Source organism: Pseudomonas fragi (genome assembly GCF_025426255.1).
In the GTDB taxonomy this organism is placed as follows: Bacteria; Pseudomonadota; Gammaproteobacteria; order Pseudomonadales; family Pseudomonadaceae; genus Aquipseudomonas; species Aquipseudomonas kulmbachensis.
In genome coordinates this window covers 4,750,344-4,807,084 of sequence record NZ_CP104861.1, presented here as the reverse complement: position 1 = coordinate 4,807,084, position 56,741 = coordinate 4,750,344, and the positions used below count along the sequence as shown (strand labels likewise).

Sequence of the window (56,741 nt, the reverse complement as noted above, 5' to 3'; positions counted from 1 at the left end):
AACAAAATGGCCGAAAAAGAGCTGGGCATCGAAGTGGTTGATGTTCGGGTCAAGGCCATCGACCTGCCTAAAGAAGTAAACCGCAGTGTGTTCGAGCGCATGAGCAGTGAGCGTGAGCGTGAAGCTCGTGAGCACCGCGCCAAGGGTAACGAGCTGGCAGAAGGCATTCGTGCTGACGCCGATCGTCAAGCCCGTGTGCTGTTGGCTGAGGCGTATCGTCAGTCCGAAGAAGCTCGCGGTGATGGTGATGCCCAGGCTTCCGCAATCTACTCCAAGGCTTATGGCCAGGATCAGGAGTTCTACAAGTTCTATCGCAGCTTGCGCGCATACCGCGAAAGCTTTGCGAACAAGAGCGACGTTCTGGTACTGGATCCAAGCAGTGATTTCTTCCGCTACCTGGAAAAATCCAAGCCTTCGCAGCAGTAAAAGCGCTTCAAGCCAGTGGGAGCTGGCTTGCCAGCGATGCAGCCAACTCGATCTGTCTGACAAATCGAGTCGATGCCATCGCCAGCAAGCCGCTCCCACACTGTTTTCAGAGGGTATTGCATGTTCATCAGAGGGCATGTATTCACTCCGCCGGGCGGGCAAATTGCCTGGCGGGGTGATCCTTTTAGAAAACGAGTGTATGATGCGGCAGCCGGGAAATTCCCGGCTTTTTTGCGTCTGTATGTTTGATTGACCGAATGGCTGTTACAGCATCGGCAGATTTTTCGAGGAATGTGCTGTGTAAGCCTGTCGCTTGGGCTTTTTTGCTGTGCGCGCTCAAGACGCAGCCACGTTCTGCTTTACTCAAGGCTCGCCTGCTTGGCTGGCCGCCCGGATCATAGGGGAATGGCGTAATGGCAACGGTAGACCGCTGGCTCTTGCCAGATGGCATCGAAGAAGTACTTCCACCTGAGGCTGCCCGCATTGAGGTGGCGCGCCGTCAGGTGTTGGATCTGTTCCAGAGCTGGGGCTATGAGTTCGTCGTCACCCCGCATATCGAATACCTGGAGTCCCTGCTGACAGGGGCTGGCCAGGATCTCGATTTGCGTACCTTCAAGGTTATTGACCCGCAAACGGGTCGCCAGATGGGGTTTCGTGCCGACATCACGCCGCAAGTGGCGCGCATCGATGCGCATACCCTGCGTCGCGAAGGCCCAAGCCGTCTGTGCTACGCCGGCAGCGTGCTGCATGCTCAGCCGCGTGGTTTGTCATCCTCGCGTAGCCCGATCCAGCTGGGCGCCGAGTTGTATGGCGATGCCAGCCCGAGCAGCGATGTTGAAGTGATCAGCCTGATGCTGTCCATGCTGCAACTGGCCGACGTGCCGGATGTGCACATGGACCTTGGGCATGTTGGTATTTACCGTGGTCTGGCCCGTGCGGCCAACCTGTCGGTTGAAGTGGAACAACAATTGTTCGACGCCCTGCAACGCAAGGCGATCGACGAAGTAACGGCCTTGACCGAAGGTTTGCCGGCTGATTTGGCAGGCATGCTGCAGGCATTGGTTAGTTTGTGTGGCGGCCGCGAGGTGCTGGTTGCTGCGCGTGAGCGTCTGGCCAAGGCTCCGGCCCCGGTTGTGGCTGCTCTGGACGACTTGCTGGCGATTGCCGAGCGGTTGTCTGTGCGTTTCCCGCAGTTGCCGTTGTATTTTGACCTGGGTGAGTTACGTGGTTATCACTACCACACAGGTGTGGTGTTTGCGGTCTTTGTACCGGGCGTTGGGGACTCCATCGCCCAGGGCGGTCGTTATGACGATATCGGTGCTGTTTTCGGACGTGCCCGTCCGGCTACCGGTTTCTCGACCGATTTGAAAACCCTGGTGACCCTGGGGCGTGCTGAAGTCGAGCTACCGTCTGGCGGTATCTGGATGCCTGACAGCACAGATGCGGCACTCTGGCAGCAGGTTTGCCAGCTTCGCAGTGAAGGTCAGCGTGTGGTTCAGGCATTGCCTGGGCAACAGCAGGCTGGCGCCCAAGAGGCAGACTGCGACCGCCAATTGATTCAGCAGAACGGCTTGTGGCAAGTAGTGCCACTGGTTTCTTGAGTTTTCCTGCCGGCGGCTGCCGGCACCAAGTTTGCGCGAATGAGGACAAGTGTTATGGGTAAGAATGTCGTAGTCCTGGGCACCCAATGGGGTGATGAGGGCAAAGGCAAGATCGTTGATCTGCTGACCGAACATGCTGCCGCTGTAGTGCGTTACCAAGGTGGCCACAACGCTGGCCACACACTGGTAATCGACGGCGAAAAAACCGTATTGCACCTGATTCCGTCGGGCGTGTTGCGCGAAGGCGTGCAATGCCTGATCGGCAACGGTGTCGTGGTTGCTCCCGACGCCCTGCTGCGTGAAATCATCAAGCTGGAAGAGAAAGGCGTACCGGTGCGCGAGCGCCTGCGTATCAGCCCGTCCTGCCCGCTGATCCTGTCGTTCCACGTGGCGCTGGACCAGGCCCGTGAAAAGGCCCGTGGCGAGCTGAAGATCGGTACTACCGGTCGCGGCATCGGCCCGGCTTACGAAGACAAGGTTGCCCGTCGTGGCCTGCGTGTTGGCGATCTGCTGAACATGCCGCGCTTTGAAGCCAAGCTGCGTGAACTGGTGGATTATCACAACTTCATGCTGGTCGGTTACTACAAAGAGCCAGCCATCGACTTCGACAAGACTCTGGCCGAGTGCAAGGAATACGCCGAGCTGCTCAAGCCGCTGATGCTGGACGTGACTGCCGAGCTGCACGACCTGCGTCGCGCCGGCAAAGACATCATGTTCGAAGGTGCTCAGGGTTCGTTGCTGGATATCGACCACGGTACATATCCGTACGTGACCAGCTCCAACACCACTGCTGGCGGCGTTGCTACTGGTTCGGGCGTTGGCCCGATGTTCCTGGACTACATCCTGGGCATCACCAAGGCTTACACCACACGTGTAGGTTCGGGCCCGTTCCCGACTGAGCTGTTCGACGACGTTGGCGCTCACCTGGCCAAGCAAGGTCACGAGTTCGGTGCTACTACCGGCCGTGCTCGTCGTTGCGGCTGGTTCGACGCCGTTATCCTGCGTCGTGCTATCGATGTGAACAGCATCTCGGGCATTTGCCTGACCAAGCTGGACGTACTCGATGGTCTGGAAACCATCAACATCTGCGTAGGCTACACCGACGCAAATGGTGTTGAAATTGCACCGACCGACGCTGACAGCTACGTAGGCCTGCAGCCTGTGTACGAAGAAGTGCCGGGCTGGACTGAATCGACCGTGGGCGCCAAAACCCTGGAAGAGCTGCCAGCTAACGCTCGCGCTTACATCAAGCGTGTAGAAGAGCTGATCGGCGCGCCGATCGATATCATCTCGACTGGCCCGGATCGCAACGAGACCATCGTTCTGCGTCACCCGTTCGCTTAAGTCGCAGCTGATGTAAAGCAAAAGGCCCTTCGGGGCCTTTTGTTGTTTCAGGCATGCTGCGCTGCTTTTTTATAAACATCACAAGGCACTACAAAATCTTCACGTATTGAACGTTTGAATACTGGAAAAGACTCGCGTACATGGCTATCGGATTATGCAGGCTCAAGAGCCTCCTGCGATATACGCCCTGTTGAGTTGAGCGTTGAGGGGGTGTTTATATTAAACCTGCAAGAGCAACAGTCAGTCCTGAAACCGGGCGATACCAATAATCAAGAGTTGTGCGAGTTGTAATACATTCCTGAAACTGCAGGACCTCTTGCCTGGATGATTTCCTGGACTAAAGAGGCCCACACTAATCCCTGTGTTGTACCCCCGGCATAAGTACCGCCGGCTACTATTTGGTTGCGTGCGGACCAATGAACTATTGACAGTCCATCTGAAGTGCCGGGCCGAGCACAATCAGTAATGTGCAAGTCACCACGTTCTATCGCCCTTTGGTAGGACTTCGGGAAGTGCCGAGAAACAGCGGCCAGACACGCCTCGAGTATCTGTTTCTTCTCCTCCGGCGTTGAGTCGGGTGGAACCTGCCCGCTAGAGACAAGAATGTGGTCGCCGTCCAAGCGGCAATTCATGACGCCGATTGGCAGATCGTACTGCAGCTTGAGCCCGCGCATTTGTGCACCTTCATTCTCGACAGCGCGCAGTTTGAAAAACCAGCCAATGATCGCTCTTACTTCTGGTTCCTCTACTCCCATGGCAGTGACGACGAAGTGTTCTCTACTCAGCTCGGCAATTTGAATCCGACTCAGATGCCGGGGCAGGAACTGAACCCCGGAGCGCTGTAAAAGCGCCTCTAACCCATCCATTACATGGAGAAACTCCAGGTCGTAGCCAGATACCTCAATAGCCCGCCCGATTTCGGGGATTCCATAACGTGCCTGGAAATGCAGTTGACTGATTTCTACGGGCTCGCTTCCCGGCTTGCCACTGGGCCAAGGCCTGCTTTCGATATCGCGCTGCTCGAGGATAGCGGCCTCTACGCCATCGGCATCTGCCATATAGGCTCGTATAACCCGTGCTTGGGCGAATGGTGCCAACGATGGGTTGTCGGCCAGGAGCTTTTCAAACAGCTCTATGCCTGCGCGATTGCACTCAACGGCCAAATACTGATTTGCGGGGAGTAGGTAGTCGTTATGTAGCGGCTTTGCAGTCGTCTCCGTTGCTGATAGATGGCGCATGTTCACATTCTTGTGACTGGCGCCATCGCTCTCCTGAGCTCTGCCGTAGACAGTGACCTGATAATTCGCCAGGCGGCACATCACCGCCTGGAGCAGGCCATTGATCCCTCTGCCGATGATCGACACGCGGGGTGCCCCGGCATCTACCGGCTCAGAGGGGATCGTCAATGGCTGTGCAAGTTTGCGCCTGACAAGGCCACGCAAGGCCATCAAGCTCAGATGAACTGAGACGGCATAGTCCAGGTCGCAATTGCAGGCTTCGGTTGTTGCCGCCTGTGTAGTCAGCGTCGCAGGTTTGCGCCACATGGAGGCGCAGTAGCCGAGCGCTTGTGTGCGCAGACAAAATGCATCCAGTGTCATAGGCCCGTAGTCCAGGATCAGTTGGATGCCTTCAGCCTCTGCCAGGGTCTGCAAAGCGTCATCGCTAAAGACATCCGGTTTGGCGACACAGACCAGGCGGGCCTGTCTGTGCATACGCCGAATGAGTGTCTGATCAATGCAGTGAACGGATTCATTATTCAGCGATACGCATACGGCGACAGCACGGGCGCCCTCCAGTGCTTCGAGCCAGTCCGAGACAAAGGACACTCTGCTATCGGAAAAGGCTTTCCCGGTATCGTCCGGCGTTTGAGCGTATCGACTCAGCACCTTGATCCGAACATTTGGATCTCGATCAAGTAGCAATTCAACAAGCTCTTTGCCGACATTGCCGTATCCCAACACTGAAATATCATGGGGTATGGCCCCGTCGGCCAGTGTCAGCCAGTGCGCAATATAGGCAGCGACATGCGGTGCGTTAACCCCTGGCGTATTGATCACTCGAATGTGGTTGGATTCGCATAGGTCCAGCCGCACTTTATCCAGACTCGTACCTCTGCGAATCAGAAAGAGGTCCCCGAACGGGTGGGATATGCGCCATTGGTTGATAACGTCTGCATCGATGACCTGGTCTCCTGCAACGATAGTTGATGGGCGCAGGAGTCCGATCTGTATAAGCAGAGTTTGTTTGGTTAATGTCGGGGGGAGAAACACGACATTGCTGGGTGCATCAGCTTTCCAGTATCTCGATACAGGTGCGATATGTAAGATATTTTCGGTTGTGGCAATGAGTGATGCGGCTACTGGCGGAACGGAAGAGTGCGTCATGGCCTTGGCTCCAGCAATTTTGACCTGCGAATGCCCTGCAGAGAAGAACTCAATAAAGTTGGGGTGTTACGGAGATATGTTTAAACCTTGTTTGATAGAAGTTGCCTTGCCTTAACGACTTCCCACTCTTTAATTGGATTTCGGTCGGGTTGTAATGGTACCCAAGGTTTGCCAAGTAGTTAGGGGAGTCTTGATCTTCTTCATATTTGAATCCTTTCATTTATGTTGGCTTATAACTGCATCGCCTAAATGGTTTCGACAACGCTATCAGGAACTGGCAATCAGATATGTAGGACGCTTCCCTAATTTCTGAATCGCTCTGTTTTTGGGTGGCGCAATCGCGGAGTAGGGCGAAACCAGCGATACGGCACGAGCCTTGCTGTGAAAACCGTCAATAAGCGTGCTATCAAAATAATGGCACCCAAGTGGAGGGTTTTCTGTGTCTGCCGTTCTCTCACTGTTACAAAGCCGTCTACTGCGGCCAGTATTCGTTACCCTTGGTATCGCTCTTTTGGTGCAAGTGCTGGTGGCTGTTGCACTGACACGAAGCACGGTGACGGCATTAGAGTCTGATCTGGACACGCGCCTGGGGGTCGACAGCCAAAAGCTGACGGCTGAACTGGAGCAGGCCGGGCGTGAAGTCAAAGGCAGTCTGGACGGGCTCTCCGCCAGTACCCGTCAGCGGCTGACGGCGGGCCTGGCGCCGCGCTTGAAAGAAGAGCAGGTGCAGGTGCGAGCGGCTCTGGAGAGAAGCTTGATGGATTCGGCCAACGACATGGCGCAACTATTGGCCGCCGTGGCACCGCGGGCCATGTGGGACAGTGATGTCCCGACACTATCCGAATTCGCACGCCGCGCTCAGCGAAATCCCAATGTGTTGTTCGTGGTGTATGACGACGCCGCTGGTCAGCACCTGACGCGTTACTTGAATCGCGATAATCCCATCAACAAGGCCCTGTTGGAGAAAGGGCAGGGTGAGCGTGCCCTGGATAAAGTACTGGATGCTGCTCGGCATGACCCTTCGGTGTATTACCTCGAAGCCTCCATTAGCCCAAATGGCGTTGAGATTGGCAAAGTGCTGATGGGTGTCTCAACGGCGTCGATCGAACAAGACCTGGTGGCCCTGGATCAGCGATTTAACGGGTTGATCGCCAGCAGTGATCAGTTGGTCGGCGCAAGCCTGCAAGGCGCGGCCAGTGATAGTGCGGGGGTTTTGCGCACTCGCCTTGAGTCCGCGCAGGCTGCGGCGGCACAGATGCAAGTCAACACCGCGCAGACCGTGCGCGAGGCGGCTGACACCTTGCGCTGGCGTATTGGCCTGGGGTTGGCGATTGTTGGTCTGGGGGTGTTGCTGTTGCTGGCCGTGGTGCTGGGGCGGCGTGTGGTCAACAAATTGTTACTGCTGATCGCCGCGCTGGATGATCTGGCGGCAGGCGAGGGCGATCTGACCAAGCGCGTGGGTCTTAACAGCAAGGATGAAATCGGTGACATGGCGGCGGCGGTCAATCGCTTTGTCGACAAGTTGCAGCCCATCGTGCGCGAGGCGGGGGATGTGGCGCAGCGTACCGGGGTCGAGATCGGCGTGATGACTTTGCGCAATGCCGGGGCGGATGCTGCCGCGCAATTGCAGCGTGATGAAGTCGCACAAAGTCTGCATGCGCTGTCGACCATGGCGGATGCTGCGCAATCCGAGAGCCAGGCGATGCAGGCCGCGCTCAAGCAGGTGGTGGATATCCGTCAGGCCACCGATGAAAACACTCGTACCTCGGCCAAGGTCGGCGGCCTGATTGAGGCGCTGGCGGGGCAGGTGGGCGAGGGTGCCAAGGTGATTGAGCGGTTGGCACAGCAAAGCGAGCAAATCGAAGTGGTCCTGACCGTGATTCACGGCATTGCCGAGCAAACCAATCTGCTGGCCCTCAACGCGGCGATCGAAGCGGCGCGGGCAGGGGAGACGGGTCGGGGGTTTGCCGTGGTGGCAGATGAAGTGCGGGCACTGGCCAGTAAGACCCAAAGCTCCACTGGCGATATTCAGGCACATATCGTGGCGTTGCAGCAGGGCGCGAAAGAGGCGGTGGCGGCGATTGGTCTGGCGGGGCGTCAGGCCGATGAGGGGTTGGCGGTGCTGCGTGGCAGCGTGCAATTGCAGAAAACCATGCAGACTTCAGTCGAGCAGGTGCATACCGCCATTGGTGAGGCGACCAAAGCGGCAGAGCATCAGGCGCAAGGAGCGCATGCGGTACGTGGGCGGGTTGAAGTGATTCATGCTCAGGCCGAGCGTGCTGCGCAGGCGGTGACCCAAACCACGGCCAGCGGCAAGGTACTGGACGGGTTGGCGGCGCAGCTTAAAGCGAGTTTGGGGCAGTTCAGGGCGTGAGATAAAATCTGCCCTCGCCCTCTCCCTTTGGGAGAGGGGTGGGGTGAGGGTCAGCGGCTCAAATACATCTTCGTGGTCAGCAGATACACCGGCAGTCCCGACACGAGAATCAACAGCGCCGCATAAGGCGCGGCTGCGGCAAACTCGATGTTTGAGGTATGCGACCAGACCTGGGTCGCCAGGGTGTTAAGTCCGGTAGGGCTAAGCAGCAAGGTCGCCGTCAGTTCTTTCATCCCGTCCAGAAACACCAGCGCAAACGCTGCGCCCAGAGCTGGGAAGATGATCGGTAGCGTCACCCGGCAAAATGCCGAGAACGACGTGGCGCCCAGGGTTCGTGCTGCTTCTTCCAGTTGCGGTGCTGCCTTGTTCAAGGCTGTGCGGATCGGTGCCTGCGCCAGTGGCAAAAACAGCAGCGCATAGGCAATCAGCAACAAGGCCGAAGTCTGATACAGCGCCGGTACGTAGTGCAGGGCGAAGTACACCAGTGCCAGGGCAATCACCAGTCCCGGCAGCGCATGCAGCAGGTAGGGCAGGCGTTCGGCCCAGATTGCCAGCGGGCCTTTATAGCGCACCACCAGCAGCCCGACCGGTACAGCCAGCACCAGGCACAATGCAGCCCCGCCCAGCGCCAGGGACAGCGAAGAAAGTAGCGCTTCGCCAATCTCGGCCGCAGGGAAGGCTGCGGAGCTGCCCTTGACCAGCCAGTACACCAACATCCCCAGCGGGATGCCGCTGCCAACCACCGCCAGTGCCAGGCAATACAGTTGCCCTGCCAGTGACCATTTACCCAAACGTACCTGCTCGGCCCGCCGTGCAGCGCCTTGGCCGATACGAATGTGGCGGCCCTTGCCGCGCACTTTCAGCTCCAGCCACAGCAGGCTCAAGCACATCACCAGCAATACTGCCGAGAGCATCGCCGCGTTGGCGTTGCTGAACTCCAGCTCGAATTGCTGATAAATCGCCGTGGTGAAGGTCTGCAGGCCGATGATCGACAGTGCACCGAACTCCACCAGCATGTGCAGGGCAATCAGCAGCGAACCGGCCAGCAACGAGGGCCATAGCAGCGGCAGGGTGATGTTGTAAAACACTCCCCAGCGGTTCTGGCCCAGGGTACGGGCCGACTCCTCAAGAGCCGGGTCAAGGTTGCGCAGGGTGGCCGCTACCGGCAGAAAAATCAGCGGGTACTTGGACAGGCTCATCACCAGAATCGCTCCGCCCAGGCCTTCAAAGCTGGCGCTGAGCGAGACCCAGGTAAAGCTGCTGACAAACGCCGGTACGGCAAACGGCAGGCACAGGATCACGCCCCACAGGCGCCGTCCCTGCAGGTTGCTGCGTTCCAGCAACCAGGCCAGGGACAGGCCGACCACAGCGCAGGTCACGGTGACGCCGACCATCAGCAGCAAGGTGTTGCGCATCAGGCCAAAGACATAGGGCCGCCACAACAGGTGCAGCGCTTCAGACCACCCGGCTTGCCAGGCTTTGGTGCCGACATACAGCAGCGGCAGCAGGCTCAGGCCCACCAGTAGCAGAACGGGCAACAGCAGCCAGATCGAAGGCCGTTTACGGGTGGGCGTAAAGCGTGCAGGTTGGGCGGCAGACAGCATCAGAGCAGGCCTACATCGCGTTCCAGGTCCAGCGCTTCTTCCGCGTTGCCTAGGTCGGCAGGTGTCACTTTTGGCGGTTGCAGCTCTTCAAATGGCTTGAGGCCACGTTCGGAAACCATACCTTTGCGCATCGGGTATTCAGCGGTGGTATTGGTGATCACACGCTGGCCCTCTTCGCTGGCCATGTAAGCGAGCAACTGCTGGGCCTCTTTCGGATGTTTGCTGGCCTTGAGTACGCCAGCACTGGACACGGTGATCAGGCCGCCGGCATCGCCATCGGTGAAGTAATACAGCTTGGAATCCAGCTGGCCCTTTTCGCGCTGCAAGGCAAACCAGTAGTAGTTGTTGACCAGTACGGCGGCCACTTCACCGTTTTCTACCGCTTTGAGCGCCACCATATTGTTGGTGTAGGTCTTGCCGAAGGCGCGCAGGCCGGTCAGCCACTCTTCTGCGGCTTCACGTCCGTGCAGTTTGATAATGGCGACGGCCTGTTCCTGGAATGCACCGCTGGTAGGTACGAAACCGATCTTGCCTTGCCACTCGGGGTCGGCGAAATCCATTACCGACTTGGGTAACTGGTCTTCGCTGATCTTCTTCGGGTTGAACGCGACAACGCGGGTGCGCGCAGTTACGCCGATCCAGGTGCCGTTAGCGGCCACGTACTCCTTGGGCAGCACTTGCAGGGTGCTGTCATCGGCCTTGGCCAGAAAACCCTGCTCGCCCAGATTGTTCAGGGGCGGCGACTCTTCGGCGTAGAACACGTCAGCAGGCGAGCGGTCGCCTTCTTCCATGATCTGGCTGGCCAACTGGTTGCTGCTGCCCTTGCGCACATTGACGTGAATCCCGGTTTTGGCTTCGAAGGCCTTGGCGAGGTTATCGCCGACTTCCTTGTGCTGGCCGTTGTACAGCGTCAGCGATACAGGATCGGCAGCATGGGCGGGGGCGGTCAGTGCAAGACCGAGGATGGAGAGAGTCAGACCGCGCAGTAGAGATGTCGCAAGCCGGGTATTTCGGAGCATCATTCGCTGGGTTCCTCGCTTGGGTACTACAAAACTTGTAACAATAATAAACGATATTGTTTCTCAAGTGCACTTGACGGCGAGGTCGATGGTCGTAAGCGATGGTGTGCCAGGGGGTGATGCGTGCCCCTGAAACGCAAAAACCCGCTTTCGCGGGTTTTTGTGAGGTTTCAAATGTATTCGATGAAAACACTTGAAACTTGAATTGGTGCCCAGAAGAAGACTCGAACTTCCACGACCTTGCGGTCACCAGCACCTGAAGCTGGCGTGTCTACCAATTTCACCATCTGGGCAGTATCAGCAACGTTGCCGCTGTTGATGTGGCGCATAATACGGAGAGCTTTTGGATCTGTAAACCCCTGTTTTAATTTTATTAAATCAGCGGCTTAGAAGATCTTAAATGCAAAAACCCGCTTTCGCGGGTTTTTGTGTGAGGCTGAAGAGTGTACTACTCTGCAATCTCGAATTGGTGCCCAGAAGAAGACTCGAACTTCCACGACCTTGCGATCACCAGCACCTGAAGCTGGCGTGTCTACCAATTTCACCATCTGGGCATTATCTTCAACACTGTTGCCGTTGTCGATGGCGCGCACTATACGGATGACCCTTTGACCTGTAAAGCGTTGTGATTAAAAATATTGAAAATTTTTCGCGAACGGTTGGGCTGCAGCGTCAAAGCGGGTCAGAAAGGACTATTAAGGCTCAGTGTGTGCCTGAAATTTCCCGTTTCAATACGCGTATGCCAAACTAACCCGCATATAGACAAGGTGAAAACTATCTAATGGCCGATTGGCAGACCCTCGATCCCGAGGCCGCACGTGAAGCGGAAAAATACGAAAACCCTATCCCTAGCCGTGAACTGATCCTTCAGCACCTGGCCGAGCGTGGCTCGCCTGCTGCTCGTGAACAGTTGGTGGAAGAGTTCGGTCTGACTACAGAAGACCAAATCGAGGCCTTGCGTCGTCGCCTGCGTGCGATGGAGCGCGATGCCCAGCTTATTTACACTCGTCGGGGCACTTATGCGCCGGTGGACAAGCTCGACCTGATTCTCGGCCGCATCAGTGGTCACCGTGATGGCTTCGGCTTCCTGATCCCGGATGATGGTAGCGACGACCTGTTCATGAGCCCGTCGCAAATGCGCCTGGTGTTCGATGGCGACCGTGCGCTGGCCCGTGTTTCGGGTCTGGACCGTCGTGGTCGTCGTGAAGGCGTGATCGTCGAAGTGGTGTCGCGTGCTCACGAAACCATCGTGGGTCGTTACTTTGAAGAAGGCGGCATCGGCTTTGTAGTAGCCGACAACCCGAAGATCCAGCAAGAAGTGCTGGTAACGCCGGGCCGCAACGCTGGCGCGAAAGTTGGCCAGTTCGTTGAAGTGAAGATTACTCACTGGCCGACGCCACGCTTCCAGCCGCAAGGCGATGTGCTTGAGGTCGTAGGCAACTACATGGCTCCGGGCATGGAAATCGATATTGCCCTGCGTACTTACGACATTCCTCACGTCTGGCCCGAAGCTGTCCTTAAGGAAGCAGGCCGGTTGAAGCCGGAAGTCGAAGACAAAGACAAAGAGAAGCGCATCGACCTGCGTCATCTGCCGTTCGTCACCATTGACGGCGAAGATGCGCGCGACTTCGATGACGCCGTTTTCTGTGAAGCCAAGCCTGGCAAGTTGCGCCTGTTCTCCGGCGGTTGGAAGTTGTACGTGGCGATTGCCGACGTTTCCAGCTACGTGAAAATCGGTTCGGCACTGGATGCCGAAGCGCAAGTTCGCGGTAACTCGGTGTACTTCCCTGAGCGCGTGATCCCGATGCTGCCTGAGCAGCTGTCCAACGGCCTGTGCTCCCTGAACCCGAAAGTCGACCGTTTGGCCATGGTTTGCGAGATGACTATCTCCAAAACCGGCGAAATGACCGATTACCAGTTCTATGAGGCGGTGATTCACTCCCAGGCGCGCCTGACCTACAACAAGGTCAGCACCATCCTGGAACAGCCGAAAACCAACGAAGCCAAGCAACTGCGCAGCGAATACGCTGATGTAGTGCCGCACCTCAAGCAGCTGTACTCGCTGTATAAAGTGCTGCTGGCTGCCCGTCATACTCGTGGCGCGATTGATTTTGAAACTCAGGAAACCCGAATCATCTTCGGTTCCGATCGCAAAATCGCCGACATTCGCCCAACCACCCGTAACGACGCGCACAAGCTGATCGAAGAATGCATGCTGGCCGCTAACGTAGCCACAGCTGAGTTCCTCAAGAAGCACGAAATTCCTGCGCTGTATCGCGTTCACGATGGTCCGCCGCCGGAGCGTCTGGAAAAGCTGCGCGCGTTCCTCGGTGAGCTGGGCCTGAGCCTGCACAAAGGCAAGGATGGTCCGTCGCCGAAGGATTACCAGGCATTGCTGGCCAGCATCAAGGATCGTCCTGATTTCCACCTGATCCAGACCGTGATGCTGCGTTCGTTGAGCCAGGCGGTATACAGCGCTGATAACCAGGGTCACTTCGGCCTGAACTATGAAGCCTATACCCACTTCACCTCGCCGATTCGTCGCTACCCGGATCTGTTGACGCACCGCGCAATTCGCAGCGTGATCCATTCCAAAATGGACACCCCGCACGTTCGCCGTGCTGGCGCGATGACCATTCCGAAAGCGCGTATCTATCCGTACGACGAAGCGATCCTGGAGCAGCTCGGCGAGCAGTGCTCCATGAGCGAGCGCCGTGCTGATGAAGCTACGCGTGACGTGACCAACTGGCTCAAGTGCGAGTTCATGAAGGATCGCGTCGGCGAGTCGTTCCCGGGTGTAGTAACGGCAGTCACCGGTTTTGGCCTGTTCGTGGAACTGACCGATATCTACGTCGAGGGTCTGGTTCACGTGACCGCCTTGCCGGGTGACTACTACCACTTCGATCCTGTGCATCACCGCCTGGCGGGCGAGCGCACCGGTCGCAGCTTCCGCTTGGGCGACACCGTTGAAGTGCGGGTAATGCGCGTCGATCTCGACGAACGCAAAATCGACTTCGAAATGGCGGAAAAAACCCTCAGCGCGCCGATTGGTCGTAAAAATCGCACTGCTGATGCGCCTAAAGCTAAAAATGCAGGCAAGTCGGGCACCAAGCCGACTGAAAAACCAGTCGAGCCAGCACCTGCTGCACGTCGTAGTGCGCCAGCCAAGGCTGTCAAGAAGTCCACCGACGACACCTATCGCCCTGGCGATGCTGCGGCGAAAAACGCCGAGCTGCGCAAGAGCCGTGAATTGAAGCAGGCGTTGCTGGCCGAATCAAAAAGCGGCGGTCGGACATCGGAGCCGGGAAAGTCGGGTAGGGCTGCACCTGCTAAAGATGCAGGCAAGCCCTCCAAGCCGAGTAAACATCGTAAAGGCCCGCCAAAATCGGGCGCCGCTCCTGCTGCCAAAAGCGGCGGGTCGCGCAAACCTAAGGCCAAGTCATGAGTCAGTTGGAAAAAATCTACGGCATTCACGCTGTAGAAGCGTTGCTTCGTCATCACCCAAAGCGCGTCAAGCAGGTATGGCTGGCGGAGGGTCGTAGCGATCCTCGCGTTCAGACCCTGATCGCGCTGGCTGATGAAAGCCGGGTAGCGGTGGGCAATGCTGAGCGTCGCGAAATGGACGTTTGGGTTGAGGGCGTGCACCAGGGTGTTGTGGCTGATGTAAGCCCGAGCCAGGTGTGGGGTGAGGCCATGCTCAACGAATTGCTGGATCGCACCGAAGGTGCTCCGCTGATTCTGGTGCTGGACGGCGTAACCGACCCGCACAACTTGGGTGCTTGCCTGCGTACGGCCGATGCTGCCGGTGCGTTGGCGGTTATCGTGCCCAAGGACAAGTCTGCAACCTTGACTCCGACTGTACGGAAAGTGGCCTGTGGTGCAGCGGAAGTTATTCCGTTGGTTGCAGTTACCAACCTTGCGGCCACCCTGAAAAAGCTTCAGCAGCGCGGTCTGTGGATCGTCGGCACTGCTGGTGAAGCCGAGCAGGAACTGTACGAGCAAGACCTGACTGGCCCGACCATCCTGATCATGGGTGCTGAAGGCAAGGGCATGCGTCGCCTGACGCGTGAGCATTGCGATTACCTGGTGCGCCTGCCAATGGCCGGTAGCGTCAGCAGTCTGAACGTATCGGTTGCGACAGGCGTCTGCCTGTTCGAAGCCCTGCGTCAGCGCAGCGTCAAAGCCAAGACTTCTTCGAAGAAGAAGTAAGCAAGACTTGTAGTCGCTGCCGCAGGCTGCGATCGGGCGCGAAGCGCTCGGCCTGACGGTCTGCGTTTGAGGGCCTTCGGCCTTATCGCAGCCTGCGGCAGCGGCTACAGAGTTTTGGTGATTAAAGATTGTTCAAATAATCACCAATTGCCTTGCGCCTCTGTTGTCCCTTCTCTACAATTGCGCCCCTTGCCGTCATGGCGGGCGCATATGTGCCTCTCTAGGCAAGACACACAAGTGTCATTCACTCCTTGTCTGACCGCTTTTTAGTTAGCGGCAGGCTACAACCCGTAAGGAGCATTCATGCGTCATTACGAAATCATCTTTTTGGTCCACCCGGATCAAAGCGAACAAGTCGGCGGCATGGTAGAGCGTTACACCAAGCTGATCGAAGAAGACGGCGGCAAAATCCACCGTCTGGAAGATTGGGGCCGTCGTCAACTGGCCTACGCAATCAACAATGTTCACAAGGCTCACTACGTGATGCTGAACGTTGAGTGCACTGGCAAAGCCCTGGCTGAGCTGGAAGACAACTTCCGTTACAACGATGCTGTGATCCGTAACCTGGTCATCCGTCGCGACGAAGCCGTAACTGGCCAGTCCGAGATGCTCAAGGCTGAAGAGAACCGCAGTGAGCGCCGTGAGCGTCGTGACCGTCCTGAGCATTCTGACAGCGCCGATGGCGATGACAGCGATAACAGCGACGCCAGCGATAACGCTGACGAGTAATCCACGGACCTTTTGAGGAGCCAATTACATGGCACGTTTCTTCCGTCGTCGTAAATTCTGCCGCTTCACCGCAGAAGAAGTGAAAGAGATCGATTACAAGGATCTCAACACTCTGAAAGCTTACGTATCCGAGACCGGCAAAATTGTTCCAAGCCGCATCACCGGTACTAAAGCTCGTTATCAGCGTCAGCTGGCCACCGCTATCAAGCGCGCCCGCTTCCTGGCCCTGCTGGCCTACACCGACAGCCACGGCCGCTGAGACCGGGCAGTCGACAAGTAGTAAAGGATTGAAATCATGCGTGCCTTAGCTGAGTTCATCATGCGAGGCCGTGTGCAGGCCACGTTAATCGTGGCCGGATGTGCGGCATTGCCGTTTTTGTTCTGGTTGAGTGCTGCTGCAGGTTGCCTTGTGCTCCTGCGGCGCGGTCCGAGAGATGCCTTGAGCATCCTCTCATGGGCTTTACTACCGGCCTTGGTCTGGTGGTTTATCGGGGAACCTCGCACCCTTATGGTGTTGCTGGGAACTCTGGGGTTGGCGTTGATGTTACGCGCCGGCCAGTCCTGGAATCGCGTGCTGCTGGTCAGCGTAGCGTTGGGTGTGGTGTATGGCGTGATCCTGGGTACGGTTTTCCGCGAACCCATTGGTGCGATGGCGCAGGAGTTGGAAAAACTTCTGCCGCAGGTCCTCAATGGTCTCTACGACAAGTTATCTGCCGTAGAGCGAGCGCGCCTTGGAGCACTGATTGCACCCGTCCTCACCGGTTTGATTGCAGCTTTGATGCAGGTCGTCAGCGTGCTTAGCCTGATGCTTGGGCGTTATTGGCAGGCGTTGTTGTATAACCCGGGCGGTTTTGCCAGCGAATTTCGCAGCATCCGCCTACCGCTTGGACCAGCGCTCGTATTGCTGGCGTGCATGCTTATAGGGCCGAATTTCGGTCCTGAAATGGCCATGCTTACGCCGTTGTGCAGCCTAGCGTTGTTCTTCGCCGGGCTAGCCCTGATTCACGGGCTGGTGGCGCAAAAGCGACTGGCCAAGTTTTGGTTGGTGGGGTTGTACGTCACGCTGTTGCTATTTATGCAGCTGATCTATCCGTTGCTCGTGGTCTTGGCCATTGTCGACAGCCTGATTGATTTTCGTGGACGTCTGGCACCGAAAGGTGTCGATAAAGACTCTGCGGACGGTGAAGGTTAAAAGTTAAGAGGATTTTCACATGCAACTGATCCTTCTGGAAAAAGTCGCGAACCTGGGCAACCTGGGCGACAAAGTAAATGTTAAGGCCGGTTACGGTCGTAACTACCTGCTGCCGTACGGCAAAGCTACCGCTGCAACCGCTGCCAACCTGGCTGCGTTTGAAGAGCGTCGTGCTGAGCTGGAACAAGCTGCTGCAGACAAAAAAGCTTCGGCTGAAACACGCGCTGCCCAACTGGCTGAGCTGGAAGTGACTATCACTGCCACCGCTGGCGACGAAGGCAAGCTGTTCGGTTCGATCGGTACTCACGACATCGCTGATGCACTGACCGCCTCCGGCGTTGAAGTTGCTAAAAGCGAAGTTCGTCTGCCGAACGGCACTATCCGCAACGTTGGCGAATTCGACGTGGCTGTGCACCTGCACGCCGAAGTTGAAGCAACCGTACGCGTTGTTGTGGTAGCTGCTTAAGCAGTCTTAACTGACTGGCACCTTGTGTGTCAGACGGTTAACATCGGGCACGATCCTGTTTACAGGTCGTGCCCTTTGTCTTTCTGCAGTTTCTGATTTTCAAACCCCCTGTTTTTACAAACAACTCAAGTGGCCATGAACGATATCTCCGCTCCTGAGCAATACGACCTACAAACCGCAGCCCTGAAGGTGCCTCCGCATTCCATCGAGGCCGAACAGGCCGTGCTCGGTGGTTTGATGCTGGATAACAACGCCTGGGAACGCGTGTTGGATCAGGTCTCGGACGGCGATTTCTATCGGCATGACCACCGCCTGATCTTTCGGGCCATCGCCAAGCTGGCGGACCAGAACTCCCCGATCGACGTCGTGACCCTTGCCGAGCAATTGGACAAGGAAGGTCAGACCTCGCAAGTCGGTGGCTTGGGTTACCTCGGTGAGCTGGCAAAAAACACCCCGTCGGTCGCTAACATCAAGGCCTATGCGCAGATCGTTCGCGAACGCGCCACCTTGCGTCAGCTGATCGGCATCAGCACTGAAATCGCCGACAGCGCGTTCAACCCTGAGGGGCGCAATGCGGCAGAAATTCTCGATGAAGCCGAGCGTCAGATTTTTGCGATTGCCGAGGCCCGGCCAAAAACCGGCGGCCCGGTCAGCGTTAACGATCTGTTGACCAAAGCTATCGACCGCATCGACACCCTGTTCAATACCGACAACGCGATCACTGGCCTGTCCACCGGTTATACCGATCTGGACGGCATGACCAGTGGCTTGCAACCGTCGGACTTGATCATCGTTGCTGGTCGTCCATCGATGGGTAAAACCACCTTTGCGATGAACCTCGTTGAAAACGCCGTTCTGCGCAGTGAAAAAGCGGTACTGGTTTACTCCCTCGAGATGCCAGGCGAATCGCTGATCATGCGTATGTTGTCGTCGTTGGGCCGTATCGACCAGACCAAGGTCCGTGCCGGTCGCCTCGAAGACGACGATTGGCCGCGCCTGACGTCGGCGGTCAACCTGCTCAATGACCGCAAGCTGTTTATCGATGACACGGCCGGTATCAGCCCATCGGAAATGCGCGCGCGGACCCGACGCTTGGTGCGTGAGCACGGTGAAATCGGTCTGATCATGATCGACTACCTGCAACTGATGCAGATCCCGGGCTCGGGCGGTGACAACCGGACCAACGAAATTTCCGAGATTTCGCGATCTCTCAAGGCCCTGGCCAAGGAATTCAACTGCCCGGTCGTGGCGTTGTCGCAGCTCAACCGTTCCCTTGAGCAACGGCCCAACAAGCGCCCGATCAACTCCGACTTGCGTGAATCCGGAGCCATCGAGCAGGATGCCGACGTCATCATGTTCGTGTATCGGGACGAGGTGTACCACCCCGAAACCGAGCACAAGGGCATTGCCGAAATCATCATCGGCAAGCAGCGTAACGGCCCGATCGGTACTACGCGCCTGGCGTTTATCGGCAAATACACGCGCTTTGAAAACCTGGCGCCGGGCAGCTACAACTTCGACGACGATTAATCTGCCTGGCTCCTGTGGGAGCTTTCAGGCACACCGCAGTGATGCCATCGCCAGCAGGCTGGCTCCCACGGTTAATCAACGTGTGCCAATCAATTCCGACCATTGCCGTCGGAATTGATCATTTTTTGTGCTATATTCCGCGCCCGCGAATTTCTTAGTAAATGACGCGCCCCCATTTTCTGTACTCAACACCGGTCATCGACATGCAAGCAGCCAAGCCTCTATTTGACTATCCGAAGTACTGGGCCGAATGTTTCGGTCCAGCGCCATTCCTGCCGATGAGCAGGGAGGAGATGGATCAGCTTGGCTGGGATTCATGCGACATCATCATCGTCACCGGTGATGCCTATGTCGATCACCCCTCGTTCGGTATGGCGATCATTGGTCGTCTGCTGGAGTCCCAGGGCTTCCGTGTGGGCATCATTGCCCAGCCGAACTGGCAGTCCAAAGACGACTTCATGAAGCTGGGCGAGCCGAACCTGTTCTTCGGCGTCGCAGCCGGCAACATGGACTCGATGATCAACCGCTATACCGCTGACAAAAAGATCCGTTCCGATGACGCCTACACCCCTGGTGGCATGGCTGGCAAACGTCCGGATCGCGCCAGCCTGGTGTACAGCCAGCGCTGCAAGGAAGCCTATAAAAATGTACCGATCGTGCTCGGTGGCATCGAGGCTTCCCTGCGCCGCATCGCGCATTACGACTATTGGCAGGACCGCGTACGCAACTCGATCCTGATCGACGCCTGCGCCGACATCCTGTTGTACGGCAACGCCGAGCGCGCCATTGTTGAAGTGGCCCAGCGTCTGTCCTACGGCCACAAGATCGAAGACATTACTGACGTTCGCGGCACCGCGTTCATTCGCCGTGACACGCCAAAAGATTGGTACGAAGTCGACTCCACGCGTATCGACCGTCCGGGCAAGATCGACAAGATCATCAACCCGTACGTCAATACCCAGGACACCCAGGCCTGCGCTATCGAGCAGGAAAAGGGCCCGGTCGAAGATCCGAACGAAGCCAAGGTGGTGCAAATCCTGGCTAGCCCGCGCATGACCCGTGACAAGACGGTTATCCGTTTGCCATCGGTTGAAAAAGTGCGTGGTGACTCGGTTTTGTATGCTCACGCGAACCGTGTATTGCACCTTGAAACCAACCCGGGCAACGCCCGTGCGCTGGTGCAAAAGCATGGCGAAGTGGACGTGTGGTTCAACCCACCACCGATCCCGATGACCACCGAAGAAATGGACTACGTGTTTGGCATGCCATACGCACGTGTTCCGCACCCTGCGTACGGCAAGGAAAAGATCCCGGCCTACGACATGATTCGTTTCTCGGTGAACATCATGCGTGGCTGCTTCGGCGGCTGCACCTTCTGCTCGATCACCGAGCACGAAGGCCGAATCATCCAGAACCGTTCCGAAGAGTCGATCATTCGCGAAATCGAAGAGATCCGCGACAAGGTGCCAGGCTTCACCGGCGTCATTTCCGACCTCGGCGGTCCGACCGCGAACATGTACCGCATCGCCTGCAAAACGCCTGAGATCGAATCCGCGTGCCGCAAGCCGTCCTGCGTATTCCCCGGTATCTGCCCGAACCTGAACACCGACCACTCGTCGCTGATCCAGCTGTATCGCAGTGCCCGCGCCTTGCCGGGCGTTAAGAAAATCTTGATCGCATCCGGTCTGCGCTATGACCTCGCGGTCGAGTCGCCGGAATACGTGAAAGAGCTGGTAACTCACCACGTTGGTGGTTATCTGAAGATCGCCCCGGAACACACCGAGGAAGGTCCGCTCAACCAGATGATGAAACCGGGCATTGGCAGCTATGACAAGTTCAAGCGCATGTTCGAGAAGTACACCAAGGAAGCAGGCAAAGAGCAGTACCTGATCCCGTACTTCATCGCCGCTCACCCCGGCACCAAAGACGAAGACATGATGAACCTGGCCATTTGGCTCAAGACCAACGGGTTCCGTGCCGACCAGGTGCAGGCGTTCTACCCGTCGCCGATGGCTACTGCCACCGCGATGTACCACTCGGGCAAGAACCCGCTGCGCAAGGTCACGTACAAGAGCGACTCGGTGACTATCGTCAAGAGCGAAGAGCAGCGCCGTCTGCACAAGGCGTTCTTGCGCTACCACGACCCGAAAGGCTGGCCAATGCTGCGTGAAGCTCTGACCCGCATGGGTCGTGCTGACCTGATCGGTTCGGGCAAGGATCAACTGATCCCGCTGCATCAGCCCGCGACTGACAGCTACCAGAGTGCGCGTCGCAAAAACTCGACGCCTGCTGGCAGCCACAAGGTAGCCGGTGAGAAAACCACCAAGATTCTTACCCAGCACACCGGCCTGCCGCCGCGTGCCAGCGATGGTGGTAACCCGTGGGACAAGCGTGAACAGGCCAAGGCTGCGGCATTTGCCCGTAACAAGCAGGCTGCTAAAGAGCGTCACGAAGCAGCCAAGGGCGGCAAAAGCCAAAAGCCGACCCGCAAGCCGGTAGTGCCTCGCTAACTCTGGCTCCGTAGCAGCTGCCGAAGGAACGAGGCAGCTGCTACGGAGTTTGTGTATTAAGTGGCACATCAACGCCAGCCTTAGGGCTGGCGTTGTGCTTTCTGCGCGCTGAGAAGCCTGCCTGGCGTGCGTAGGCTGTTTGCTGAGCAAAGGGTAGGGCGTGCGCTTTAAAGCGTCTGAGGGCGTTCTGGCTAACTGCGAGGATCAGCAGCCGGGCTGCTGATCCTGATCACAGATCCTGTGGGCCGGGTTGTGGATAACCGGGCCGAGGGGGGAGCTTAAGCAGTTGGAGCTTTATCTTCTGTAGCGCCGGTATCTTCTGCGGCGACTTCACTTTCGGCGTCGACTTCGTCATCCAGTTCGGTGTCTACGATGCCACTTTCAGCAGCCGCTTTCTTGCGGGCAAGCTTTTCCTCTTTCTTCTGCTCTTTAGCCAAGTCTCTTTGACGCTTAGCGAAGTTATAGTTTGGTTTGGCCATGGGCGATCCTCTTGGGGTCGAAGGTGAGGTTAAGCGGCGCGTATTCTGCCCTGTATTAGTGCTTAGCCGTTAGCTGGGTTTTTGCAAGGTTGTATTTTGCGCTGAAAATACGACTCTACGCCCACCCAAAAACCGGTTGTGGATTAAATCTCGTCGCGACCACAGGCGCCACAGGCATAGGCGGCCAGCAAACAGGTCATTAATGCAGGAAGTCTCATCACTTATTCCCCAAAAATCAAAATGATGACCTAAGGTTATATGCGCTATGTCCGTTTTACAGATCAATTGTCTCGATCATAGCGATAGACCATGACCCAGATCATATGAATCGATACAATTTTCAGGCAATCTGTATACAGATTTTGCTTTTCATACCCTGCCTTGGAGATCCACCATGTTTGCCAAAGTTGTTGCGGTATCCCTTTTGACCTTGGCCAGCGGCCATTTGTTGGCGGCTGAGTGCGCTGTGACTGTCGATTCGACTGACCAGATGTCTTACAACACCAAAGAGATCGTCATCGACAAATCCTGCAAGACCTTCACTGTGAACCTGACGCACTCCGGCAGCCTGCCGAAAAACGTCATGGGTCATAACTGGGTCCTGGGCAAAAAGGCAGACATGCAGGCAATTTCGACTGACGGTATTGCAGCTGGCCTGGATAAAAACTACCTCAAAGACGGTGACGAGCGCGTAATTGCCCACACCAAAGTGATCGGCGCCGGTGAGAAAGACTCGGTGACTTTCGACGTGGCCAAACTCAAGGCGGGCGAAGAGTATGAATTCTTCTGCACCTTCCCGGGCCACAACTCGATGATGAAAGGCGCCGTGGTTCTTAAATAAGACCCCGCAGCCCACCAACAGCCCTGGCCTTGTGTCAGGGCTGTTTGCATTCAGGGTCAGGCTTTTGAGTCGGTCATCTTGAAAATGCCTTGGGCGTTGCTGCTGTCGAAGTTCAGATCAATGCGGTCAGTCTCGGGGTCGACCTTGCGCTGAATAAACTCCACAAACGACCCGGGCACAGTGTGCTCGCGGTACACCCCGGCGCTATCGATCAAGCCTCGGGTGACGGTGCAGGCACGATACGCGGTCTGCATGACTCTGCCCGAGGCCGAGACTTCGATACTGTCTTTCATTGGCCGCTGCAGGTCACGTTGCTGCGCGACGCAGGCTTCAAGATCCTCTACCCGGTCGGTGAGGTGGTTGAAGCTGTTGCCCTCGGTGGCAATCCAGGCCATTTCGGCACTTTCATTGAGCAGGCACTGATAGTCCGCTTCGTGTACCACGCCATGTTGACAGCCGAATGCCTGATACAGCGCCGGTAACAGGGTTTGGGCTTCGCTCAGGCTGCAATGGCGGGTAAGGCTCAGGCGTTTGAGGATGCTTTCGTGCTCGGCTTGTAGCGGGTCGAGGCTGGAGCCGACCACACGGCTGACGGCTTGTTGAAAGGCTTCGCTGAAACGCCCCGGATGCAGTTCCGAGACAAAGAACTGCGCAATGTCCTCGGGCAGGTCCATTTGTCTGTAGCCCCAGCCAGTCATGTTCAGTTTGGTCAGGGGGTAGGTTCGTACATCGGTAAAGCCCAAGGGCTCAAGCAAACGGGAAAATGCCTGACGGCCACGGGGCAGCTCGCCGTTTGCGGGCCAGTCCACCGTGCGGATAGCGCCGTGGTCAAACACCACCTTGCGCCCGTGTTGAGCCTGTTCTTGCACATAGCGTCGACCATCCGGTACGGCCTCCACCAGCTTGTGCAGCAGGCACAGGTTCAATGCCTCGGCGAGCCATGCCCGGTGCAGCGCCTGCTCATGCCAACTGAAACGCAGCAGCCCTTCAGGCACCTCGACATGCTTGCGCAACCAGGTGGATGCCGGTTGACCGAGCAAAGAATCGACAAGGGAGAACAAACCATCGAAAGAAGACATGGGGCAGGGCTCTGGCGACGAAATAGACGTCTATCAAAGCCTGTGCAAGAGGGGGCGACAAGCGAAAAAAAACGCGGGGTTCATTCCGTTTTTTCGTATTGCCTATGATGAAACCACTGTAGGAGCGGGCTTGCTCGCGATAGCACCACCTCGATTTGCCTGACAAATCGCGGCGCCTGCATCGCGAGCAAGCCCGCTCCCACAATGATCAAGGCGCGAACGGCATCTCACGCTTGTGGTGGGTTTTTTCGTACGTGCTGCGGATGATGTTGAACGCTTCGTCGCTCACCGGTTCGCCATGCAGGAAGGCATCAATCTCGGCATAGGTTACGCCGTGGGATGCTTCATCAGGTTTGCCCGGCTCCAGGTCTTCAAGGTCGGCAGTAGGGACTTTCTCTACCAGTGATTCCGGGGCACCAAAGTGCCGCGCAATTGCCCGCACCTGATTTTTTACCAGCCCGCTGAGCGGCGCCAGGTCACAGGAACCGTCACCGAACTTGGTGAAGAAGCCCATCACCGCTTCGGCCGCGTGGTCGGTGCCGATCACCAGCCCGCCAGTCGCGCCGGCGATGGTGTATTGCGCCACCATGCGCATCCGCGCCTTGGTGTTGCCCAGCACAAAATCCACGGTGGCTGGCGGCTTGCCGTCAAAGGCGCTTACTTCAGCGGCCAGGGCCTTGACGGCCGGGCCGATGTTTACGGTTTGACGCTCATCCGGGTTGATAAAGTCGACTGCCGCCGTGGCGTCGACTTCGTCGTGCTGCACGCCGTACGGCAAGCGCACGGCAATAAAGCGGTACGCCTGATCGCCGGTCTGCTCGCGCAACTGCTCGACCGCGCGCTGTGCCATCAAGCCTGCGGTCAGTGAGTCGACCCCGCCGCTGATACCCAGTACCAGGGTCTTGAGCCTGGCGTTGTGCAGGCAGCACTGTATAAAAGTGATGCGTCGGGCGACCTCGGCCTCAAGGGCGGCGATGTCTTTAAACGGCGGCTGGACCTTGAGGTCTTCAGCAATCTGACGCTGTATGGCCTGCATGATTCACTCCTTGGAAGACTGTTCAGGAACTTGGAAAACGTGGCGCAAGTAGGCGGCGAAGTTTGGGTCGGAGCAATGGGTCTTGCCCGGTTCATCGGAAATCTTGGCCACTGGCGAGCCATTACAGGCGGTCATTTTAAGCACGATGCTCATCGGCTCAACCCCCGGAATGTCGCAGGTCAGGTTGGTGCCGATGCCGAAGCTGACATTGATCCTGCCGCGCAGTGCGCGGAAAATTTCCAGCGCCCGGGGCAGGGTCAGGCTGTCGGAGAACACCAGAGTTTTGCTCATCGGATCAATGCCCAGCTTGTGGTAATGGGCAATGCATTTTTCAGCCCACACTACGGGATCGCCCGAGTCGTGGCGCAAACCGTCGAACAGCTTGGCAAAGTACAGATCAAAATCTTTCAGGAAGGCATCGGTGGTGATGCAGTCCGTCAAGGCTATCCCCAGTAAACCGCGATATTCCCGCACCCAGCAGTCGAGCGCTGCACTCTGGCTGTCGATCAGTCGCGGCCCCAGTTGTTGGTGCGCCATGATCCACTCGTGGGCCATGGTGCCCAGCGGTTTCATGTCCAGCTCGCGGGACAGATTGACGTTGCTGGTGCCGACAAAGCGCCCGGGGAAGTCGTGTTTGAGTACGCTGACCACTTCTTCCTGCACGCGATACGAAAACCGTCGGCGAGTACCGAAGTCGGCGACCTGCAACTCGGACAATTCTTCGGTGCTGGCGTTGGCCTGCAACCAGTCGAATTTGCGATACAGCTGCTCGCGGGCCTGGGACAGCACCGTGTCTGCATAACGCGAGCGGTTACGTACTTCGCTGACAATCGCCAGCATTGGCACTTCAAACAAAATCACATGCAGCCACGGCCCACGCAGGCGGATAACCAGCTCGCCGTTTTCGATAGCGGTGTGAACGTAGCGCATATTGAAGCGAAACAGGCCCAGGAAGCGTATGAAGTCGGGCTTCATAAACGTGATTCGCTCCAGAAACCCCAACTGGTCCTGAGTCATGCTCAACTCGCCCAGGCGTTCGATCTGGTGGCGAATCTCGTTGAGATAGGGGCGTAAATCCTCGCTGTTGCGGCAGCGGAATTCCCACTCGACTTCAACGTTGGGGTAGTTGTGCAGCACCGCCTGCATCATGGTCAATTTGTAGAAGTCGGTGTCGAGCAGGTTCTGCACGATGCGATCGGCAAATACACTCTCGCTCATAGCGGCAATCTCCATGCTGCCCGTGCCTTATTACCACGGTGTTCAGCTTTTTCAATGAATGGCGCTAGTGGCGCATATCCGCAGGCGCTTTTGCCAGCGGTTTTTATATTTGAAGCAACGAGACGAGCAAAACCCTGTAGCAGTTGACGAGCAGTGCGAGGCTACGTCCGGCTGCTACGAAGATTTGCGTACCTCACTTGACCTGCAACCGAGTATATAGAGGCTCACTGGTCATTCAGTTGCTCCATCATCCAGCTCACAAACGCGCGCACCTTGGGCACGCCTGCCGAATGTTCAGGATACGCCAGGTAATACGAGTCGCGACTCGGCATCAGGTGTTGCCAGGCGATCACCAGTTTGCCGTCGGCCAATTCTTCTTCCACCAGGAATTTGGGTAGCAGCGCCACGCCACATCCCTCCTGCGCGGCACGGATGCACATATAGAAGGTATCAAAGCGTGGCCCGTGATAGCTGTGGTCGGTGCAATACCCCTGATCCTCGAACCACTCGTGCCAGGCCTGTGGCCGCGAAGCGTTTTGCAACAGCACCAGATCCGTCAGTTGGGTTGGGTCCGTCATTGGCGTGCGCGGCAGGCTTGCGGGTGCACACACGGCCACCAGTTCCTCGCCAAACAGCTTCAGACACTCACTGCCCGGTCGTGAACCCTGGCCGAAATAAAACGCTAGATCGCTGCGCCCTTGCAGCAGATCGTCGCCTTGTTGCTCGTTGCACAGGTCCAGATGGATCTGCGGATGGCGAATCCCCCAGCCCTTGAGGCGCGGCACCAGCCAGCGGGCACCGAAGGTTGATGGGGTCGAGACCCGCAATACTTCTGTTTCACCGCCATAGGAGCGCAGGGTGTGGGTCGACATCTCGACCTGGGTCAGGATTTTTCGGACTTCTACCAGATACAGATCGCCGGCGGGTGTGAGCTGAAGGCGGCGGCGCACACGGCGAAACAGCAAGTGTTGCAGCAACTCTTCGAGCTGCGCGACCTGTTTGCTGACGGCACTCTGGGTCAGGTTCAGCTCTTCGGCGGCGCGGGTGAAGCTCAGGTGACGGGTCACTGCTTCAAAACACTGCAACGCCGTGATCGAGGGGAGATGGCGCTTGTTGAGCATAAAAAGGGCCTTGATTCTTGTTGTCAGGCAACGTTACCAGCGCAGCATGAATTTTCGGAATGATATCTCGCTTAAAGGTCGTTTGTTGCCGTCATGGGAGCCAGCTACAACTAACGGCCTGCGAATTATCTTTCTCAAGTTCAAGGAGTGCCCCCAATGGTTGCTGCATTACTGGATCGTCTTGGTGTGAATCCCGCGCTGTATCAGCAGGGTAATCAGCCGGTATACACGCCGATTGATGGCAGCCAGATTGGCGCCGTGCACTGGGAAGGTGCCGCCGAAACCGAACAACACGTGACCCGCGCCGAGCACGCATTCGAGGCCTGGCGCAAAGTGCCAGCCCCGCGCCGTGGGGAGCTGGTGCGCCAGTTCGGCGATTTGCTGCGTGAGTACAAGGCCGATCTGGGCGAGCTGGTGTCGTGGGAAGCGGGCAAGATCACCCAGGAAGGCTTGGGCGAAGTGCAGGAAATGATCGACATCTGCGACTTTGCCGTCGGCCTGTCGCGCCAGCTCTATGGCTTGACCATCGCTTCGGAGCGTCCGGGCCACCATATGCGTGAGACCTGGCACCCGCTGGGCGTGATAGGGGTGATCAGCGCATTCAATTTCCCGGTGGCGGTCTGGGCGTGGAACACCACGTTGGCGCTGGTATGCGGCAACTCTGTGATCTGGAAGCCGTCCGAGAAAACCCCGCTCACCGCGCTGGCCTGCCAAGCGCTGTTTGACCGGGTCCTGAACTCATTCAGCGACGCACCCAAGTACCTGGCCCAAGTGATTATCGGTGGCCGTGAGGCCGGTGAAGCACTGGTTGAAGACCCGCGTGTCGCGCTGATCAGTGCCACCGGCAGCACCCGCATGGGCCGTGAAGTGGCGCCAAAAATCGCCGCCCGCTTTGCCCGCAGCATTCTGGAACTGGGCGGCAACAACGCAATGATCCTTGCCCCGAGTGCCGATCTGGACATGGCCGTGCGCGCCATTCTGTTCAGCGCCGTCGGCACTGCCGGTCAGCGTTGCACCAGCCTGCGCCGTCTGATCGCCCATGAGTCGGTCAAGGAAGAAATTGTCACCCGGCTCAAGGCCGCCTATTCCAAAGTGCGTATCGGTCATCCGCTGGAAGGTAATTTGGTGGGGCCGCTGATCGACAAGCACAGCTTTGAAAACATGCAGGATGCGCTGGAGCAAGCCCTGAGCGAAGGCGGCCGGGTGTTTGGGGGGGAACGTCAATTGGCTGGCCAGTACCCTGGCGCTTACTACGTGGCCCCGGCGATTGTGGAAATGCCCGAGCAGAGCGATGTAGTGTGCGATGAAACCTTCGCTCCGATCCTGTACGTGGTCGGTTACAGCGACTTTGCCGAGGCGCTGCGCCTGAACAACGCCGTGCCCCAAGGCCTGTCGTCGTGCATTTTCACGACCGACGTGCGCGAGGCTGAGCAATTTATGTCCGCTACCGGCAGTGACTGCGGGATCGCCAACGTCAATATCGGGCCCAGCGGCGCGGAAATTGGCGGCGCATTTGGTGGTGAGAAAGAAACCGGCGGCGGCCGCGAGTCGGGCTCTGATGCGTGGCGCGGTTATATGCGCCGCCAGACCAACACCGTGAACTACTCGCTGGAGTTGCCGTTGGCGCAGGGGATTACCTTCGATTGAGTGAGAGGAGTACACCCCTGTAGCCGCTGCCGAAGGCTGCGATAAGGGCCGCAGGACCTTCTTTCATTCATGAAAGCCAGGGTCGCTGCGCAACCCATCGCAGCCTTTGGCCGCGGCTACAGGTGATTTGCGTTTGGTTGGGTTTCATTTCTGGAGCTTGGCAATGCCTCTACAAGAACAATGTCTATGGGAAAACCTCACCCCACAACGCCCTCAGGCGCCCACTTTCAAGGGTGAACTCAGCGTTGATGTCTGTGTGATTGGTGCCGGAATTACCGGCCTGTCAGCCGCCATCCATTTGCTTGAGCAGGGCAAAAGTGTATGTGTGCTCGAAGCGCATCGCACCGGGCATGGCGGTTCGGGTCGTAACGTAGGACTGGTTAACGCCGGGATGTGGATCGCGCCGGATGATATTGAAGCCGGTTTCGGGGAAGCGGTCGGTAGCCAGCTCAATCGCATGCTCGGTGCCGCGCCCGCGCTGGTATTCAGCCTGATCGATAAATACCGCATCGACTGCCAGTTGCGCCGCGAAGGCACACTGCACATGGCCCATAACGCCAAGGGCGAAGCCGATCTGCGCAGCCGCGAGCAGCAATGGAAGCGCCGCGGGGCGCCTGTGGAATTACTCACCGGTGCTGCGTGCGAAGCCGCCACCGGCACCACCAAAATTGCCGCTGCCTTGCTTGACCGTCGCGCGGGAACCCTCAACCCGATGGCCTACACCTCGGGCTTGGCCAAGGCTGCCGGTGATCTGGGCGGGCGCTTGTTTGATCACTCGCCCGTAACCGGGCTTGAGCGCCAGGGCCAGCGCTGGTCGGTACAAACCGCACTGGGTGCGGTGAATGCCGAACAGGTGGTGCTGGCGTCCAATGCCTACACCGAAGGCGAATGGACTGACTTACGCCGCAACTTTTTCCCCGGTTACTACTACCAGGTTGCCTCCAAGCCGCTGACTGACGCCACTGCCGCCCGGATCTTGCCCGGCGGTCAGGGCTCATGGGACACCCGGCAGGTGTTGAGCAGCATCCGCCGCGATGCCGAGGGCCGCTTATTGCTGGGCAGCCTGGGCAATGGCAATCAAAAGCCTGCCTGGTTTCTCAAAGCCTGGGCCGACCGTGTGCAACAGCACTACTTCCCGTACCTCAAGGGCGTGGAGTGGGAATGCACCTGGACCGGTTGTATCGCATTTACCCCTGATCACTTGATGCGTTTGTTCGAGCCAGCACCCGGTTTGGTGGCAGTTACCGGGTACAACGGTCGGGGCGTGACTACTGGCAGTGTGGTGGGCAAAGCGTTTGCCGACTACTTGTGCAGTGGCGATGCCAAGGCTTTGCCGATTCCTTTTGCGCCAATGCGACCACTGTCTGGCACGGGGCTACGCAGCTGTTTATACGAAGCCGGTTTTTCGCTGTATCACGCCGGACAATGTTTAAGAATTGTGATCTGACGGGGTTTTTTTCTGGATGGCACCGCGTTTCTTCGTGTAGCGACTAGCCTCTAATGGTGCGGCCTGTAGCAGTTACGCACCGAGAGTGTGCAGTTCGGTGACGCACGGGGTTACAGGGCGGTTGCACAGTGCAGGGCAACCCGGTTGCAACGTTTGTTGCGATGGGTGGCGCCAGCAAATAAACAATGGTTTCACCTTCCTCGGTTTAGACGGTTGCACGCCCAATGAAAATGGGCCCGAAACAGTCGATATAACAACAACACAGCGGCTTTTTTAAGAATAAAAAACCAATGGCACGCGCCTTGCTCAGCGCTTTATGTGAAGTCGCAGTGCCAACTAAAAAAACCTCAGGAGCACCACCTCATGTCGCAGACGTTCTACAAGAAAGGTTTTCTGGCCCTCGCAGTGGCTGCTGCTTTGGGCGTGTCCTCGTTTGTTCAGGCAGATGTGAAAATTGGTGTGGCGGGCCCGATGACCGGCGCCAACGCGGCATTTGGTGAGCAGTACATGAAGGGTGCGCAGGCGGCTGCGGATGCAATCAACAAGGCGGGCGGGATTAACGGCGAGAAGATCAAGCTGGTTGCTGGCGACGATGCCTGTGAGCCCAAGCAGGCCGTGGCCGTGGCCAACCGTCTGGTCGATCAGGACAAAGTGATCGGTGTGGTCGGTCACTTCTGCTCTTCGAACACCATTCCTGCTTCCGAGGTGTATGCCGATGCGGGTGTGATCATGATCACGCCGGGCTCGACCAACCCGCAGGTCACTGAGCGTGGGCTGGATGCAGTGTTCCGTATGTGCGGGCGTGATGACCAGCAAGGCATCGTTGCAGGCGACTACATTGTCGACGTGCTCAAGGGCAAAAAAGTAGCAGTCATCAACGACAAGGACACATACGGTAAAGGTCTGGCCGATGCCACCAGTGCACAGCTGACCAAACGCGGCGTGAAACCTATTCTGGAAGAAGGCCTGACCCGGGGTGAGAAAGACTTTAGCGCGCTGGTCACAAAAATCCGCGGCGCCGGTGCTGATGTCGTGTATTTCGGTGGTCTGCACCCAGAAGCCGGTCCGCTGGTCCGCCAGTTGCGTGAAGCGGGTCTCAAGGATGTGAAATTCATGTCGGACGATGGCATCGTGACCGACGAGTTGGTGGCCACTGCCGGTGGCCCGCAGTATGTCGATGGCGTGTACATGACCTTCGGCGCCGACCCGCGCCTGCTGCCGGACAGCAAGGTGGTGGTTGAAGAGTTCCGCAAAGCCGGCACCGAGCCAGAAGGCTACACCCTGTATGCCTATGCTTCGATCCAGGCCCTGGCTGACGCCTTCAATGGCGCTAAATCCAATAAAGGTGAAGACGCAGCCAAGTGGCTCAAGGCCAACCCGGTTAAAACCGTGATGGGTGAAAAAGCCTGGGACGGCAAAGGCGACCTGAAAGTCTCTGACTACGTGGTTTATCAGTGGGACAAAAGCGGCAAATATCACCAGTTGGAAAAACAGAAGTGAGATAGATCGCTCCTGCTGATTCCCTGATTCCTTAGGAACTGGCCAAGCCTGCGATCTTTTAAACACTCAAAAGATCGCAGCCTGCGCCAGCTCCTCCGGATCCAAGGGCATCGGAGGCAAATCGGCATCACCTGTCTTCTTTTCCAGGAGTCGCGTACACCCTGCCAGCCAAGCTGTCCTCTGACGGCGTGGACGGCTTGCGTCTGCGCAACGGCTCAAGTGCGTGAGATTGCGTTATGGATGGTATTTTCCTACAGCAACTGCTGAACGGCCTGACCCTCGGGTCTGTCTACGGCCTGATCGCCATCGGCTACACAATGGTCTATGGCATCATCGGCATGATCAACTTCGCCCATGGCGAGGTGTACATGATCTCTGCTTACCTCGCGGCGATCAGTCTGGCTCTGTTGGCATACTTCGGTATTGAATCCTTCCCGCTACTGATGTTGGGCACCTTGGTTTTCACCGTAGTGGTGACTGGCGTGTATGGCTGGGTCATCGAACGCGTGGCTTACAAACCTCTGCGAAACTCCACACGGCTGGCGCCGCTGATCAGCGCCATCGGTATTTCCCTGATCCTGCAAAACTACGTGCAAATTGCCCAAGGCTCGCGTCAACAGGGGGTTCCGACCCTCCTTAGCGGTTCCTGGCGCGTGGATATTGGCACCGGTTTTGTACAACTCACCTACACCAAAGTCTTCATTCTGATTGCAGCCTTCGTAGGCATGGGTCTGCTGACCTACATCATCAAGTACACCAAGCTGGGCCGCATGTGCCGCGCCACCCAACAAGACCGCAAGATGGCCTCGATCCTGGGGATCAACACCGACCGGGTGATCTCCTACGTATTTGTGATCGGCGCTGCCATGGCCGCGTTGGCCGGTGTGTTGATCACCATGAACTACGGCACGTTCGACTTTTATGCCGGCTTTATTATTGGCATCAAGGCGTTCACTGCTGCCGTGCTCGGCGGGATTGGATCATTGCCTGGCGCCATGCTCGGCGGGATCATCCTGGGTATTTCCGAGTCACTTTTTGCCGGGTTGGTTAACTCGGATTACAAGGACGTGTTCAGTTTCTCACTGCTGGTGCTGATTCTGATTTTCCGTCCCCAAGGCCTGCTGGGTCGTCCTCTCGTGGCGAAGGTGTAAGTATGTCTGCAGCCATTAACAAACCAATTGATATCAAAAAAAGCGTTATCGACTCGATCCTTGCCGGGTTGATTTCATTGATTGTGTTCGGACCGATCGTGGGGGTAGTGCTCGACGGCTATAGCTTCAACCTGCAGCCGGCGCGTGTTGGCTGGCTGGTGGCGATTGTGATGGTGGGACGCTTTGTCCTGAGCCTGTTCCTGCAAACGTCCAAGGGCCTGAAAATTCTTCAGAGCTTTGAGTCCACCGGCTCTGGTGTGCACGTGCTGCCACCCGATTACAAATCGCGGCTGCGCTGGATCGTGCCGCTGCTGATCGTGATTGCCATCGTGTTCCCGTTTTTTGCCAACAAATACATCCTGACCGTGGTGATCCTCGGCCTGATCTACGTGCTGCTCGGCCTGGGCTTGAACATCGTGGTCGGGTTGGCGGGCTTGCTCGATCTGGGGTACGTGGCCTTCTACGCCATCGGTGCTTATGGCCTGGCGCTGGGCTATCAGTATCTGGGGCTGGGCTTTTGGTCGGTGCTGCCGCTGGCGGCCATTACGGCGGCGATGGCGGGGTGCATTCTCGGGTTTCCGGTATTGCGAATGCATGGGGATTACCTGGCCATCGTGACCCTGGGCTTTGGTGAAATCATTCGCCTGATACTCAACAACTGGCTGTCGTTCACTGGTGGGCCCAACGGTATGCCGGTGCCTTCACCGACGTTTTTCGGGCTGGAATTTGGCCGTGTTGCCAAAGAAGGCGGGGTGCCGTTTCATCAGTTCTTCGGCCTGGACTACAACCCCAACATCAAATTCCTGTTTATCTACATCGTGCTGTTTCTGGTGGTGCTGCTGGTGCTGTACATCAAGCATCGATTGACCCGCATGCCGATCGGTCGTGCCTGGGAAGCGTTGCGCGAAGACGAAATCGCCTGCCGCTCCATGGGGCTTAACCATGTACTGGTCAAACTCTCGGCGTTCACCATTGGCGCGTCTACGGCAGGTCTGGCCGGGGTGTTCTTCGCCAGCTACCAGGGCTTTGTTAACCCGTCCTCGTTTACCTTCTTTGAGTCGGCGCTGATCCTCGCGATTGTGGTGCTTGGTGGCATGGGGTCGACGGTGGGTGTGGTAATTGCTGCGTTCGTACTGACCGTGGCCCCTGAATTGCTGCGCAGCTTTGCCGAGTATCGGGTGCTGCTGTTTGGTGTCTTAATGGTGTTGATGATGATCTGGCGACCGCGAGGCCTGATCCGGATCAGCCGTGTCGGTGTTACGCCACGCAAGGGAGTCGCGCCATGAATGAGCCCATCATGAAAGACGACGTGGTGCTTTCGGTCGACAAGCTGATGATGCATTTCGGTGGGATCAAAGCCCTGAGTGATGTCAGCCTCAAGGTTAAACGCAACTCGATCTTTGCCTTGATCGGCCCCAACGGTGCCGGTAAAACCACGGTGTTCAACTGTCTGACCGGGTTCTACAAGGCCAGCGGCGGCAGGATCGAACTCAATGCCCGGGGCGCACGTACCAATGTGATCAAGCTGCTGGGCGAGCCGTTCAAGCTGACCGACTTTGTATCGCCCAAGGCGTTCGCCAGTCGGCTGTACTACAAAATGTTCGGTGGTACACATCTGGTCAACCGCTCGGGTCTGGCACGAACTTTCCAGAACATTCGCCTGTTCAAGGAAATGTCGGTACTGGAAAACCTGCTGGTGGCCCAGCACATGTGGGTCAACCGCAACATGCTCGCCGGGATCCTCAACACCAAGGGCTATCGCAAGGCCGAAAGCGATGCGCTGGACCATGCGTTTTACTGGCTGGAGGTAGTGGATCTGGTGGACTGCGCCAACCGCTTGGCCGGTGAATTGTCATACGGCCAACAGCGGCGTCTGGAGATCGCCCGGGCCATGTGTACGCGTCCGCAAATCATCTGCCTGGACGAACCGGCAGCCGGTCTTAACCCACAGGAAACCGAAGCGCTGAGCGGGATGATTCGCCTGCTGCGTGACGAACACGACCTTACCGTGGTGCTGATCGAGCACGACATGGGCATGGTCATGAGTATTTCTGATCACATCGTGGTGCTCGACCACGGCAACGTGATCGCCGAGGGCGGGCCTGAGGCTATTCGTAACGACCCGAAAGTGATTGCTGCCTACCTCGGCGCAGACGAAGAGGAGCTGATATGACGAGCACGATCCTCGAACTCAAGGAACTGGATGTCCACTACGGTCCGATCCAGGCACTGAAAAAAGTCTCGATGCACATCGAAGAGGGCGAAACCGTGAGCCTGATCGGCTCCAACGGCGCGGGTAAATCTACGCTGCTGATGTCGATCTTCGGCCAGCCCAGGGCCAGCGGCGGGCAAATCATTTATCAGGGCGTGGACATCACCCAGAAGTCCTCGCACTACATTGCCTCCAACGGCATCGCCCAGTCGCCGGAAGGCCGTCGCGTGTTTCCAGACATGTCGGTGGAAGAAAACCTGCTGATGGGCACCATCCCCATTGGTGACAAACATGCCGACGCAGACATGCAGCGCATGTTCGAGTTGTTCCCAAGGCTCAAGGAGCGGCGTAACCAGCGGGCCATGACCATGTCCGGGGGCGAGCAGCAAATGCTCGCCATCGCCCGCGCATTGATGAGCCGCCCCAAGCTACTGTTGCTGGATGAACCTAGCCTGGGGCTGGCGCCGATTGTGGTGAAGCAGATCTTTGCCACCCTGCGCGAGCTGGCCACTACCGGCATGACCATCTTTTTGGTGGAGCAAAACGCCAACCACGCCCTGCGCTTATCGGACCGCGCCTACGTAATGGTCAACGGTGAAATCCGCCTGACCGGCACCGGCAAGGAGCTGCTGAGTAACGACGAAGTGCGCAACGCCTATCTGGGTGGGCACTGACCGAACTGCCTAAACCCTGTAGATACTCTATTCCAGGTCAAGCCCCCTGTGGGAGCGAGCCTGCTCGCGAATGATCTTCGCGAGCAGGCTCGCTCCCACGCTTGAAGTATCTCTGTAGCGTCAGCGGCTACACAATTGCGCAAGTTGCTTATCCCTCATGTTTTTTGTTCGACAATTTCCTCTCCGTATAGCCCCGCCGCAAATTGTGGAAAACATTATTTCAACTCTGTGAAACCGCGACATAAAGACGCTGTAATTGCCTGTTTTGTCATCAATTTGACTTGTCCCCGTTTGCTGTGGAGGTGGCTGTGGGTAACGTGGGAGTAGTTGGCTGTAGGCCTTTACTTACACGGTGTCCAGCGGTGTGGTTATTTTTCGATCAGTGGTTTTTGCTTGGCCGCTCCGGTGATTTGTCAACAGGTTTGTTTAGTTTTAAAGAGCGCTCGAAATACATGACTAACCTGTGGATAAGTCTGTGGTTAAACTCTGGAAAGAATGCGCTAGACGGCGTAATTACTGGCCTGTGGCTATGTGCCGGGTTTTACCTGGTTGCACCCTTTTGGGGCGTGTGCATGTGGGGCAGGTTCAGGTCAAGTTAAAAACACCTCGTTCTGTGCTCTACCCCTTGTGAATAGCGGCTTCGAGCATTTTCGACTTACACCCAAAGACTGTGGACGGGCCTGTGGATAAGGTGAGCGCATATGGCTCCAGGCCTTATGCATCATGGCTTGTCGGAGTTTGATCGTTTTTTGTACAGTTAAAGTCCGCCAGCATGACCGGGTTGCCGCTGGAACCCAGCCGGGGCATTCTGCTCAACGTCCAATTCAACGGCGGCCGATGCCCGCCAGCCAAGGAGAACACGATGACTTCCACCCTGTTTATTACAGGCGCGACTTCCGGATTTGGTGAGGCGTGTGCGCGCAAGTTTGCACAGGCAGGCTGGAAACTGGTGCTGACAGGTCGGCGCGAAGATCGCTTGAAGGCACTGTGCGAAGAGTTGTCCAAGCAGACCGAGGTCCATGGCCTGGTGGTAGACGTGCGTGACCGTGCGGCGATGGAGGCGGCGATTGCCGATCTGCCGCCCTCGTTCAGCAAGTTGCGTGGGCTTATCAACAATGCTGGCCTGGCGCTGGGAACCGACCCGGCCCCCAAGTGTGATCTCGACGACTGGGACACCATGGTCGACACCAACATCAAGGGCCTGCTTTACACCACCCGCTTGCTGCTGCCACGCCTGATTGCCTACGGACGCGGTGCCGGGATCGTCAACCTGGGTTCTATCGCTGGCAGCTACCCGTACCCCGGTAGCCATGTGTATGGCGGCACCAAGGCTTTTGTAAAACAATTCTCCCTGAACCTGCGCTGCGACTTGCAGGGCACTGGCGTGCGAGTCAGCAACGTTGAGCCGGGCCTGTGCGAGAGCGAATTCTCGATGGTGCGCTTCGGCGGCGACAAGGCGCGGTACGACGCGACCTACCAGGGCGCCGAACCGATTCAGCCCCAGGACATCGCCGAGACCATTTTCTGGGTACTCAACACCCCGGCGCACATCAACATCAACCGCCTTGAGCTGATGCCCGTTACGCAGTCCTGGAGCGGTTTTGCCATCGAACGCCATACCAAGGAGTAAACTCACGCCTGGCAGCCCACCTGCGACCTCCTGAGGGGGTCGCATTCAATCGGGCTGAAAAGGAGTTTTTGTGAGTAACCGTGGTGAGCAGCAACTGCTCAAACAATCGACTGTTCTAATGTTCGCGGTGGCCATTGCTGGCATCGCAACGGGTTTTATTTCGGGTTCCGAATCCATCCTGTTCGATGGTTTTTTCTCTTTGATCGCAACTTTTATCAAAGTGTTGATGCTGATCACAGCGCAACTGATCGCCAAGGAAAGCAACCAGCGTTTCCAGTTCGGCTTCTGGCACCTAGAGCCAATGGTGCTGCTGATTGAAGGCAGCTTCCTGTTATTGATTGCGATCTACGCATTTCTTAACGGCGTGTTCGGCATTATCAATGGCGGGCGCGACATCGAATTGGGCATGGTGATCGTCTACGCGGCGGTGTTTACCGTGATCGAGTTCGCCTATTACTTCTGGGTACGGCGCAAAAACCGCAAGCTCAAGTCAACCTTGATCCAGTTCGATAACATCAGTTGGCTGGTGGACGCGATGCTGTCGGTGGGGCTGTTGATAAGTTTCGTCACCGCGCTGGTGCTCAAGCAGCAGGGTTATGCACAGTGGGCGGCTTACGTTGACCCGGCAATCCTGATTTTGCTGGCGCTGAGCATGTTGGCCCCGGCGTTCAAAATCCTTAAACCGGCCTTGCGTGACGTACTGGGCATTGCCCCGGACAAGCTCGATGACAAGGTTCGGGACGTGCTGGAGGACATGTCGGCGCGCCATGGTTTTGAAGGCTACAAAACCTATGTGCAAAAGCATGGGCGGGCGCGGTTCATCGAGATTCATATCGTGCTGCCAGCAGGTTATCCACTGATCAGCGTGAAGACGCTTGATGCGTTGCGCGAAGAAATATCCGAACTGCTGGGGGCGGCTGACAGTGCACGTTGGTTGACCATCAGCTTTACCGGCGACCGCAAGTGGATTGCGTAACTCAAGGCAAGTAACGTTTTGTGGGAGCGGGCTTGCTCGCGATCGGATCGGCGCGGTTTATCTGATAAACCGGGTCGCCTGAAGCGCGGGCAAGCCCGCTCCCACAGTTGTTAGTGTTAGCTGAGGAATTGCGCCAACCCGCTGTAGCACGTCGCCAGGTGATACGGCGTGGTCGACGGCATATCTTCGCGGCTGACCTTGCCCGCGCCATCCCGGCATTCATACCAGCCACCGGCATGTAAAAAGTTCTGTTGCAGCGCCAGCAATTGGCGTTGCAGGCGTGGCTGGCTGTCCGGGCGTAAGGTCAGTGCGCGCAGGTACTCGGCCTGTGCCCAGATACGCTGGGTGCCATCACGCAGGCTGCCATCGGCGGCCAGCATGCCGCAGACCGCGTCGCTCTGTGGATCGACCCCCACCTGCTCAGCAAAGCCAAAGGCGCGATCCAGCGACCCGTGTAGCGGGGTCTGGCGCAGCAGGGGCGAAGATTGCAGCAAAAAGAACCACTCAAACTGATGGCCTGGCTCAAACCAGTTATCCACAGCCCCGTGCGGTTTTTCCAGCATGACGTTATGCACAGGCTCTATAAACCGCTGCTGCATGCCCGCCGCCAGTGCCAGCAGTGCGGCGTGTACCGGGGCATCGTCGCGGACCGACAGGGTGGCCAAAAAAGCTTCGGCCAAGTGCATCAACGGGTTTTGCAACGGGCCGCTGCCCAGTGATGACCAGTCCCGGTCCAGGTTGGCTTCATACAGACCGTCGCCATCGCTGAAACGCTCGGCTACCACTTGCAATGCGCCATTGAGCGCCGACTCCACCAGCGGTTCGCGCACTTTGGCCCAGTAATGGGCACAAGCGAAGATGATAAAGGCGTGGGTGTAGAGGTCTTTGCGTTGATCCAGCGGCGCGCCGTGAGGGTCGATGCTGTAGAACCAGCCACCGTGTTCGGCGTCGTGAAAATGCTGGTGCAGCGAGCGAAACAACTGAGCTGCGCGCTCCGCCGCGCCGGGGAAGGCCGGGTCGTCGATCAGGCTGGCGAACAGGTACAGTTGACGTGCACAGGCCATGGCGCGGTAGCGCTGGGGTGGCAACGGCTGGTGCTCGGGGCTCAGGGCCTCATAGGGCAACGCCAGTTCGGCATTCCAGCCGGGGCCTTGCCAGAGCGGCACAATGACCTGGCGAAAATGCTGCTGCACTGCCGCAAAGGTGGCGGTCAGTTCAAGCGGGAAGTCGGAGCTGGCTACATCAGGCATCGGCGGGCGTCGTCACGGCTGGGGCGTTTGCGCGACATGATACACCGTGATTCCTGGATGATCTCAACTCTGTTGGAGCGAGCCTGCTCGCGATGGCATCACTGCGTTTTTATGATGTACCGCGTCGCGGCCATCGCGAGCAGGCTCGCTCCCACAGATGATTTCAGCACTATTTGACCAGCAACCCCTGACGCTCGATAAACGCCACGATGGTGTCCAGGCCCTGCCCGGTCTTCTGGTTGCTGAACACAAACGGCTTGTCTGCGCGCATGCGTCGGGTGTCGCTGTCCATCAGTTCCAGCGACGCGCCCACCAGCGGCGCCAGGTCGATCTTGTTGATCACCAGCAAGTCCGACTTGCAGATTCCCGGCCCGCCCTTGCGCGGCAACTTGTCCCCCGCCGACACGTCGATCACGTAGATCGTCAGGTCGGACAGTTCCGGGCTGAAAGTCGCCGACAAGTTATCCCCACCCGACTCCACAAGAATCAGGTCCAGCCCCGGAAAACGTCGGTTCAGTTGATCCACGGCTTCCAGATTGATCGACGCATCTTCGCGAATCGCCGTATGCGGGCAACCACCGGTTTCAACTCCAATTATGCGTTCCGGAGCCAGCGCCTCGTTGCGCACTAGAAAATCGGCATCTTCTCGGGTGTAGATGTCGTTGGTCACGACAGCCAGGTTGTACTTTTCGCGCAATGCCAGGCACAGGGCCAGGGTCAGTGCGGTTTTGCCGGAGCCCACCGGGCCACCGATGCCAACTCGCAAAGGCTGTGTGTTCATTACATTCTCCTAGGAACGAAATAGGCGGCTGTACTGGCGCTCGTGGGCCATGCTCGCCAATGACAGGCCGAAAGCGGCGCTGCCCAAGTGGGATAAGTCGAGAGTACTGGCGTGTTGCTGTGCCTGCTGCAAGGCGGGGGACAACTCGCTGGTCATGCGCTGGGCTGCCTGTTGGCCCAATGGCAGGGTTTTCATCAGCACCGCCAGTTGGTTTTCCAGCCAGCTCCAGAGCCAGGCAGCCAGCGCATCCTGTGGGCTGATGCTCCAGGCGCGGGCAGCCAATGCCCAGCCCAGCGCCAGATGCGGTTCAGTCTGTTGTGCGAGAAACATCCGCGCGGGCTCGTCCAGTTCCGGCAAACCAGTGAGCAATTGTTGCAGGGAGTAGCCCATTTGCCGGCTTTCCTGATGCAACTCACGGGTTTCACGGCTGGCGCGATGCTCATCGCACAAGCGCTGCAAGGCACTCCAGTCCTGATCGGCCGCTGCTTGGCAATGGGCCAGCAGCAACGGCGCTTCGAAACGGGCCAGATTGAGCAGCAGTTGATCACTGATCCAGCGTGAAGCCGCGACCGGATCACCTACGCTGCCATTCTCGACGGCCATTTCCAGCCCTTGGGAGTAGCTGTAGCCGCCAATCGGCAACTGCGGGCTGGCCAGGCGCAGCAGCGCCCAGGCCGGGTTCACAAGCGCACACCAAACTGATGCAGCTTCGGGGCGTAGTTGAAGTCTTCTTCGCCCGCACGGGAGTGGTGGTGACCGCCGCCGTAGGCGCCGTGTTCCGGTTGAAACGGCGCTTCAATGGCTTCGGTGTGAGCGCCCAACTGCTCGAGCATGGCCTTGAGCACGTAGTCATCGAGCAGGCGCAACCAGCCATCACCCACTTGCAGGGCGACGTGACGGTTGCCCAGGTGATAGGCAGCGCGGGTCAATTCAAAGGCATTGCTGCAGGTGACATGCAGCAGTTTTTCGGGGCTGGCGCAGACGCGCACGATGCGCCCGTCCTGGGCCTGGAGAAATTCGCCGTCATGCAAGGGCGCCTGACCGCGCTCAAGGAACAGGCCGACATCTTCGCCACTGCTGCTGAAGCAGCGCAGGCGGCTCTTGCTACGGGCTTCGAAGTTGAGGTGTAGCTCGGCGCTCCACACGGGGTGGGCCTGGATTCTGCGATGAATCACCAACATCGGAAAGCTTCCTGCAATTGACATTACCTGGGTCAGAGCAAGGGGCTTGCCAACCCGGGTGTAGACCGCAAATGCAGGCCCAAAAAGAGTGCAGGAAGATGAAGCTGTTCTAAATTAGTGCGTAATGGGTGCCATGGCGCACCAACAGGGTGCGCTTGCAATTATTCAGTGCTACCCAAGCCTTTCCAATGCTTGAGCCCGATAAAGATAAAGCGCAGTTGTTGGCTGATTTTGGCTTGGGGTTGCAGGTGGTCGGGCAGGGTGTCTGCAGGCGGGTCGATGACATCGGGCAGGGCGGCAAACACGCTTTTGACCACCAGATCGGCGATCACGGTCAGGCCCGCGTGGTCCAGATGCTGCAATTTTGGCTTGGAGCCAAGGTCTGCTGCGAGGTCCGAGGTGATGTCTTCGCGCAGGGCGCCAATGGCCTGACGAACCGGTTGGGAACCGCCGTACTGCTCGCGGGCCAGAAACAAAAACTGCGAGCGGTTGGCCTCGACCACGTCGAGAAAAATACGCACGGAGGCGTTGATCACGCCGCCCATGAACAGTTCGTTGTGACGCACCAGGCGAATGGTTTCGCGAAAAGTCTGGCCGACTTCACTGACCAGCGCCAGGCCCAATTGGTCCATGTCGCTGAAGTGGCGATAAAAGCCGGTGGGCACGATGCCAGCCGTTTTGGCGACTTCGCGCAGGCTCAGGCTGCCAAAGCCGCGACCCGACTCCATCAAGTGGCGGGCAGCATCCATCAGCGCAAGGCGGGTTTGTTGTTTCTGTTCGGCGCGAGGGAGCATCGGGGCTGGTATTCCAGACAAGTACAGCGGCGCACTCTAGCAAATTTGATCAATCCCTTGTAGCCGCTGCCGAAGGCTGCGATGGGGTGCGTAGCAGCCCCAGGATGTTGAAGGTCCTGCGGCCCTTATCGCAGCCTGGCGGCAGCGACTACATGGATCGATTTAGCTGGCACGTTGATTCCTTTCTGCCAAACGATCAGCGCCACCTTCGGCAACAAACTGATTGCTTGGGGTGCGATCGTAGCCATCTTCAGCAACGCTTTTTTGCTGATCAAGGGTACGTTGTGCGCCGTCTTCAGCAACCGGGTTGAGCGGTTGGCTCAGAGTGCTTGATGCAGGCTGTACCATTGGGGTTGGCTCTTCGTCGGCAGGCATAGCGAAAGCGTTGAAGGCCATAAGTGAAAGGGAAAGACCAAACAATACTGGGCGTTTCATGGTGTGTGCTCCGTAGCAGTGCAATCAAGTAGGTGTGGTGGCAATGCTACGCTTGGCTACCGGATATCAAAGTTCATACGGCCAATGGTGATAATCGACAGAATTGATTGTTCAGGATCGGTGGCTCTAGCCTGCGGTTCTTGAGGTTTTTTTCACGAAAGACGTGGCAGGGTTAAACCTTGAGACGTCTTTGCCAGTCGTACATTTACAGGCGTCGTAACTGGGACGTTCAGTCGTAATCAAGGAGCCGTGACATGACGCGCACCCGTAAAACCCTTGCCTGGACAGGCTCTGTATTCGTTCTGCTGGTCGCTGTGCTGGTGGTGGTTCTCGCTACTTTCGACTGGAACCGCATCAAGCCGACCATCAACACCAAAGTGTCTGAAGTCCTTCATCGCCCGTTTGCCATTAACGGTGACCTGGCTGTGCGCTGGCAGCGTGAAGAGGACGAAGGAGGCTGGCGTGCCTGGGTGCCGTGGCCGCATGTGATCGCTCAGGACCTGACGCTGGGCAACCCCGAGTGGGCGAAAACCCCGCAAATGGCCAGCCTGAAAAAAGTAGAGCTACGCCTGTCGCCGCTGGCGCTGCTGACCCAAACCGTGGATATCCCGCGTATCAACCTGACCGAGCCCAGCGCCAGCCTTGAACGGCTGGCTGATGGCCGGGCGAACTGGACCTTTACCTTCGACCCCAAGGACCCGAACGCCGAGCCCTCGAGCTGGACGCTGGATATCGGTGCCATTGGGTTCGACAAGGGGCACGTGACCCTCAATGACCAGATCCTCAAAACTCAGCTGGATGTGTTGATTGACCCATTGGGCAAGCCGATCCCGTTTAGCGAAATCGTCGGCGAAACTGACGCGAAAAAGGTCATTGAGAAAGGCGCCAAGCCGCAAGACTATGTGTTCGCCCTGAAGGTCAAAGGCCAGTACCACGGCCAGAAACTCAGCGGCGCTGGCAAAATCGGCGGCCTGCTGGCGCTGCAAGATGCCAATCAGCCTTTCCCGCTGCAAGCTCAAGTCAGCATTGCCGATACCCAGGTGGCGCTTGCCGGGACCCTGACTGACCCATTGAATCTTGGGGCGCTGGACCTGCGCCTGAAGCTGTCCGGCACCAGCCTGGCTAACCTGTATCCGCTGACCGGCGTGACCTTGCCCGATTCGCCGGCGTACTCAACCGATGGGCACTTGATTGCCAAGCTGCATGAGCCGGGTGGTGCGACCTTCACTTATGAAAATTTCAACGGCAAGATCGGCAGCAGTGATATTCACGGCGATCTGCAATACCTGGCCAGCCAGCCGCGGCCAAAGTTGTCCGGCAAGCTGGTCTCCAACCAATTGCTGCTGGCTGACCTGGCGCCGCTGATTGGTGCTGACTCCAACACCAAACAAAAAGCCCGTGGCGGCGAGAGCAAACAACCGGCTGGTAAGGTACTGCCGGTCGAAGAGTTTCGCACCGAGCGCTGGCGCGACATGGATGCCGACGTTGAACTCACCGGCAAGCGCATCGTGCAGAGTGCGGAGCTGCCGTTTACCGACCTTTACACTCATCTTGTGCTCAATGACGGTGAGCTGAGCCTTGAGCCGCTGCGCTTTGGCGTGGCAGGCGGCAAGCTGGATGCGCAGATTCGACTCAATGGCCGTGTCACGCCGTTGACAGGCAGCGCCAAATTGACTGCCCGTAACTTCAAGCTCAAGCAGCTGTTCCCCACCTTTGAGCCGATGAAAACCAGCTTCGGCGAACTCAATGGTGATGCCACGATTGCCGGCACCGGCAATTCGGTCGCCAAGTTGCTGGGCACCGCCAATGGTGATTTGAAAATGATCATCAATGACGGCGCCATCAGCCGCAGCCTGATGGAAATTGCCGGGTTGAACGTGGGTAACTATGTGGTGGGCAAAATCTTTGGCGACGAAGACGTCAAGATCAACTGCGCAGCAGCAGACCTGGGGATCAAGAGTGGTCTGGCCAGCACCCGGTTGTTCGTGTTCGATACCGAGAACGCGATTATCTACATCGACGGCACGATCAACCTGGCCACCGAACAGCTCGACTTGAAGATCACCCCTGAGTCCAAAGGCCTGCGTCTGTTCTCGTTGCGCTCACCGCTGTATGTGCGCGGCACCTTCGCCAACCCGTCGGCGGGTGTGCAAGCGGTGCCGTTGCTGTTGCGTGGTGCAGGCATGGTGGCGTTGGGAGTGATTGCAGGCCCGGCGGCAGGGTTGCTGGCATTGGTTGCGCCAAGCGGCGGCGAACCTAACCAGTGCGCACCGCTGCTGCAACAAATGCAGCAGGGCAAAGTGCCTAAAACGGTGAAGTAAACACTGCAGAACTAATGTAGCCGCTGCCGAAGGCTGCGATAAGGGCCGTAGGCCCTTCGAGGGCCGCTGCGCTGCCCATCGCAGCCTGCGGCAGCGGCTACAGGTTGTGGGTTCAGAAGTGTTCTCAGGTTTTTCGAAGTGGCGTAGTCCAGCGCTCCGAAAGAATCACCCCGCCCAGCGTCAGCGCACCGCCAATCAGGTGGTAGGCATGCAACTGCTCTTTCAATACCAGCGCCGCAATCAGCGCGGTAATCAGAGGCAGCAGGTTGAAAAATAGCGTGGTGCGGCTCGGGCCAAGTGTGGCCACGGCTTTCATCCAGGCCAGCGGCGCGATCATTGACGCCAGCACACAGGCATAAAGCACCAGCCCCATGTTGTGCACCGTCGGGCCGACCTTGGGGGAGGCCAGGTACAGCGGAAACAACACCACAATTGCCACCAGCACCTGCATATACAACATTTGCAGCGGTGGCAGGCGCAACTGCCATTTCTTCAGCAAGGTGCTGTAAATCGCATAGGCCAGGGTGGCGATCAGCATCATCGCATCGCCCAGGTTAAGGCCGTGATCGAGCAAGGCGGCAAGGCTGCCGCTCGATACCACCACCAGTACCCCGGCAAACGACACGATGGCCCCCACCAATGCCCCGGCAGTCAAGCGTTGCCCCAGGCTGATGATCGACATGGCCAGCACCATCAGCGGCATCAATGACAGGATGATCCCCATATTGGTCGCTGAAGTTCTGGCCGCCGCGTAGTAAGCCAGGCTTTGGTACACGGCCATGCCCAGCACGCCGAGGACGAAGATCTTGCCTAGATTGGGGCGGATAACAGGCCAATTGGCTATAACCGGCTTGAGCATAAACGGGGTAAACAGCAGGCCAGCCAGCAGCCATCGGTAAAAGCCGATCTCGGACGGAAAGATCGCTCCTACAGCCAGTTTGTTGATAACGGTATTGCCGGCCCAGATAAAAATGGCCAGTAGGGGATAGGCGTATTGCATCAGTGACAACTACAGAATTAATAAGCGCTGATTATCCGCCTGTCTGTCTGCAAGCCTATACTTCGATCCAGCCAACCTCATGCCGAATCCAGACACATGCGCAAGAATCTGATCAGCGTCCCCGAATTTGATGGCTTGCCTGCGCCGGTTTACTTTCGCTACGCCGAGATCGAAGCCCATAGCCATGCCGTACCGCACGAGCATGCCTGGGGTTCACTGGATTACGTGGCCCACGGGGTGATGCGCTTTGAGGTCGATGGTCGGCGCTTTATGTCGCCGCCGCAGTACGCAGTCTGGGTCCCGCCCAACACCGAGCACAGTGCCTATAACGCTCAGGCGATTGTTTACCGTTCGGTGTATCTGGATGCCATTCATTGTCAGCACTTGCCGAGCACCCCGGTAACCCTGGCCATCAGCGATATTCTCAAGGCCATCCTCAGCGACTTCGCCCGTCGCGATATCAATATCCCTGAGAGCGAGGCGGATATTCGTCTGGCGCAGGTGCTGGTCGACCAATTGCGCCAGGCACCGGTGCATCAGTGCTACTTGCCCTATGCCAGCCATCCAGGCTTGTTGCAGGTGCTCCAGGCGCTGCAACAGGCACCTGGTGATAACCGATCGTTAGGCCAGTGGGCGCAGCAGGTACATGTCAGCGAGCGCACGCTGGCGCGGCTGTTTGTACGCGAGTTGGGCATGAGTTTTGGCGAGTGGCGTCAGCGCCTGCGCTTTCTGGCGGCGATCGAGGCGCTGGAGTCTGCACGCAGCGTGCAGGACGTGGGGTTTGATCTGGGTTACAGCACCTCATCGGCGTTTATCGCAATGTTTGCGCGTCAGGCCGGGTGTACGCCAGAGCAGTATCGGCGCCAAGCACGTGTGCTGTAACAGAGTTTGTCTACACTTCAGGAGATCGCGCTGCAATCTGGCGCGCCAATAAGGAGAAAACTCCATGAAAATGCTGCGTGTGCCTCTGCTGTTGATCGGTTTGCTGCTGTGTTCCCAAGGTTTTGCGGCCACCGCTCAACAAAACAAAATGACCACCTGTAACGCTGACGCCAGTGCAAAAACCCTCAAGGGGGATGAGCGCAAAGCCTTTATGAGTACCTGCCTCAAAGCCAAACCGGCAACCCAGCAGGACAAGATGAAAACCTGCAACGCTACGGCTGGCACCCAAGCCCTCAAGGGTGACGCACGCAAAGCCTTTATGAGTGATTGCCTGAAGAAAAAATAGCTTCAAAGGCCTGCACGTATCTCGTAGCTGCCGAGGAACGAAGGCTGGGTTCGGCGACGAAGTCGTCGTAAACCCTGAGAGCCGGGTTTGACTGGTGCACCGCAGTGCCTGATTTTACGACGGCTGCGCCGCCGAACGCAGCCTCGTTCCTTCGGCAGCTGCTACGGTAAAGTTTGAAATTCTAGTGCTCCCCGCCGAAGGCTGGCAGACTGCCTGTCCTTTCACGCTGTCAGTTTTGAGGCTGTATGCCAACGTTTTCTCAGCGTCACATCATATTGGCCAGTTACATCATCATTGCTGGCGGCCTGTTACTGGTTTTTCCTTTGCGTTTGTTGCCCAGTCTGCTGGCCGGGTTGTTGGTATTCGAACTGGTCAACATGCTCACCCCCCAATTGCAGCGCCTGATTGCCGGGCGACGTGCGCGCTGGTTGGCGGTGGCGTTGCTGGGCACGGTAATCGTCAGTGTGCTGGCGCTGATCTTTGCCGGGGCGATCAGCTTTTTGCTGCATGAAGCCGAAAACCCAGGTGCCTCACTGAATAAATTCATGGTCGTGGTTGACCGGGCACGCGGGCAATTGCCGCCGTTTCTGGACAGCTACCTGCCAGCCAGCGCAGCAGAGTTTCGTGTCGCCATTGGCGAATGGATGAATAAGCACCTCAGCGATTTGCAACTGGTGGGCAAAGACGCTGCGCACATGTTCGTGACCTTGCTGATCGGCATGGTGCTGGGGGCAATCATGGCCTTGCAGAGCATTCCCGATATCAGCCGCCGCAAGCCGCTGTCGGCTGCTCTGTTCGAACGTTTGCACCTGCTGGTACAGGCGTTTCGCAATATCGTGTTTGCTCAGATCAAGATCGCACTACTCAATACTGCGTTTACCGGGATCTTCCTGGCCGTGATCCTGCCGCTGCTGGGTGTACACCTGCCGCTGACCAAAACCCTGATCGTGCTGACCTTCCTGCTGGGCTTGCTGCCGGTGATCGGTAATCTGATCTCCAATACCTTGATCACCATCGTCGGGCTGTCGTTGTCGATCTGGGTGGCGGTGGGCGCGTTGGGCTATCTGATCGTTATCCACAAGCTGGAATACTTTCTCAACGCCAGAATCGTGGGTGGGCAGATCAGCGCCAAATCCTGGGAATTGCTGCTGGCGATGCTGGTATTTGAGGCAGCCTTCGGCCTGCCGGGTGTGGTGGCTGGACCGATTTACTACGCGTATTTGAAGAGCGAGTTGAAGCAGGTGGGGTTGGTTTAACGGTTAACGCACATCCTCGTAGCAGCTGCCGAAGGAACGAGGCTGCGTTCGGTTGCGTAGCGACCGTAAACCCGGAATACCGAGTTCAAGTGACACTCGGCAGTGCCCGGTTTCACGACGGCTTCGCCGCCGAACGCAGCCTCGTTCCTTCGGCAGCTGCTACAGAGGGATCAGCCGTAACGTTTTTTAGCTTCAATCGCCAAACCGCTGCCGATGCTGCCAAAAATGTTGCCTTCAACATGGTTGGCATTAGGCAACATGGCCGAGACGCTCTGGCGCAACGCCGGAATACCGCTCGAACCACCGGTGAAGAACACCGTATCGACTTGCTCGACACCCACGCCCGCACTGGTGAGCAGGTTGGTCACGCTGTTGCGGATACGTTCCAGCTGGTTGTCGATGGACGCTTCAAACATTGCCCGGCTCAGGTCCACGCTCAGTCCCGGCTCAACCCGATCCAGCAGCAAGTGACGGCTGTCGTTATGGGTCAGTTCGATCTTGGTTTCTTCGATTTCCATCGCCAGCCAGTGACCGGCACGTTGCTCGATCAGCTTGAACAGGCGATCGATACCGCCGGTGTCGACGATGTCGTAACGCATGCTGTTCAGGGCGATCTGGGTTTTTTGCGCGTACACCGAGTTGATGGTGTGCCAGGTCGCCAGGTTCATGTGGTGGCTGGTAGGCATGTAGGCACCGCTTTTCATGCGGCTACCGTAGCCGAACAGCGGCATCACGCCTTGCAGGCTCAGTTGTTTGTCGAAGTCGGTACCGCCCACGTGCACACCGCCGGTGGCGAGAATGTCGTCCTGGCGGTTGTCCATGCCACGGCGCTCGGGCGACAGGCGCACCAGCGAGAAGTCGGACGTACCACCGCCGATGTCGACGATCAGTACCAGCTCTTCGCGCTCAATGGTTGACTCGTAGTCAAATGCCGCAGCGATTGGTTCGTACTGGAAGGACACTTCCTTGAAACCGATGGCGCGGGCCACGTCGGTCAGGGTGTTTTCGGCTTCCTGGTCGGCCAGGGGGTCGTCATCGACGAAAAATACCGGGCGGCCCAGTACGACTTCTTCAAATTCTCGACCGGCGGTTGCCTCGGCGCGCTTTTTAAGCTGAGCGATAAACAGCCCCAGCAAGTCCTTGAAGGGCATAGCTGTGCCCAGAACGCTGGTGTCGTGCTTGATCAGCTTGGAGCCCAGCAGGCTCTTGAGCGAGCGCATCAGGCGGCCTTCATAGCCTTCCAGGTACTCATGCAGCGCCAGACGGCCATACACCGGGCGGCGTTCTTCAATATTGAAGAACACCACTGAGGGCAGGGTGATCTTGTCGTCCTCCAGCGCGATGAGGGTTTCCACGCCTGGGCGCAGCCAGCCGACGGTGGAGTTGGACGTGCCGAAGTCGATACCGCAGGCACGTGCTGGAGAGGCGCTTTTCATGTCTTTCGTGTTCCGGTTAAAAAACGGCCGCGCAGTGTATGTCAGACGCTCAAAGAATCGAAGCACGACTAATCGTTAAATCGCAGGTTTTAATCCACTTGAAAGACTATCCTTCATCCCCAAACTTCCAGTCATTGGCTTGGTAGTTAGCAGGCGATTGCGTGAAGCCCGTAGGCTGCCGATAAACTTTTGCAGCGCTGCTCTTGAGATCGGTCAATCGACAGGCCGGTCAACTGGAGCATTCTGGGTGACCGGAGCAGCGCGATATTGATAACGGATGGTGATCCTTACATGGACTTCAAAGACTATTACAAGATCCTGGGTGTCGAGCCCACGGCGGACGATAAGGCGATCAAGACCGCCTATCGCAAGCTGGCGCGCAAGTATCACCCGGATGTGAGCAAGGAAAAGGACGCCGAGAGCAAGTTCAAGGACGTCAACGAAGCGTATGAAGCGCTTAAAAGCGCCGAAAAGCGTGCTGAATACGATGAAATTCGTAAATATGGTCAACATGGTCAGCCGTTCCAGGGGCCGCCTGGCTGGCAGGGTCACTCCAGCAGTGGCTTCGAGAATAATGGCGATTTTTCGGACTTTTTCAGCTCGATCTTCGGTTCGCGCGGTAATGGCTTTGGTGGGCAGTCGGGCCGCAGTGCGGGCCGTCGCGGGCAGGATGTAGAAATGGAATTGCCGATTTTTCTTGAAGAAACCCTGTCTGGTGAGTCGAAGCAGATCAGCTTCCAGATCGGCGATACCAGCAAGACCCTGAGCGTGAAGATTCCGGCCGGTGTGACCGACGGCGAGCGCATCCGCCTTAAAGGGCAGGGCGCGCCGGGCATGGGTGGTGCAGCCAATGGTGATCTATACCTGATCATTCGCTTTGCGCCGCACCCGAAATTCGATGTCGAAGGCCACGATCTGGTCATCACTGTGCCGCTGGCACCGTGGGAAGCTGCGCTGGGCACCAAGGTGGCGATACCGACCCTGACCAGCAAGGTGATGATGACCATTCGCCCAGACAGCCAGAGCGGTCAGCGTATGCGCATCAAGGGCCACGGTTTGAGCGACAAGCAAGGCCAGCGTGGTGATTTGTATGCCCAATTGAAAGTGGTCATGCCGACCCATGGCGACGAAGCCACCAAAGCGTTGTGGCAAGAACTCGCCGATAAAGCCGCATTTGACCCGAGAGCCCAATGGAGTAACTGATCATGAGCAGCACCCTGATCGTTCAGCTGGACATGGAAAGGTTCTGCGAAGAGGCCAATATCTCGGCCACTTACGTGATAGAGATTGTCGAACACGGAATTATCGAACCTCAGGGCCGCACGCCAGACGCGTGGCGCTTTGAAGACTACGAACTGGTCATCGCCAGGCGTGCGGCCAAGCTGCGGGATGATTTGCAAATGGAATGGGAAGGCGTCGCCCTGGCGCTGGACCTGCTCGAGGAAGTGCAGCAGTTGCGCGCTGAAAACCAGCGGCTGAAGCAGCAGCTGGGACGGTTTGTAAGCCAATAAATGAAGCCCCACCCTGTGGGAGCGGGCTTGCTCGCGAGGGTATCAGCGCAGTTTGCCTGATAGACCGTGGCGTCTGCATCGCGGGCAAGCCCGGCTCCCACAGGGTGTGTGGGGCCAGTCAAAGTTGTTGCTGCAGGGCTCAGGCGTTTTTGGGCAGCAGCACGGTAAACGTTGTGCCCTCGGCTTCGGTCGAAATCACGTCAATGCGCCCCTGGTGGGCGTCCACCACTTCCTTGATGATAAACAGGCCCAGCCCCAGGCTGGTCGACGTACCCGGCTGGCTGATGTCTTCGCTCGGGCTGCGCACCAGTGGGTCGAACAAAGTGGCAATCGCGTCCTCGGCAATGGGTTGGCCCAGGTTGTGGACGCGCAAGGTCACTTCATCGCCATCCCCGCTCAGGGTGAGTGTCACTTTGCCCCTGCGGGCGCCATGTTGCAGTGCGTTGCCGATCAGGTTTTGCAGCATTTGCCCCAACCGGCGCGGGTCCCAATGGCCCTGCACGTCGCCCTCTACGTGCAATGTCGGAGCGCAGTCGGGCTGCCCGGCGCAGGCTTCATCCAGAGCTACCTGGCAGGCGAGGGCCAGATCCATGGCCTTGGGCTCTATCGGCAGGCTGCTGCCCAAGCGGCTGCGCACAAATTCCAGCAGGTCGTTGACCATTGCGCCCATATGGCGCGCGCCAGTTTTGATTGCCCGTACATAAGTCTGCGCATCGGCATCGAGCCTGGCTTTGCGCTCCAGCATTTCGGTGGACATGCTAACGGCCTGCAGCGGCGCGCGCAGGTCGTGACCGAGAATGGCCAGGAAGATGTCCCGCGAGCGACTGACCTGCTCGGCATAGGCTGCCGTGGACTCTGCCAACGCCTGATCAATGGCTTCGTTGAAACGGATCATGTCCTGCATGTGGGAGAGGGCCGGGGTGTCGATGCTGGCGACCCACAGGCGAATCACGCAGGCGCGCAAGTGGCGGAACTCCGAGGTCATCTGCACCAGATCAAAACCCACGGTATGGCGCAGCTCGCCGTGGCTGGCAGCAGCTTCATCCAGGGCCGGGCTGGTTTCGGGCCCTTCGCCCTCGGCTTTGGCCTGCTGCTCGCTGGCGGTTTGCGCGGTGTTCATGTCCCGCGATGCGGCCAGCAGGATCTCTTTGGCATGGTCGCGCAGCGCCAGGCTGTTCATGGATTCAGCCGCGGGCGTGATGGTTTCGGCAAACTGCTCCCATTCATCGACGATACGGTCAACATTGTGCACGATGAATTCTGATAGGCGCATGGCCACGAACCTTGCTGCAAGAGCGGCTGTATTGAAAGGTGACGCATCTTAGCGCCAAACGGGTCTTTTCAATACAGCCGCCAACCTCCTGCAAACACGGGGGGGTCAGAACAAGAAATAGCGCTGTGCCATCGGTAGCACATCGGCGGGTTCGCACCACAGCAGCACGCCGTCGGCCTTGACTTGATAGGTCTGCGGGTCGACTTCGATAGTGGGCAAATAGCCGTTGTGGATCAGATCGGTTTTTTGCACATCGCGACAACCTTTGACCACTGCAATCTGTTTTTGCAAACCCAGGGCCGCAGGTACGCCTGCGTCAAAGGCGGCCTGGCTGATAAACGTCAGACAAGTGGCATGGCGCGAGCCGCCGTAGCTGGCGAACATTGGCCGGTAGTGAACCGGTTGCGGCGTCGGGATGGAGGCGTTGGCATCGCCCATCAAGCTGGCGGCAATCGCCCCGCCCTTGAGAATCAGCGTCGGCTTGACCCCGAAAAACGCTGGACGCCACAGCACCAGGTCAGCCCACTTGCCCACCTCGATAGAGCCCACCTCATGGCTTACGCCGTGGGTGATCGCCGGGTTGATGGTGTACTTGGCGATGTAGCGCTTGGCGCGAAAGTTATCGTTGCCCGGGGTATCTTCGGCCAGCGGGCCGCGTTGTTTTTTCATCTTGTCGGCGGTCTGCCAGGTGCGCGTGATGACTTCGCCCACCCGGCCCATGGCCTGGCTGTCGGAGCTGATCATGGAGAACGCACCGAGATCATGCAGGATATCTTCGGCGGCGATGGTCTCGCGGCGAATGCGGCTTTCGGCGAAGGCCACGTCTTCAGCGATGCTCGGATCGAGGTGATGGCAAACCATCAGCATGTCGAGGTGTTCGTCTATGGTGTTGCGGGTAAAGGGTCGGGTCGGGTTGGTGGAACTGGGCAGCACGTTGGCCAGGCCGCAGGCCTTGATGATGTCCGGGGCATGCCCGCCGCCGGCGCCTTCGGTGTGATAGGTGTGGATGGTGCGACCTTTGAAGGCAGCCAGAGTGGTTTCGACAAAGCCCGATTCGTTCAAAGTGTCGCTGTGAATCGCCACTTGCACGTCATACAGATCGGCCACATTCAGGCAGTTGTCGATGGAGGCTGGTGTGGTGCCCCAGTCTTCGTGCAACTTGAGACCGATGGCCCCGGCTTCGACCTGCTCGATCAACGGCTGCGGCAGGCTGGCGTTGCCCTTGCCGGTAAAGCCCATGTTCATCGGGAATGCGTCAGCGGCTTGCAGCATGCGCGCCATATGCCACGGGCCCGAGGTGCAGGTGGTGGCATTGGTGCCGGTGGCAGGTCCGGTGCCGCCGCCGATCATGGTGGTTACGCCGCTGTTGAGCGCCTCTTCGATCTGCTGCGGGCAGATGAAGTGGATATGGGTGTCGATGCCGCCCGCGGTAAGGATCATGCCTTCACCGGCGATCACTTCAGTGCTGGCGCCAATCGCGATGGTCACATTGGGCTGGATATCCGGGTTGCCGGCTTTGCCGATGGCGTGAATCCGGCCGTTTTTCAGGCCCACATCGGCTTTGACGATGCCCCAGTGGTCGATGATCAGCGCGTTGGTGATCAGCGTGTCGACCACCTCGCTGGCCAGCAACTGGCTTTGGCCCATGCCGTCACGAATCACCTTGCCGCCGCCAAACTTCACTTCTTCGCCATAGGTGGTGAAGTCCTGTTCAACCTCGACCCACAGCTCGGTATCGGCCAAACGAACCTTGTCGCCCACGGTGGGGCCGAACATGTCGGCGTAGGCCTGACGGGATATTTTCATTGTGCGTTCCTGAAAATTAAGACGAATCGTTAACGCCGAAAACCTGTTGTGGGAGCGGGCTTGCTCGCGATTCAGGCAACGCGGTCTTTCAGCACAACCGTGTAGATGCCATCGCGAGCAAGCCCGCTCCCACAGGGGGAAGATGTGTTGTGGTCAATCCAGATCCCCCATGATCCGCCCGGCAAAGCCGAACACCCGGCGCAGTCCGGCCAGCTCTACCAGTTCCACTTCACGGGTCTGCCCCGGCTCGAAACGCACCGCCGTACCCGCCGGGATGTTCAGGCGCATGCCGCGGCTGTCGCCACGGTCAAAGAGCAGGGCGTCGTTGGTTTCGAAAAAGTGATAGTGCGAGCCCACCTGGATCGGGCGGTCGCCACGATTGGACACGCTCAGGCTCAAGGTGCGGCGGCCGACGTTCAGCTCGATCTCACCCGATTCAATGCGATATTCGCCTGGAATCATTGCGGCTCACTCAGGGTTTTAAAGTAAATGGCGGTCGGGCTGTAATGGCCGTTGGGGCTTTGGCAGTAGTTGGGCAGTTCGCCGACGCGGGTATAACCCAGCGCACTGTAGAAGTTCTCGGCGGGTGAGCCTGCTTCGGTGTCCAGATGCAGCAACCCGCGTTTCTGTTCGCGTGCGCCTTGCTCCAGAGCGTGGATCAGTACCTGGCCTAACCCGCGGCGGCGGACTTCATTGAGTACCAGCAGTTTTTGCACTTCTGCGCGGTTCAGGCCATTGGCCTTTTGACACAGGATCAGTTGCACGCTGGCCAGCACGCGCTGATCTTCGACCAGAACCCACAGCAGCAGGTTGCCTTGCTCCAGTTGCGCGTGAACCTCGTTGAAGTAGCGGCTAGCCTGGGGTTGATCCAGGTCGTTCATAAAACCCACCGATGCACCGTGCTGCACGGCGTCGAGCAGCAGCGCAATCAGGTCTTCGCGGTATTGGGCAAAGCTCTGCGCCGTGACGCGCACCACCTGTTCGCTGTTCATTGCACGGGCTCCTTGGGTGGCAGTGCGCCGGGGTTGAGCATCAGTTGCATAAAAGTCAGGTCGAGCCAGCGCCCGAACTTGATTCCCACTTGTGGCATGCGCCCGCTGGTAACAAAACCAAGCTGCTTGTGCACATGGATCGAAGCCGCGTTGGCGCTTTCGATAGCCGCAACCATCACGTGTTTGTCGCAGGCCCTGGCGCGGTTGATCAGTTCAGTCAGCAACTGCGGGCCAAGGCGTTTGCCGCGTTGCTCGGGGTGGACGTATACCGAGTGCTCGACGGTGTGGCGGAAGCCTTCAAACGGGCGCCAGTCGCCAAAGGAGGCATAACCCAGGGCGATATTGGCGGCGTCGACGATCACCAGAATCGGATAGCCCTGGGCCTGACGGGCGTTAAACCATTGCTGGCGGTTGTCCAGATCGACGGTTTGTTCGTTCCAGATGGCGAGGGTGTTGAGCACCGCATCGTTGTAGATATCGCGAATCGCAGGCAGGTCAGCCGCGACGGCATCACGAATAACGTAAGACATGGTGCAGCCTCAGGCGATGGGTTGATGGACAGTGACCAGTTTGGTGCCATCCGGGAACGTAGCCTCGACCTGGATATCGGGGATCATTTCCGGGATACCTTCCATCACCTGCTCGCGAGTCAGCAGGGTGGTGCCGTAATGCATCAGTTCGGCGACGGTGCGGCCATCGCGGGCGCCTTCGAGCAGGGCTGCCGAGATATAGGCGATGGCTTCCGGGTAGTTGAGAATCACGCCGCGGGCCAACCGCCGCTCAGCCAGCAGGCCGGCAGTGAAGATCAGCATCTTGTCTTTTTCGCGTGGAGTCAGGTCCATGATGGAGTCCGTATCAAATAAGTTAAAAGTGCCCTGTGGGAGCGGGCTTGCTCGCGATGGCATCACCGCGGATTCACTGGCCGACCGCGGTGTCTGCATCGCGAGCAAGCCCGCTCCCACAGTTGAATTGCATTGTTCTCAAGTACTCCAGATCCTCGGTGCCAGCGCCTCGCGCCCCAGCAACGCCGGGCGCAGCAAACGCCATAAGTCGATCAACCAGGCCCGTGCCTGCAAGG

Annotated in this window: 51 protein-coding genes, 2 tRNA genes and 1 pseudogene (2 of these 54 cut by a window edge); 29 read left to right on the top strand and 25 right to left on the bottom strand. The window is 57.8% G+C overall.

The genetic code is table 11. The features are described from left to right. The 3 genes from hflC to N7D90_RS22130 all read left to right on the top strand — a co-directional run. Positions 1-426, top strand: the 3' end of a protein-coding gene (gene hflC / locus N7D90_RS22140) for a protease modulator HflC (RefSeq protein WP_261739972.1). Its footprint begins 453 nt before the window's first position; only the last 426 of its 879 coding nucleotides appear in the window; the start codon falls outside the window, past its left edge; the stop codon is at positions 424-426. Between the two features lie 413 nt (positions 427-839). Further along, positions 840-2,027 carry an ATP phosphoribosyltransferase regulatory subunit gene (locus N7D90_RS22135; RefSeq protein ID WP_261739971.1) on the top strand — a complete coding sequence of 396 codons (1,188 nt, stop codon included), beginning with the start codon at positions 840-842 and terminating at the stop codon, positions 2,025-2,027. A 54-nt stretch (positions 2,028-2,081) separates the two neighbouring features. Continuing rightward, positions 2,082-3,371 carry an adenylosuccinate synthase gene (locus N7D90_RS22130; RefSeq protein WP_261739970.1) on the top strand — a complete coding sequence of 430 codons (1,290 nt, stop codon included), beginning with the start codon at positions 2,082-2,084 and terminating at the stop codon, positions 3,369-3,371. 269 nt (positions 3,372-3,640) lie between these two features. Here N7D90_RS22130 and N7D90_RS22125 read toward each other — a convergent pair whose 3' ends face one another. Then, positions 3,641-5,755 (bottom strand): FAD-binding oxidoreductase, encoded by a 2,115-nt coding sequence (locus tag N7D90_RS22125; protein ID WP_261739969.1) that lies wholly within the window; start codon positions 5,753-5,755, stop codon positions 3,641-3,643. A gap of 757 nt (positions 5,756-6,512) precedes the next feature. On the opposite strand from N7D90_RS22125, the pseudogene N7D90_RS24760 reads away from it, so the two are divergent. Both N7D90_RS24760 and N7D90_RS24755 read left to right on the top strand, forming a co-directional pair. Next, positions 6,513-7,223: pseudogene (locus N7D90_RS24760) on the top strand (methyl-accepting chemotaxis protein); the annotation flags it as partial. A gap of 21 nt (positions 7,224-7,244) precedes the next feature. Further along, positions 7,245-8,129: a methyl-accepting chemotaxis protein gene (locus tag N7D90_RS24755; protein ID WP_395247920.1), complete on the top strand. Its 885-nt coding sequence runs from the start codon at positions 7,245-7,247 to the stop codon at positions 8,127-8,129. Positions 8,130-8,179: 50 nt separating this feature from the next. Here the strand turns inward: N7D90_RS24755 and N7D90_RS22115 are convergent, their stop codons facing one another. From N7D90_RS22115 to N7D90_RS22100, 4 genes are all read right to left on the bottom strand, one after another. Further along, the gene (locus N7D90_RS22115) at positions 8,180-9,733 is read right to left on the bottom strand and encodes an ABC transporter permease (RefSeq protein ID WP_261739967.1); all 1,554 of its coding nucleotides are present in this window, start codon (positions 9,731-9,733) and stop codon (positions 8,180-8,182) included. Further along, positions 9,733-10,755 carry an iron ABC transporter substrate-binding protein gene (locus N7D90_RS22110; protein WP_261739966.1) on the bottom strand — a complete coding sequence of 341 codons (1,023 nt, stop codon included), beginning with the start codon at positions 10,753-10,755 and terminating at the stop codon, positions 9,733-9,735. Before N7D90_RS22110 ends, N7D90_RS22115 begins: the two co-directional genes overlap by 1 nt. A 203-nt stretch (positions 10,756-10,958) precedes the next feature. Next, positions 10,959-11,045, bottom strand: a tRNA-Leu gene (locus tag N7D90_RS22105). A gap of 174 nt (positions 11,046-11,219) precedes the next feature. Next, positions 11,220-11,306: transfer RNA gene (locus N7D90_RS22100), tRNA-Leu, on the bottom strand. 227 nt (positions 11,307-11,533) lie between these two features. On the opposite strand from N7D90_RS22100, the gene rnr reads away from it, so the two are divergent. The 8 genes from rnr to N7D90_RS22060 all read left to right on the top strand — a co-directional run bounded on the left by rnr (position 11,534) and on the right by N7D90_RS22060 (position 21,388). Continuing rightward, entirely contained in the window at positions 11,534-14,197 is a 2,664-nt protein-coding gene (gene rnr, locus N7D90_RS22095) for a ribonuclease R (RefSeq protein ID WP_261739965.1), read from the top strand. Beyond that, complete coding sequence (gene rlmB, locus N7D90_RS22090; RefSeq protein ID WP_048360323.1) at positions 14,194-14,961, top strand: 23S rRNA (guanosine(2251)-2'-O)-methyltransferase RlmB; 768 nt, start codon at positions 14,194-14,196, stop codon at positions 14,959-14,961. Before rnr ends, rlmB begins: the two co-directional genes overlap by 4 nt. Before the next feature lie 303 nt (positions 14,962-15,264). Beyond that, positions 15,265-15,690 (top strand): 30S ribosomal protein S6, encoded by a 426-nt coding sequence (rpsF, locus tag N7D90_RS22085; RefSeq protein ID WP_003439045.1) that lies wholly within the window; start codon positions 15,265-15,267, stop codon positions 15,688-15,690. 28 nt (positions 15,691-15,718) lie between these two features. After that, complete coding sequence (rpsR, locus tag N7D90_RS22080) at positions 15,719-15,949, top strand: 30S ribosomal protein S18 (RefSeq protein ID WP_003171373.1); 231 nt, start codon at positions 15,719-15,721, stop codon at positions 15,947-15,949. A 36-nt stretch (positions 15,950-15,985) separates the two neighbouring features. Further along, positions 15,986-16,882, top strand: coding sequence for a hypothetical protein (locus N7D90_RS22075; protein WP_261739964.1), 897 nt, complete (start codon positions 15,986-15,988; stop codon positions 16,880-16,882). Between the two features lie 19 nt (positions 16,883-16,901). After that, positions 16,902-17,348 carry a 50S ribosomal protein L9 gene (gene rplI, locus N7D90_RS22070; protein WP_003439047.1) on the top strand — a complete coding sequence of 149 codons (447 nt, stop codon included), beginning with the start codon at positions 16,902-16,904 and terminating at the stop codon, positions 17,346-17,348. Positions 17,349-17,483: 135 nt separating this feature from the next. Continuing rightward, the gene (gene dnaB / locus N7D90_RS22065; RefSeq protein WP_048360319.1) at positions 17,484-18,878 is read left to right on the top strand and encodes a replicative DNA helicase; all 1,395 of its coding nucleotides are present in this window, start codon (positions 17,484-17,486) and stop codon (positions 18,876-18,878) included. A gap of 203 nt (positions 18,879-19,081) precedes the next feature. Then, positions 19,082-21,388, top strand: a complete 2,307-nt coding sequence (locus tag N7D90_RS22060; RefSeq protein ID WP_261742508.1) for a YgiQ family radical SAM protein — start codon at positions 19,082-19,084, stop codon at positions 21,386-21,388. A 278-nt stretch (positions 21,389-21,666) separates the two neighbouring features. Here the strand turns inward: N7D90_RS22060 and N7D90_RS22055 are convergent, their stop codons facing one another. Then, on the bottom strand, positions 21,667-21,867 hold the full coding sequence (locus N7D90_RS22055; RefSeq protein WP_261739963.1) for a hypothetical protein: 201 nt from the start codon (positions 21,865-21,867) through the stop codon (positions 21,667-21,669). 394 nt (positions 21,868-22,261) lie between these two features. On the opposite strand from N7D90_RS22055, the gene azu reads away from it, so the two are divergent. Continuing rightward, the gene (azu, locus tag N7D90_RS22050) at positions 22,262-22,708 is read left to right on the top strand and encodes an azurin (protein WP_261739962.1); all 447 of its coding nucleotides are present in this window, start codon (positions 22,262-22,264) and stop codon (positions 22,706-22,708) included. Between the two features lie 56 nt (positions 22,709-22,764). Here azu and N7D90_RS22045 read toward each other — a convergent pair whose 3' ends face one another. From N7D90_RS22045 to N7D90_RS22030, 4 genes are all read right to left on the bottom strand, one after another. Beyond that, the gene (locus tag N7D90_RS22045) at positions 22,765-23,787 is read right to left on the bottom strand and encodes a DUF1338 domain-containing protein (RefSeq protein WP_261739961.1); all 1,023 of its coding nucleotides are present in this window, start codon (positions 23,785-23,787) and stop codon (positions 22,765-22,767) included. Between the two features lie 208 nt (positions 23,788-23,995). Continuing rightward, a complete protein-coding gene (gene nadE / locus N7D90_RS22040) occupies positions 23,996-24,823 on the bottom strand; it encodes an ammonia-dependent NAD(+) synthetase (RefSeq protein ID WP_261739960.1) in 828 nt (275 codons plus the stop codon). Positions 24,824-24,826: 3 nt separating this feature from the next. Then, complete coding sequence (gene pncB / locus N7D90_RS22035) at positions 24,827-26,041, bottom strand: nicotinate phosphoribosyltransferase (protein WP_261739959.1); 1,215 nt, start codon at positions 26,039-26,041, stop codon at positions 24,827-24,829. 224 nt (positions 26,042-26,265) lie between these two features. Continuing rightward, positions 26,266-27,162 carry a LysR family transcriptional regulator gene (locus tag N7D90_RS22030; protein ID WP_261739958.1) on the bottom strand — a complete coding sequence of 299 codons (897 nt, stop codon included), beginning with the start codon at positions 27,160-27,162 and terminating at the stop codon, positions 26,266-26,268. Between the two features lie 156 nt (positions 27,163-27,318). Between N7D90_RS22030 and N7D90_RS22025 the strand changes: the two genes are divergently transcribed. The 9 genes from N7D90_RS22025 (at position 27,319) to N7D90_RS21985 (ending at position 38,399) form a co-directional block, all read left to right on the top strand. Beyond that, the gene (locus N7D90_RS22025) at positions 27,319-28,809 is read left to right on the top strand and encodes an aldehyde dehydrogenase family protein (protein ID WP_261739957.1); all 1,491 of its coding nucleotides are present in this window, start codon (positions 27,319-27,321) and stop codon (positions 28,807-28,809) included. 163 nt (positions 28,810-28,972) lie between these two features. Continuing rightward, complete coding sequence (locus tag N7D90_RS22020; protein WP_261739956.1) at positions 28,973-30,256, top strand: NAD(P)/FAD-dependent oxidoreductase; 1,284 nt, start codon at positions 28,973-28,975, stop codon at positions 30,254-30,256. A gap of 363 nt (positions 30,257-30,619) precedes the next feature. Continuing rightward, positions 30,620-31,756: a branched-chain amino acid ABC transporter substrate-binding protein gene (locus N7D90_RS22015; protein ID WP_261739955.1), complete on the top strand. Its 1,137-nt coding sequence runs from the start codon at positions 30,620-30,622 to the stop codon at positions 31,754-31,756. Positions 31,757-31,992: 236 nt separating this feature from the next. Then, positions 31,993-32,907 carry an ABC transporter permease subunit gene (locus tag N7D90_RS22010; RefSeq protein ID WP_261739954.1) on the top strand — a complete coding sequence of 305 codons (915 nt, stop codon included), beginning with the start codon at positions 31,993-31,995 and terminating at the stop codon, positions 32,905-32,907. Positions 32,908-32,909: 2 nt separating this feature from the next. After that, positions 32,910-34,193, top strand: coding sequence for a high-affinity branched-chain amino acid ABC transporter permease LivM (gene livM / locus N7D90_RS22005; RefSeq protein WP_261739953.1), 1,284 nt, complete (start codon positions 32,910-32,912; stop codon positions 34,191-34,193). 11 nt (positions 34,194-34,204) lie between these two features. Then, entirely contained in the window at positions 34,205-35,080 is an 876-nt protein-coding gene (locus N7D90_RS22000; RefSeq protein WP_261742507.1) for an ABC transporter ATP-binding protein, read from the top strand. After that, positions 35,077-35,793: an ABC transporter ATP-binding protein gene (locus tag N7D90_RS21995; protein WP_261739952.1), complete on the top strand. Its 717-nt coding sequence runs from the start codon at positions 35,077-35,079 to the stop codon at positions 35,791-35,793. The genes N7D90_RS22000 and N7D90_RS21995 overlap by 4 nt, the downstream gene beginning before the upstream one ends. An 862-nt stretch (positions 35,794-36,655) precedes the next feature. Continuing rightward, positions 36,656-37,423 carry an SDR family oxidoreductase gene (locus N7D90_RS21990; RefSeq protein WP_261739951.1) on the top strand — a complete coding sequence of 256 codons (768 nt, stop codon included), beginning with the start codon at positions 36,656-36,658 and terminating at the stop codon, positions 37,421-37,423. Positions 37,424-37,493: 70 nt separating this feature from the next. Further along, positions 37,494-38,399 (top strand): cation diffusion facilitator family transporter, encoded by a 906-nt coding sequence (locus tag N7D90_RS21985; RefSeq protein ID WP_261739950.1) that lies wholly within the window; start codon positions 37,494-37,496, stop codon positions 38,397-38,399. A 116-nt stretch (positions 38,400-38,515) separates the two neighbouring features. On the opposite strand, the gene N7D90_RS21980 is transcribed toward N7D90_RS21985, so the two are convergent. From N7D90_RS21980 to N7D90_RS21955, 6 genes are all read right to left on the bottom strand, one after another. Continuing rightward, the gene (locus N7D90_RS21980; protein WP_261739949.1) at positions 38,516-39,649 is read right to left on the bottom strand and encodes an AGE family epimerase/isomerase; all 1,134 of its coding nucleotides are present in this window, start codon (positions 39,647-39,649) and stop codon (positions 38,516-38,518) included. A gap of 169 nt (positions 39,650-39,818) precedes the next feature. After that, positions 39,819-40,430 (bottom strand): urease accessory protein UreG, encoded by a 612-nt coding sequence (gene ureG / locus N7D90_RS21975; RefSeq protein ID WP_261739948.1) that lies wholly within the window; start codon positions 40,428-40,430, stop codon positions 39,819-39,821. Between the two features lie 9 nt (positions 40,431-40,439). After that, positions 40,440-41,114 carry an urease accessory protein UreF gene (locus tag N7D90_RS21970; RefSeq protein ID WP_261739947.1) on the bottom strand — a complete coding sequence of 225 codons (675 nt, stop codon included), beginning with the start codon at positions 41,112-41,114 and terminating at the stop codon, positions 40,440-40,442. Then, positions 41,111-41,611 carry an urease accessory protein UreE gene (gene ureE / locus N7D90_RS21965; RefSeq protein WP_261739946.1) on the bottom strand — a complete coding sequence of 167 codons (501 nt, stop codon included), beginning with the start codon at positions 41,609-41,611 and terminating at the stop codon, positions 41,111-41,113. Before ureE ends, N7D90_RS21970 begins: the two co-directional genes overlap by 4 nt. A 161-nt stretch (positions 41,612-41,772) precedes the next feature. Next, positions 41,773-42,405: a TetR family transcriptional regulator gene (locus tag N7D90_RS21960; RefSeq protein ID WP_046809184.1), complete on the bottom strand. Its 633-nt coding sequence runs from the start codon at positions 42,403-42,405 to the stop codon at positions 41,773-41,775. A gap of 162 nt (positions 42,406-42,567) precedes the next feature. Next, the gene (locus tag N7D90_RS21955; protein WP_261739945.1) at positions 42,568-42,840 is read right to left on the bottom strand and encodes a hypothetical protein; all 273 of its coding nucleotides are present in this window, start codon (positions 42,838-42,840) and stop codon (positions 42,568-42,570) included. Between the two features lie 254 nt (positions 42,841-43,094). Between N7D90_RS21955 and N7D90_RS21950 the strand changes: the two genes are divergently transcribed. Beyond that, entirely contained in the window at positions 43,095-45,161 is a 2,067-nt protein-coding gene (locus tag N7D90_RS21950) for an AsmA family protein (protein ID WP_261739944.1), read from the top strand. Positions 45,162-45,285: 124 nt separating this feature from the next. Here the strand turns inward: N7D90_RS21950 and N7D90_RS21945 are convergent, their stop codons facing one another. Then, complete coding sequence (locus N7D90_RS21945) at positions 45,286-46,161, bottom strand: DMT family transporter (RefSeq protein WP_261739943.1); 876 nt, start codon at positions 46,159-46,161, stop codon at positions 45,286-45,288. A gap of 96 nt (positions 46,162-46,257) precedes the next feature. Between N7D90_RS21945 and N7D90_RS21940 the strand changes: the two genes are divergently transcribed. From N7D90_RS21940 to N7D90_RS21930, 3 genes are all read left to right on the top strand, one after another. After that, positions 46,258-47,043 (top strand): AraC family transcriptional regulator, encoded by a 786-nt coding sequence (locus N7D90_RS21940; protein WP_261739942.1) that lies wholly within the window; start codon positions 46,258-46,260, stop codon positions 47,041-47,043. 64 nt (positions 47,044-47,107) lie between these two features. Continuing rightward, entirely contained in the window at positions 47,108-47,389 is a 282-nt protein-coding gene (locus N7D90_RS21935; protein ID WP_261739941.1) for a PsiF family protein, read from the top strand. A gap of 245 nt (positions 47,390-47,634) precedes the next feature. Beyond that, positions 47,635-48,645: an AI-2E family transporter gene (locus tag N7D90_RS21930; protein ID WP_261739940.1), complete on the top strand. Its 1,011-nt coding sequence runs from the start codon at positions 47,635-47,637 to the stop codon at positions 48,643-48,645. A 170-nt stretch (positions 48,646-48,815) separates the two neighbouring features. Here the strand turns inward: N7D90_RS21930 and N7D90_RS21925 are convergent, their stop codons facing one another. Continuing rightward, the gene (locus N7D90_RS21925; RefSeq protein WP_261739939.1) at positions 48,816-50,081 is read right to left on the bottom strand and encodes an Hsp70 family protein; all 1,266 of its coding nucleotides are present in this window, start codon (positions 50,079-50,081) and stop codon (positions 48,816-48,818) included. A gap of 291 nt (positions 50,082-50,372) precedes the next feature. Here N7D90_RS21925 and cbpA point away from each other — a divergent pair, with 291 nt between their 5' ends. Next, complete coding sequence (gene cbpA / locus N7D90_RS21920; protein ID WP_261739938.1) at positions 50,373-51,284, top strand: curved DNA-binding protein; 912 nt, start codon at positions 50,373-50,375, stop codon at positions 51,282-51,284. 2 nt (positions 51,285-51,286) lie between these two features. Continuing rightward, positions 51,287-51,592 (top strand): chaperone modulator CbpM, encoded by a 306-nt coding sequence (locus N7D90_RS21915; protein WP_261739937.1) that lies wholly within the window; start codon positions 51,287-51,289, stop codon positions 51,590-51,592. Between the two features lie 139 nt (positions 51,593-51,731). Here the strand turns inward: N7D90_RS21915 and N7D90_RS21910 are convergent, their stop codons facing one another. From N7D90_RS21910 to N7D90_RS21880, 7 genes are all read right to left on the bottom strand, one after another. Then, the gene (locus N7D90_RS21910) at positions 51,732-52,865 is read right to left on the bottom strand and encodes a sensor histidine kinase (protein WP_261739936.1); all 1,134 of its coding nucleotides are present in this window, start codon (positions 52,863-52,865) and stop codon (positions 51,732-51,734) included. Between the two features lie 105 nt (positions 52,866-52,970). Continuing rightward, the gene (gene ureC, locus N7D90_RS21905) at positions 52,971-54,671 is read right to left on the bottom strand and encodes an urease subunit alpha (protein ID WP_261739935.1); all 1,701 of its coding nucleotides are present in this window, start codon (positions 54,669-54,671) and stop codon (positions 52,971-52,973) included. A 153-nt stretch (positions 54,672-54,824) separates the two neighbouring features. After that, entirely contained in the window at positions 54,825-55,133 is a 309-nt protein-coding gene (locus tag N7D90_RS21900; protein ID WP_261739934.1) for an urease subunit beta, read from the bottom strand. After that, complete coding sequence (locus N7D90_RS21895) at positions 55,130-55,663, bottom strand: GNAT family N-acetyltransferase (RefSeq protein WP_261739933.1); 534 nt, start codon at positions 55,661-55,663, stop codon at positions 55,130-55,132. The genes N7D90_RS21900 and N7D90_RS21895 overlap by 4 nt, the downstream gene beginning before the upstream one ends. Next, on the bottom strand, positions 55,660-56,193 hold the full coding sequence (locus N7D90_RS21890) for a GNAT family N-acetyltransferase (RefSeq protein ID WP_261739932.1): 534 nt from the start codon (positions 56,191-56,193) through the stop codon (positions 55,660-55,662). The genes N7D90_RS21895 and N7D90_RS21890 overlap by 4 nt, the downstream gene beginning before the upstream one ends. A 9-nt stretch (positions 56,194-56,202) precedes the next feature. Then, entirely contained in the window at positions 56,203-56,505 is a 303-nt protein-coding gene (gene ureA, locus N7D90_RS21885) for an urease subunit gamma (protein ID WP_261739931.1), read from the bottom strand. 138 nt (positions 56,506-56,643) lie between these two features. Continuing rightward, positions 56,644-56,741: the 3' portion of an urease accessory protein UreD gene (locus N7D90_RS21880; RefSeq protein WP_261739930.1), read on the bottom strand. 742 nt of this gene lie beyond the right edge of the window; the window shows 98 of its 840 coding nt (coding positions 743-840); its start codon lies off the right edge, out of view — the gene reads right to left on this strand; its stop codon occupies positions 56,644-56,646.

What these genes read in the sequence shown, in the direction of transcription:
- N7D90_RS22135 (WP_261739971.1), top strand. Translation starts at nt 840, where the DNA reads ATGGCAACGGTAGACCGCTGGCTCTTGCCAGATGGCATCGAAGAAGTA.
- N7D90_RS22130 (WP_261739970.1), top strand. Translation starts at nt 2,082, where the DNA reads ATGGGTAAGAATGTCGTAGTCCTGGGCACCCAATGGGGTGATGAGGGC.
- N7D90_RS22125 (WP_261739969.1), bottom strand. Translation starts at nt 5,755, where the DNA reads ATGACGCACTCTTCCGTTCCGCCAGTAGCCGCATCACTCATTGCCACA.
- N7D90_RS24755 (WP_395247920.1), top strand. Translation starts at nt 7,245, where the DNA reads ATGGCGGCGGCGGTCAATCGCTTTGTCGACAAGTTGCAGCCCATCGTG.
- N7D90_RS22115 (WP_261739967.1), bottom strand. Translation starts at nt 9,733, where the DNA reads ATGCTGTCTGCCGCCCAACCTGCACGCTTTACGCCCACCCGTAAACGG.
- N7D90_RS22110 (WP_261739966.1), bottom strand. Translation starts at nt 10,755, where the DNA reads ATGATGCTCCGAAATACCCGGCTTGCGACATCTCTACTGCGCGGTCTG.
- rnr (WP_261739965.1), top strand. Translation starts at nt 11,534, where the DNA reads ATGGCCGATTGGCAGACCCTCGATCCCGAGGCCGCACGTGAAGCGGAA.
- rlmB (WP_048360323.1), top strand. Translation starts at nt 14,194, where the DNA reads ATGAGTCAGTTGGAAAAAATCTACGGCATTCACGCTGTAGAAGCGTTG.
- rpsF (WP_003439045.1), top strand. Translation starts at nt 15,265, where the DNA reads ATGCGTCATTACGAAATCATCTTTTTGGTCCACCCGGATCAAAGCGAA.
- rpsR (WP_003171373.1), top strand. Translation starts at nt 15,719, where the DNA reads ATGGCACGTTTCTTCCGTCGTCGTAAATTCTGCCGCTTCACCGCAGAA.
- N7D90_RS22075 (WP_261739964.1), top strand. Translation starts at nt 15,986, where the DNA reads ATGCGTGCCTTAGCTGAGTTCATCATGCGAGGCCGTGTGCAGGCCACG.
- rplI (WP_003439047.1), top strand. Translation starts at nt 16,902, where the DNA reads ATGCAACTGATCCTTCTGGAAAAAGTCGCGAACCTGGGCAACCTGGGC.
- dnaB (WP_048360319.1), top strand. Translation starts at nt 17,484, where the DNA reads ATGAACGATATCTCCGCTCCTGAGCAATACGACCTACAAACCGCAGCC.
- N7D90_RS22060 (WP_261742508.1), top strand. Translation starts at nt 19,082, where the DNA reads ATGCAAGCAGCCAAGCCTCTATTTGACTATCCGAAGTACTGGGCCGAA.
- N7D90_RS22055 (WP_261739963.1), bottom strand. Translation starts at nt 21,867, where the DNA reads ATGGCCAAACCAAACTATAACTTCGCTAAGCGTCAAAGAGACTTGGCT.
- azu (WP_261739962.1), top strand. Translation starts at nt 22,262, where the DNA reads ATGTTTGCCAAAGTTGTTGCGGTATCCCTTTTGACCTTGGCCAGCGGC.
- N7D90_RS22045 (WP_261739961.1), bottom strand. Translation starts at nt 23,787, where the DNA reads ATGTCTTCTTTCGATGGTTTGTTCTCCCTTGTCGATTCTTTGCTCGGT.
- nadE (WP_261739960.1), bottom strand. Translation starts at nt 24,823, where the DNA reads ATGCAGGCCATACAGCGTCAGATTGCTGAAGACCTCAAGGTCCAGCCG.
- pncB (WP_261739959.1), bottom strand. Translation starts at nt 26,041, where the DNA reads ATGAGCGAGAGTGTATTTGCCGATCGCATCGTGCAGAACCTGCTCGAC.
- N7D90_RS22030 (WP_261739958.1), bottom strand. Translation starts at nt 27,162, where the DNA reads ATGCTCAACAAGCGCCATCTCCCCTCGATCACGGCGTTGCAGTGTTTT.
- N7D90_RS22025 (WP_261739957.1), top strand. Translation starts at nt 27,319, where the DNA reads ATGGTTGCTGCATTACTGGATCGTCTTGGTGTGAATCCCGCGCTGTAT.
- N7D90_RS22020 (WP_261739956.1), top strand. Translation starts at nt 28,973, where the DNA reads ATGCCTCTACAAGAACAATGTCTATGGGAAAACCTCACCCCACAACGC.
- N7D90_RS22015 (WP_261739955.1), top strand. Translation starts at nt 30,620, where the DNA reads ATGTCGCAGACGTTCTACAAGAAAGGTTTTCTGGCCCTCGCAGTGGCT.
- N7D90_RS22010 (WP_261739954.1), top strand. Translation starts at nt 31,993, where the DNA reads ATGGATGGTATTTTCCTACAGCAACTGCTGAACGGCCTGACCCTCGGG.
- livM (WP_261739953.1), top strand. Translation starts at nt 32,910, where the DNA reads ATGTCTGCAGCCATTAACAAACCAATTGATATCAAAAAAAGCGTTATC.
- N7D90_RS22000 (WP_261742507.1), top strand. Translation starts at nt 34,205, where the DNA reads ATGAAAGACGACGTGGTGCTTTCGGTCGACAAGCTGATGATGCATTTC.
- N7D90_RS21995 (WP_261739952.1), top strand. Translation starts at nt 35,077, where the DNA reads ATGACGAGCACGATCCTCGAACTCAAGGAACTGGATGTCCACTACGGT.
- N7D90_RS21990 (WP_261739951.1), top strand. Translation starts at nt 36,656, where the DNA reads ATGACTTCCACCCTGTTTATTACAGGCGCGACTTCCGGATTTGGTGAG.
- N7D90_RS21980 (WP_261739949.1), bottom strand. Translation starts at nt 39,649, where the DNA reads ATGCCTGATGTAGCCAGCTCCGACTTCCCGCTTGAACTGACCGCCACC.
- ureG (WP_261739948.1), bottom strand. Translation starts at nt 40,430, where the DNA reads ATGAACACACAGCCTTTGCGAGTTGGCATCGGTGGCCCGGTGGGCTCC.
- ureE (WP_261739946.1), bottom strand. Translation starts at nt 41,611, where the DNA reads ATGTTGGTGATTCATCGCAGAATCCAGGCCCACCCCGTGTGGAGCGCC.
- N7D90_RS21960 (WP_046809184.1), bottom strand. Translation starts at nt 42,405, where the DNA reads ATGCTCCCTCGCGCCGAACAGAAACAACAAACCCGCCTTGCGCTGATG.
- N7D90_RS21955 (WP_261739945.1), bottom strand. Translation starts at nt 42,840, where the DNA reads ATGAAACGCCCAGTATTGTTTGGTCTTTCCCTTTCACTTATGGCCTTC.
- N7D90_RS21950 (WP_261739944.1), top strand. Translation starts at nt 43,095, where the DNA reads ATGACGCGCACCCGTAAAACCCTTGCCTGGACAGGCTCTGTATTCGTT.
- N7D90_RS21945 (WP_261739943.1), bottom strand. Translation starts at nt 46,161, where the DNA reads ATGCAATACGCCTATCCCCTACTGGCCATTTTTATCTGGGCCGGCAAT.
- N7D90_RS21940 (WP_261739942.1), top strand. Translation starts at nt 46,258, where the DNA reads ATGCGCAAGAATCTGATCAGCGTCCCCGAATTTGATGGCTTGCCTGCG.
- N7D90_RS21935 (WP_261739941.1), top strand. Translation starts at nt 47,108, where the DNA reads ATGAAAATGCTGCGTGTGCCTCTGCTGTTGATCGGTTTGCTGCTGTGT.
- N7D90_RS21930 (WP_261739940.1), top strand. Translation starts at nt 47,635, where the DNA reads ATGCCAACGTTTTCTCAGCGTCACATCATATTGGCCAGTTACATCATC.
- N7D90_RS21925 (WP_261739939.1), bottom strand. Translation starts at nt 50,081, where the DNA reads ATGAAAAGCGCCTCTCCAGCACGTGCCTGCGGTATCGACTTCGGCACG.
- cbpA (WP_261739938.1), top strand. Translation starts at nt 50,373, where the DNA reads ATGGACTTCAAAGACTATTACAAGATCCTGGGTGTCGAGCCCACGGCG.
- N7D90_RS21915 (WP_261739937.1), top strand. Translation starts at nt 51,287, where the DNA reads ATGAGCAGCACCCTGATCGTTCAGCTGGACATGGAAAGGTTCTGCGAA.
- N7D90_RS21910 (WP_261739936.1), bottom strand. Translation starts at nt 52,865, where the DNA reads ATGCGCCTATCAGAATTCATCGTGCACAATGTTGACCGTATCGTCGAT.
- ureC (WP_261739935.1), bottom strand. Translation starts at nt 54,671, where the DNA reads ATGAAAATATCCCGTCAGGCCTACGCCGACATGTTCGGCCCCACCGTG.
- N7D90_RS21900 (WP_261739934.1), bottom strand. Translation starts at nt 55,133, where the DNA reads ATGATTCCAGGCGAATATCGCATTGAATCGGGTGAGATCGAGCTGAAC.
- N7D90_RS21895 (WP_261739933.1), bottom strand. Translation starts at nt 55,663, where the DNA reads ATGAACAGCGAACAGGTGGTGCGCGTCACGGCGCAGAGCTTTGCCCAA.
- N7D90_RS21890 (WP_261739932.1), bottom strand. Translation starts at nt 56,193, where the DNA reads ATGTCTTACGTTATTCGTGATGCCGTCGCGGCTGACCTGCCTGCGATT.
- ureA (WP_261739931.1), bottom strand. Translation starts at nt 56,505, where the DNA reads ATGGACCTGACTCCACGCGAAAAAGACAAGATGCTGATCTTCACTGCC.